The organism is Mycobacterium sp. SMC-14, assembly GCF_046250075.1.
Lineage (GTDB): Bacteria > Actinomycetota > Actinomycetes > Mycobacteriales > Mycobacteriaceae > Mycobacterium.
The window spans coordinates 227,730-284,865 of record NZ_CP176429.1 but is presented as its reverse complement, the minus strand read 5'-3'; the positions used below and the strand labels follow the sequence as shown (position 1 = coordinate 284,865).

50 protein-coding genes and 2 pseudogenes (2 of these 52 only partly in view) are annotated in these 57,136 nt (G+C 66.7%); 33 read left to right on the top strand and 19 right to left on the bottom strand.

Translation table 11 applies throughout. The features are described from left to right. On the top strand, positions 1-867 hold the 3' portion of the coding sequence (locus ACKY0W_RS01330; protein WP_409436068.1) for an FUSC family protein. It extends 114 nt beyond the left edge of the window; 867 of the gene's 981 nt are visible here — the last part of the coding sequence; the start codon falls outside the window, past its left edge; the stop codon is at positions 865-867. A 47-nt stretch (positions 868-914) separates the two neighbouring features. On the opposite strand, the gene ACKY0W_RS01325 is transcribed toward ACKY0W_RS01330, so the two are convergent. Beyond that, the gene (locus ACKY0W_RS01325) at positions 915-1,784 is read right to left on the bottom strand and encodes a helix-turn-helix transcriptional regulator (RefSeq protein WP_409436067.1); all 870 of its coding nucleotides are present in this window, start codon (positions 1,782-1,784) and stop codon (positions 915-917) included. A 136-nt stretch (positions 1,785-1,920) separates the two neighbouring features. On the opposite strand from ACKY0W_RS01325, the gene ACKY0W_RS01320 reads away from it, so the two are divergent. Next, positions 1,921-2,835 carry an alpha/beta hydrolase family protein gene (locus tag ACKY0W_RS01320; RefSeq protein ID WP_409436066.1) on the top strand — a complete coding sequence of 305 codons (915 nt, stop codon included), beginning with the start codon at positions 1,921-1,923 and terminating at the stop codon, positions 2,833-2,835. A 24-nt stretch (positions 2,836-2,859) separates the two neighbouring features. On the opposite strand, the gene ACKY0W_RS01315 is transcribed toward ACKY0W_RS01320, so the two are convergent. After that, the gene (locus ACKY0W_RS01315; protein WP_046285853.1) at positions 2,860-3,435 is read right to left on the bottom strand and encodes a VOC family protein; all 576 of its coding nucleotides are present in this window, start codon (positions 3,433-3,435) and stop codon (positions 2,860-2,862) included. A 91-nt stretch (positions 3,436-3,526) separates the two neighbouring features. Between ACKY0W_RS01315 and ACKY0W_RS01310 the strand changes: the two genes are divergently transcribed. The 4 genes and pseudogenes from ACKY0W_RS01310 (at position 3,527) to ACKY0W_RS01295 (ending at position 8,530) form a co-directional block, all read left to right on the top strand. Then, the gene (locus ACKY0W_RS01310) at positions 3,527-4,165 is read left to right on the top strand and encodes a TetR/AcrR family transcriptional regulator (protein WP_409436065.1); all 639 of its coding nucleotides are present in this window, start codon (positions 3,527-3,529) and stop codon (positions 4,163-4,165) included. A 2-nt stretch (positions 4,166-4,167) separates the two neighbouring features. After that, positions 4,168-5,115, top strand: a complete 948-nt coding sequence (locus ACKY0W_RS01305; protein ID WP_409436064.1) for a 2-hydroxyacid dehydrogenase — start codon at positions 4,168-4,170, stop codon at positions 5,113-5,115. 56 nt (positions 5,116-5,171) lie between these two features. After that, complete coding sequence (locus ACKY0W_RS01300) at positions 5,172-7,370, top strand: acyl-CoA dehydrogenase (protein WP_409436063.1); 2,199 nt, start codon at positions 5,172-5,174, stop codon at positions 7,368-7,370. 123 nt (positions 7,371-7,493) lie between these two features. Further along, positions 7,494-8,530, top strand: a pseudogene (locus tag ACKY0W_RS01295) (TQO small subunit DoxD). Between the two features lie 7 nt (positions 8,531-8,537). Here ACKY0W_RS01295 and fadD2 read toward each other — a convergent pair. Further along, positions 8,538-10,208, bottom strand: coding sequence for a long-chain-fatty-acid--CoA ligase FadD2 (fadD2, locus tag ACKY0W_RS01290; protein ID WP_409436062.1), 1,671 nt, complete (start codon positions 10,206-10,208; stop codon positions 8,538-8,540). Between the two features lie 67 nt (positions 10,209-10,275). Between fadD2 and ACKY0W_RS01285 the strand changes: the two genes are divergently transcribed. Then, positions 10,276-11,511 (top strand): DNA polymerase domain-containing protein, encoded by a 1,236-nt coding sequence (locus ACKY0W_RS01285; RefSeq protein WP_409436061.1) that lies wholly within the window; start codon positions 10,276-10,278, stop codon positions 11,509-11,511. 7 nt (positions 11,512-11,518) lie between these two features. On the opposite strand, the gene ACKY0W_RS01280 is transcribed toward ACKY0W_RS01285, so the two are convergent. The 7 genes from ACKY0W_RS01280 to ACKY0W_RS01250 form a co-directional block, all read right to left on the bottom strand. Beyond that, positions 11,519-12,652 carry a Rieske 2Fe-2S domain-containing protein gene (locus tag ACKY0W_RS01280; protein WP_409436060.1) on the bottom strand — a complete coding sequence of 378 codons (1,134 nt, stop codon included), beginning with the start codon at positions 12,650-12,652 and terminating at the stop codon, positions 11,519-11,521. Between the two features lie 5 nt (positions 12,653-12,657). Then, positions 12,658-14,319: an AMP-binding protein gene (locus tag ACKY0W_RS01275; RefSeq protein ID WP_409436059.1), complete on the bottom strand. Its 1,662-nt coding sequence runs from the start codon at positions 14,317-14,319 to the stop codon at positions 12,658-12,660. Further along, positions 14,309-14,875: a nuclear transport factor 2 family protein gene (locus ACKY0W_RS01270; protein WP_409436058.1), complete on the bottom strand. Its 567-nt coding sequence runs from the start codon at positions 14,873-14,875 to the stop codon at positions 14,309-14,311. Before ACKY0W_RS01270 ends, ACKY0W_RS01275 begins: the two co-directional genes overlap by 11 nt. 80 nt (positions 14,876-14,955) lie before the next feature. Next, complete coding sequence (locus tag ACKY0W_RS01265) at positions 14,956-16,041, bottom strand: PucR family transcriptional regulator (RefSeq protein ID WP_409436057.1); 1,086 nt, start codon at positions 16,039-16,041, stop codon at positions 14,956-14,958. Between the two features lie 40 nt (positions 16,042-16,081). Then, positions 16,082-16,843 (bottom strand): SDR family NAD(P)-dependent oxidoreductase, encoded by a 762-nt coding sequence (locus tag ACKY0W_RS01260; RefSeq protein WP_409436056.1) that lies wholly within the window; start codon positions 16,841-16,843, stop codon positions 16,082-16,084. Positions 16,844-16,871: 28 nt separating this feature from the next. Then, complete coding sequence (locus tag ACKY0W_RS01255) at positions 16,872-17,897, bottom strand: phosphotransferase family protein (RefSeq protein WP_409436055.1); 1,026 nt, start codon at positions 17,895-17,897, stop codon at positions 16,872-16,874. Further along, on the bottom strand, positions 17,894-19,105 hold the full coding sequence (locus ACKY0W_RS01250; RefSeq protein ID WP_409436054.1) for an acyl-CoA dehydrogenase family protein: 1,212 nt from the start codon (positions 19,103-19,105) through the stop codon (positions 17,894-17,896). Before ACKY0W_RS01250 ends, ACKY0W_RS01255 begins: the two co-directional genes overlap by 4 nt. Positions 19,106-19,260: 155 nt before the next feature. On the opposite strand from ACKY0W_RS01250, the gene ACKY0W_RS01245 reads away from it, so the two are divergent. From ACKY0W_RS01245 to ACKY0W_RS01190, 12 genes and pseudogenes are all read left to right on the top strand, one after another. Further along, positions 19,261-20,172 (top strand): TetR family transcriptional regulator, encoded by a 912-nt coding sequence (locus ACKY0W_RS01245; RefSeq protein WP_409436053.1) that lies wholly within the window; start codon positions 19,261-19,263, stop codon positions 20,170-20,172. Between the two features lie 3 nt (positions 20,173-20,175). Then, on the top strand, positions 20,176-23,775 hold the full coding sequence (locus ACKY0W_RS01240; protein ID WP_409436052.1) for a hydantoinase B/oxoprolinase family protein: 3,600 nt from the start codon (positions 20,176-20,178) through the stop codon (positions 23,773-23,775). A gap of 20 nt (positions 23,776-23,795) precedes the next feature. Further along, positions 23,796-24,743 carry an ABC transporter substrate-binding protein gene (locus ACKY0W_RS01235; RefSeq protein WP_409436051.1) on the top strand — a complete coding sequence of 316 codons (948 nt, stop codon included), beginning with the start codon at positions 23,796-23,798 and terminating at the stop codon, positions 24,741-24,743. A gap of 96 nt (positions 24,744-24,839) precedes the next feature. Further along, entirely contained in the window at positions 24,840-25,496 is a 657-nt protein-coding gene (locus tag ACKY0W_RS01230) for a 5-oxoprolinase subunit B family protein (protein WP_409436050.1), read from the top strand. A gap of 5 nt (positions 25,497-25,501) precedes the next feature. Then, positions 25,502-26,398 carry a 5-oxoprolinase/urea amidolyase family protein gene (locus ACKY0W_RS01225; protein ID WP_409437912.1) on the top strand — a complete coding sequence of 299 codons (897 nt, stop codon included), beginning with the start codon at positions 25,502-25,504 and terminating at the stop codon, positions 26,396-26,398. A gap of 8 nt (positions 26,399-26,406) precedes the next feature. After that, on the top strand, positions 26,407-26,952 hold the full coding sequence (locus ACKY0W_RS01220; RefSeq protein ID WP_409436049.1) for a GNAT family N-acetyltransferase: 546 nt from the start codon (positions 26,407-26,409) through the stop codon (positions 26,950-26,952). 443 nt (positions 26,953-27,395) lie between these two features. Further along, entirely contained in the window at positions 27,396-28,619 is a 1,224-nt protein-coding gene (locus ACKY0W_RS01215) for a sodium-dependent bicarbonate transport family permease (RefSeq protein ID WP_409436048.1), read from the top strand. Positions 28,620-28,845: 226 nt separating this feature from the next. Beyond that, positions 28,846-30,243, top strand: coding sequence for an MFS transporter (locus tag ACKY0W_RS01210; RefSeq protein ID WP_409436047.1), 1,398 nt, complete (start codon positions 28,846-28,848; stop codon positions 30,241-30,243). Between the two features lie 95 nt (positions 30,244-30,338). Next, positions 30,339-30,629: pseudogene (locus tag ACKY0W_RS01205) on the top strand (winged helix-turn-helix domain-containing protein); the annotation flags it as partial. Further along, entirely contained in the window at positions 30,626-31,318 is a 693-nt protein-coding gene (locus tag ACKY0W_RS01200) for a sirohydrochlorin chelatase (RefSeq protein WP_409436046.1), read from the top strand. The pseudogene ACKY0W_RS01205 and the gene ACKY0W_RS01200, both read left to right, overlap by 4 nt. Positions 31,319-31,543: 225 nt before the next feature. Then, on the top strand, positions 31,544-32,935 hold the full coding sequence (locus ACKY0W_RS01195; protein WP_409436045.1) for a nitrate/nitrite transporter: 1,392 nt from the start codon (positions 31,544-31,546) through the stop codon (positions 32,933-32,935). A 1-nt stretch (position 32,936) separates the two neighbouring features. After that, positions 32,937-34,070 carry a uroporphyrinogen-III synthase gene (locus ACKY0W_RS01190; RefSeq protein ID WP_409436044.1) on the top strand — a complete coding sequence of 378 codons (1,134 nt, stop codon included), beginning with the start codon at positions 32,937-32,939 and terminating at the stop codon, positions 34,068-34,070. On the opposite strand, the gene nirD is transcribed toward ACKY0W_RS01190, so the two are convergent. Together nirD and nirB are read right to left on the bottom strand one after the other, a co-directional pair. Then, positions 34,067-34,435 (bottom strand): nitrite reductase small subunit NirD, encoded by a 369-nt coding sequence (gene nirD, locus ACKY0W_RS01185; protein WP_406758975.1) that lies wholly within the window; start codon positions 34,433-34,435, stop codon positions 34,067-34,069. The two genes, ACKY0W_RS01190 and nirD, sit on opposite strands and share 4 nt — an antisense overlap. Further along, positions 34,432-36,999 (bottom strand): nitrite reductase large subunit NirB, encoded by a 2,568-nt coding sequence (gene nirB / locus ACKY0W_RS01180; RefSeq protein ID WP_409436043.1) that lies wholly within the window; start codon positions 36,997-36,999, stop codon positions 34,432-34,434. The genes nirD and nirB overlap by 4 nt, the downstream gene beginning before the upstream one ends. A 218-nt stretch (positions 37,000-37,217) precedes the next feature. Between nirB and ACKY0W_RS01175 the strand changes: the two genes are divergently transcribed. From ACKY0W_RS01175 to ACKY0W_RS01155, 5 genes are all read left to right on the top strand, one after another. Further along, complete coding sequence (locus tag ACKY0W_RS01175; protein WP_409436042.1) at positions 37,218-37,655, top strand: Hsp20/alpha crystallin family protein; 438 nt, start codon at positions 37,218-37,220, stop codon at positions 37,653-37,655. A 165-nt stretch (positions 37,656-37,820) separates the two neighbouring features. Next, positions 37,821-38,117: a hypothetical protein gene (locus ACKY0W_RS01170; protein ID WP_046286628.1), complete on the top strand. Its 297-nt coding sequence runs from the start codon at positions 37,821-37,823 to the stop codon at positions 38,115-38,117. A 70-nt stretch (positions 38,118-38,187) separates the two neighbouring features. Further along, positions 38,188-39,012 carry a hypothetical protein gene (locus tag ACKY0W_RS01165; protein WP_409436041.1) on the top strand — a complete coding sequence of 275 codons (825 nt, stop codon included), beginning with the start codon at positions 38,188-38,190 and terminating at the stop codon, positions 39,010-39,012. A 34-nt stretch (positions 39,013-39,046) separates the two neighbouring features. Further along, a complete protein-coding gene (locus ACKY0W_RS01160; RefSeq protein ID WP_409436040.1) occupies positions 39,047-40,966 on the top strand; it encodes a fumarate reductase/succinate dehydrogenase flavoprotein subunit in 1,920 nt (639 codons plus the stop codon). Continuing rightward, complete coding sequence (locus ACKY0W_RS01155; RefSeq protein ID WP_409436039.1) at positions 40,966-41,721, top strand: succinate dehydrogenase/fumarate reductase iron-sulfur subunit; 756 nt, start codon at positions 40,966-40,968, stop codon at positions 41,719-41,721. The genes ACKY0W_RS01160 and ACKY0W_RS01155 overlap by 1 nt, the downstream gene beginning before the upstream one ends. Before the next feature lie 2 nt (positions 41,722-41,723). Here ACKY0W_RS01155 and ACKY0W_RS01150 read toward each other — a convergent pair whose 3' ends face one another. From ACKY0W_RS01150 to ACKY0W_RS01140, 3 genes are all read right to left on the bottom strand, one after another. Next, the gene (locus ACKY0W_RS01150; RefSeq protein ID WP_409436038.1) at positions 41,724-42,593 is read right to left on the bottom strand and encodes an aldo/keto reductase; all 870 of its coding nucleotides are present in this window, start codon (positions 42,591-42,593) and stop codon (positions 41,724-41,726) included. A 240-nt stretch (positions 42,594-42,833) separates the two neighbouring features. After that, positions 42,834-43,703: an inositol monophosphatase family protein gene (locus tag ACKY0W_RS01145; RefSeq protein ID WP_409436037.1), complete on the bottom strand. Its 870-nt coding sequence runs from the start codon at positions 43,701-43,703 to the stop codon at positions 42,834-42,836. Positions 43,704-43,767: 64 nt separating this feature from the next. Next, complete coding sequence (locus tag ACKY0W_RS01140; RefSeq protein ID WP_409437911.1) at positions 43,768-44,244, bottom strand: flavin reductase family protein; 477 nt, start codon at positions 44,242-44,244, stop codon at positions 43,768-43,770. 279 nt (positions 44,245-44,523) lie between these two features. Here ACKY0W_RS01140 and ACKY0W_RS01135 point away from each other — a divergent pair, with 279 nt between their 5' ends. The 3 genes from ACKY0W_RS01135 to ACKY0W_RS01125 all read left to right on the top strand — a co-directional run bounded on the left by ACKY0W_RS01135 (position 44,524) and on the right by ACKY0W_RS01125 (position 48,217). After that, a complete protein-coding gene (locus tag ACKY0W_RS01135) occupies positions 44,524-46,359 on the top strand; it encodes an acyl-CoA dehydrogenase (RefSeq protein WP_409436036.1) in 1,836 nt (611 codons plus the stop codon). A gap of 148 nt (positions 46,360-46,507) precedes the next feature. Further along, positions 46,508-47,476, top strand: coding sequence for a GlxA family transcriptional regulator (locus ACKY0W_RS01130; protein WP_409436035.1), 969 nt, complete (start codon positions 46,508-46,510; stop codon positions 47,474-47,476). Between the two features lie 12 nt (positions 47,477-47,488). Next, entirely contained in the window at positions 47,489-48,217 is a 729-nt protein-coding gene (locus ACKY0W_RS01125; RefSeq protein ID WP_409436034.1) for a DJ-1/PfpI family protein, read from the top strand. 139 nt (positions 48,218-48,356) lie between these two features. Here the strand turns inward: ACKY0W_RS01125 and ACKY0W_RS01120 are convergent, their stop codons facing one another. Next, positions 48,357-49,703 carry an acetyl-CoA C-acetyltransferase gene (locus ACKY0W_RS01120; RefSeq protein WP_409436033.1) on the bottom strand — a complete coding sequence of 449 codons (1,347 nt, stop codon included), beginning with the start codon at positions 49,701-49,703 and terminating at the stop codon, positions 48,357-48,359. Between the two features lie 141 nt (positions 49,704-49,844). Here ACKY0W_RS01120 and ACKY0W_RS01115 point away from each other — a divergent pair, with 141 nt between their 5' ends. The 3 genes from ACKY0W_RS01115 to ACKY0W_RS01105 all read left to right on the top strand — a co-directional run bounded on the left by ACKY0W_RS01115 (position 49,845) and on the right by ACKY0W_RS01105 (position 52,519). Then, a complete protein-coding gene (locus tag ACKY0W_RS01115) occupies positions 49,845-51,209 on the top strand; it encodes a 3-oxoacyl-ACP reductase (protein WP_409436032.1) in 1,365 nt (454 codons plus the stop codon). A 5-nt stretch (positions 51,210-51,214) separates the two neighbouring features. Beyond that, positions 51,215-52,057 carry a MaoC/PaaZ C-terminal domain-containing protein gene (locus ACKY0W_RS01110; protein WP_409436031.1) on the top strand — a complete coding sequence of 281 codons (843 nt, stop codon included), beginning with the start codon at positions 51,215-51,217 and terminating at the stop codon, positions 52,055-52,057. Positions 52,058-52,207: 150 nt separating this feature from the next. Continuing rightward, positions 52,208-52,519, top strand: a complete 312-nt coding sequence (locus ACKY0W_RS01105) for a hypothetical protein (protein WP_409436030.1) — start codon at positions 52,208-52,210, stop codon at positions 52,517-52,519. Positions 52,520-52,527: 8 nt separating this feature from the next. Here ACKY0W_RS01105 and ACKY0W_RS01100 read toward each other — a convergent pair whose 3' ends face one another. Continuing rightward, the gene (locus ACKY0W_RS01100) at positions 52,528-53,130 is read right to left on the bottom strand and encodes a TetR/AcrR family transcriptional regulator (protein WP_409436029.1); all 603 of its coding nucleotides are present in this window, start codon (positions 53,128-53,130) and stop codon (positions 52,528-52,530) included. A 137-nt stretch (positions 53,131-53,267) separates the two neighbouring features. Between ACKY0W_RS01100 and ACKY0W_RS01095 the strand changes: the two genes are divergently transcribed. Beyond that, the gene (locus ACKY0W_RS01095) at positions 53,268-54,761 is read left to right on the top strand and encodes a PE-PPE domain-containing protein (RefSeq protein ID WP_409436028.1); all 1,494 of its coding nucleotides are present in this window, start codon (positions 53,268-53,270) and stop codon (positions 54,759-54,761) included. Positions 54,762-54,773: 12 nt separating this feature from the next. Here ACKY0W_RS01095 and ACKY0W_RS01090 read toward each other — a convergent pair whose 3' ends face one another. Continuing rightward, the gene (locus ACKY0W_RS01090) at positions 54,774-55,400 is read right to left on the bottom strand and encodes a TetR/AcrR family transcriptional regulator (protein ID WP_409436027.1); all 627 of its coding nucleotides are present in this window, start codon (positions 55,398-55,400) and stop codon (positions 54,774-54,776) included. 79 nt (positions 55,401-55,479) lie between these two features. Further along, positions 55,480-56,670 (bottom strand): glycoside hydrolase family 3 N-terminal domain-containing protein, encoded by a 1,191-nt coding sequence (locus ACKY0W_RS01085; RefSeq protein ID WP_409436026.1) that lies wholly within the window; start codon positions 56,668-56,670, stop codon positions 55,480-55,482. 188 nt (positions 56,671-56,858) lie between these two features. Between ACKY0W_RS01085 and ACKY0W_RS01080 the strand changes: the two genes are divergently transcribed. Both ACKY0W_RS01080 and ACKY0W_RS01075 read left to right on the top strand, forming a co-directional pair. Then, positions 56,859-57,032 (top strand): DUF2613 domain-containing protein, encoded by a 174-nt coding sequence (locus ACKY0W_RS01080; protein ID WP_013827163.1) that lies wholly within the window; start codon positions 56,859-56,861, stop codon positions 57,030-57,032. 49 nt (positions 57,033-57,081) lie between these two features. Further along, a protein-coding gene (locus ACKY0W_RS01075; protein WP_409436025.1) for an alpha-(1->3)-arabinofuranosyltransferase family protein crosses the window boundary here: on the top strand, positions 57,082-57,136 show its beginning. The gene runs 4,196 nt beyond the window's last position; only the first 55 of its 4,251 coding nucleotides appear in the window; the start codon lies at positions 57,082-57,084; its stop codon lies beyond the right edge, outside the window.

The following is a 57,136-nucleotide window of genomic DNA, read 5'->3' as shown; positions in this document are numbered from 1 at the left end:
TTCGCGCCGATCGCTGCCGCGGTGTGCATGTGGGCGACCAACGTGGTGCGCGCAGAGCTTGCGGCCGAGATGGTGGTGGGGGTGGGGCTGGGTATCGGATTAGGCAGCTTGGTGAACATGGTCCTGGGCACCGGGCCGATCGCGATGTCCGTGGTCGTCTTGGTCTCGCTGTCTGCGGCGTTGCTCATCGGCCGAGGTTTCCTGCAGCACCGTCCGATGTTCGTCAACCAGACGGTCATCTCAGCCATCCTGGTGTTGTCCCTGCCGCACAGCGGTATCGGAACGGAGAGGCTGTTCGACGCGCTGGTCGGCGGCGGGATCGCGGCAACCTTCAGCATCCTGGTTTTCCCCCGGAATCCGGTAGTTGTCCTGCGGGATGCCCGGATCGAAGTATTGACGGCGGTGCACGAGATCCTCACCCAGACACACAGCCACACCGGCGATTCCGATTGGATGCTGTCAGCCGCGGCCGAGCTGCACCACCGTCTGGCTCGCCTGACCGAAGCTCGCGGTACCGCCGAACAGTTGGCGCGGGTATGCCCGTTTCGCTGGTCGCTGCGCGACGCGACGCGAGCCGCCGATCGCCAGGCCGCACAACTGTCCCTGCTGGCCACTTCCGTGGTGCAACTGGCGCGCACCATCACCGGGACCGCCGAACCGCTCGTCGAACCGGTCCGGGAAGCCGTCGGCGAGCTCGCCGCGGCGGCCTCCGCCCTCGCCCGTGACGAGCCGGTTGCCGCAGCGGCGAACGCGACATCCGCCCGCAGTCACATGGTGGTGGCACAGTCCGGCAACGCCGCGTTGTCTGCCCCCATCGACAGCTGCATCGACGAGCTCGACCGGGTGATCAGCCTCGCGCCGCAGTGACGCCCTGGGGGCCAATACGTTTCAACACTCAACGCGATCCGCGTGGTCTATTCGACCACGATCCCCTGTTGTTCGGTGGCGACCCAGCTGGCCAATAGTTTCAGCGCCTGCTCGGCCGGCGATTGCGGTACGGCGGTGTAGCCGATCAGCGACAGTCCGGCGGCGCCGGGCAACTCGAAGGCGTTGTAGGTCAACGTCAATTCCCCGACCGCGGGGTGCCGGAATCGTTTGGCGCCGTGGTGGTGTGCCTTGACATTGTGGGCCGCCCAGCGGGTGCGGAACGGTTCGCTGCGAGTGGCCAGCTCCCCGATCAACGCGACTACCGCCGGCGAGTCCGGTGCGCGGGCGGCTTCGGCCCGCAACAGGGCCACCACGTCGTCGGCGGCGGCCGCCCAGTCCGGGAAGGTCGCGTCGGCCGACGGATCAAGAAAGACGGACCGAGCGAGGTTCGGCGTCGTCCCGGTACGACCGAACGCCGGGGCATACAGGGCGCGCCCGAGTACGTTGGCGGCGACCACGTCGAGATGCCCGTTGAGCACCACTGCCGGGGCGCCGACCATGCTGTCCAGCAGTTGCTGTACCCCGTCGGGCAAGACCACGCCGGCCCGGCGCGTCGTCCGCCGCCGCCCGGGCTTGACCGCTCCGGCCCGGGACAGGTCGAACAGGTGCGCCGTCTCCGCATCGGATAGCTGCAGGGCTCGGGCGACGGCGTCCAGGACCTCATCGGAGACTCCGGCCACGTGTCCCCGTTCGATCTGGGTGTAGTACTCGATGCTGACCCCGGCGAGCTGGGCCACCTCCTCGCGCCGCAACCCGGGGACCCGACGCCGTCGCCCGGGCGGCAACCCGACCTGTTCGGGGGTTATCCGTGCGCGCCGGGTCATCAGGAAGCCCTTGATGTCCTGGCCGATGTCCATACCGCAACGGTAGGCAATCGGCTCGGGTGTCAGGCAGGAACTGGCAGTACCCCTATAACCAGCACCTGTCGGGTCGGTGCGCAGGCTCGTAGCGTCGAGCTCAGTAATCGTTTTCCACGCGAGGAGGTCAGCGAAGATGCCCAGTCAAGATGAGGCCCAGGCGGCGTTCGACGGTTTTGTCGACATGTGGACGAGCGGTAGGACAGGCGGGCTGCGCGCACCCATCCTGCATCACCCGGGCGAGCTCGACCTGAAGTACGAGGACGTGTCATTCCCCTCGGCGGACGGTGTTCGCCTGGAAGGCTGGTTCATCCCCGCCGACTCGAACCGGTTGATCATCCACAACCACTTCCTGCCGGGAAACCGTTCTGGCTACCCGGGACACCTCCCGCAGTTCAGCGGCCTGGGCGGGTTAGAGGTGAATTTCTTGCCGGAGTACAAAGCGTTGCACGACGCCGGGTACAACATCTTGTGCTACGACATGAGCAACCACGGGATGAGCGGATCACGCGAGCGCGGTACCGGAATCGGCCTGGTGGAGTACCAGGACGTGATCGGTTCGGTGCGCTACGCCAAGTCCCGGCCGGACACCGCTTCGATGGAGACTTTCCTGCTCAGCGTCTGCCTGGGCGGTGACTCGACCTGCGTCGCGATGGCCAAGCATCCCGAGGAGTTCAGCCACATCAAGTCCCTGATCCTGCTCCAACCGGTGTCGGCTGACCCGATCGTCGAGAATTTCGTGCGGGACAGCGGCATTCCCGACGGCTATGCACGCTTCGACCAAGAGGTGTTCGCCCGTACCGGCTTCCATCTCGCCGAGCAGTCACCGATCGAATACGCCAAGTCGATCCAGATCCCCACCCTGGTCGCCCAGGTGCATCACGACACCATGACGCGCCCCGATGACGTGCAGGCGATCTACGACGCGATCCCCACGACGGAGAAGAAATTGCATTGGATCGAAGGCACCACCCGGCGCTTCGACGGCTACAACTACTTCGGCGAGCATCCCGAAGTTGCCATCGACTGGTTCGACAATCACGCCGGGTAGCGTGACCGCGCCCAAGTGTCGTGACTACGTGCTGGCCGGAACCCGTCGGTCGGCAGCGGTCTTGGGGGTGACGTGCTCCTCGTCGCCGGTGAATTCCTTCGTCCAGCAGGCGAATTCCAGCGTGATTCCGTCGGGGTCCTGGAAGTAGAACGAGCGGACATACACACCCGGGTGCAACGTCGGGCTCGCCTGCCACTCGGACTCGTCGTGGTTGAGGACCGGACCGACCCGGACACCCTTCTCTTTCAGCCGCTGACGGTAGGCGTCGAACTTGTCCGCCGGCACATGGAAGGCCAGGTGGTTGAGCGTGCTCACCGCACTGGTGATCTCGCCGATTCCGGGTATGGCGGCCGGCGAGGAGATCCCGGGAACCCGGTCCGGCGCGTCGCGGAACCAGAAGAAGGCCACACAGTCCCCGTTACCGGCATCGAAGAAGAAGTGCTGACCGATACCCGCGGGCAGGTCGAGCGACTTGATCAGGGGCATGCCCAAGGTGTTGCTGTAGAAGTCGACGGTGCGTTCCATGTCGGAGCACACCATCGCTACGTGGTTGATCCCGCTGATTTCGAATTCGGTGTTGACACCGTGCGGCTTGATCATGTGCGGACACTCCTCTGGTCAAGATCTGAAACTGAATCTAACATCAGATTCAGATTTGATCCAGCCCCGCCAAGACAGGGAGTGTGTTCCGGTGTCGACCAGCCCCGAGCAGTCCGGCCACCGCGACCCGTTGCCCACGCACCGGGGTCGACGCACCCAAGCCGCGATCGACTCGGCGGCGCGCGCGGTGATCGCCCGCAAGGGAGTTCTGGCTGCCACCATCGCCGACATCGCGGCCGAAGCCGGCCGATCGGCGGCGTCGTTCTACAACTACTACGACTCCAAAGAGGCGATGGTCGCCGAGTGGGCGCTGCGATTCCGCGACGAGGCCGGTCAGCGCGCATCCAGCACGGTGCGGCACGGGCTGACCAACCGCGAACGGATCGAGCAGGCCACCGCCGCGCATTGGCACACCTACCGCAACCGGCTGGCCGAGATGATCGGAGTCTCCCAGCTGGCGATGGTCAACGACGACTTCGCCCGGTACTGGGCGGAGATCTGCGCCGTTCCCGTCGGCCACATCACTGAAACGGTCAAGCGCGCCCAAGCCGAGGGCTACTGCACCGATGACGACCCGGAATTGCTCGCGGTGGCGATCGTGTCGATGCTCAACCAGTTCTGTTATGTCCAGCTCGCCACGCCCCGCGACGACGGCCCCGACGATGACGCGTGTATTCGCACGCTGGCCAACGTGTTCTATCGGGCGATCTACACCGAGGAGAATTCCTGAGCATGGCGTTGAGAGTCCTGGCGCACTTCATTCCTGGCCCGAAGGTCGAGGAATTCGTTGCACCCGAATCCGATTGGCTGGATATCCGGTGGTGCGCCGCCGACGACGACGTCACGTTCCGCCGTGAATTGGCCGACGCTGAGGTGCTCTGGCACGTGCTGCGGCCGCTCTCAGGCGATGACCTGCGGAGTGGGCCTGCACTGCGGCTGGTGCACAAGTTCGGTGTCGGCATCAACACCATCGACGTCGACGTCGCAACCCAGCGCGGCATCGCGGTGGCCAATATGCCCGGCGCCAATGCCGCGTCCGTCGCCGAGGGCACCGTGCTGCTGATGCTCGCCGTGTTGCGCCGACTGCTGCCGCTGGATCGCGCCACCCGGGAGCTCCGCGGGTGGCCGACCGATCCCGATCTGGGCGAGCACTGCCGCGATATCGGCGGCTGCACCGTCGGCCTGGTCGGCTTCGGCAGCATCGCCCAGCGGGTGGCCGGGATCGTGGCCGCCATGGGCGCGCAGGTGCTACACACCAGCACCCGCGACGACGGCACGCCCGGCTGGCGGCCCCTGCCAGAACTGCTGGCCGCCTCGGACATCGTCTCGCTGCACGTTCCATTGACCGAGGCCACCGAGGGTCTGATCGACCGGGCCGCCCTGGCGCGGATGAAACCTGGGGCGGTGCTGGTCAACACCGCGCGCGGTCCGATCGTCGACGAGACCGCTCTGGCCAACGCGCTGCGCGGTGGGCGGCTGGCCGGGGCCGGCCTCGACGTGTTCGCCGTCGAGCCGGTGACGGCGGACAACCCCCTGCTCGGCCTGGAGAACGTGGTGCTCACTCCACACGTCAGCTGGTACACCGCCGACACCATGCGGCGCTATCTGGCGGCCGCTGTCGACAACTGCCGCCGGTTGCGCGATGGGCAACCGCTGGCCCACGTCGTCAACCGACCGTAGTCAACCAACCGACTGGTTGTTAGATTCACTATACGTACACACCGAAAGGCGCATCAATGCCGATAGCGATCACTTCCGAACATCAGGACCTGGCCGATTCCGTGCGGTCGTTCGTGACCCGCGCAGTGCCGGCCGAGATGCTGCACGCCGCGATGGACACCCCGATCCAGAATCCGCCGCCGTATTGGCGTGCGGCCGCCGAGCAGGGCTTGGCGGGTGTACATCTGGCCGAGGATGCCGGCGGCCAGGGTTTCGGAATCCTGGAATTGGCGGTGGTGCTCGCCGAGTTCGGCTACGGCGCGGTGCCCGGGCCGTTCGTGCCGTCCACAATCGCCAGCGCCCTGATCGCCGCGAACAATCCGGCTGCCGCCGAGCTGAGCGGGCTGGCCGGCGGAGAGGTGATCGCCAGCTACACAATCAATCCGGGACTGACCGGCACCCCGCAGGGGTCGGGGCTGGTGATCGGTGGCGAGGCTCGCGCCGTGGCGGCCGCCGCGCAGGCGTCGTTGCTGGTGCTGCCCGTGGCCGTCGACGGCGCCGAGGTGTGGGTGGTGCTGCGCGCCGAGCAGCTCGAGATCGAGCCGGTGACAAGCGTGGACCCGCTGCGCCCCATCGCCCACGTGCGCGCCAACGGCGTCGAGGTCGACGACACCGCGATCCTGCGTGACCTCTCCTCGGCGCGGGCGCACGCACTGATCACGACGCTGCTGTCCGCGGAGGCGGTCGGTGTGGCCCGCTGGGCCACCGACACCGCGGCGGACTACGCCAAGATCCGCGAGCAGTTCGGCCGGCCGATCGGCCAGTTCCAGGCGATCAAACACAAGTGCGCGGAGATGATCGCCGACACCGAGCGGGCCACCGCCGCGGTGTGGGACGCCGCCCGGGCTATCGACGAGGCTGATGAAAACGGTTGGGACGCTGCCGGTTCTGCGGTGCAGTTCGCAACGGCAGTGGCGGCCACGCTGACGCCCAGCGCCGCGCAGCACTGCACCCAGGACTGCATCCAGGTGCACGGTGGAATCGGCTTCACCTGGGAGCACGACGCGGGTGTGTACTACCGGCGGGCACTGATTCTGGCTGCTTCCTTCGGGAGCCGCTCCGCATACCCGCAACAGGTGGTCGACACCGCCACCGCTGGTGGGATGCGCAAGATCGACATCGACCTGGACCCCGACACCGAGAAGCTACGGGCCGAGATCAGGTCCGAGGTCGCTGCACTCAAGGCCATGGCGCACGACGAGCGCACGGTCGCGATCGCCGAGGGCGGCTGGGTGTTGCCCTACCTGCCGAAGCCGTGGGGACGGGCCGCCGAGCCGATCGAGCAGGTCATCATCGAGCAGGAATTCTCCACCGGCCGGGTGCGTCGCCAGGCGATGGGTATCGCCGCGTGGCTGATCCCGTCGATCGTGGCGTTTGGCACCGACGAGCAGAAGCAGCGTTTCCTCCCCCCCACGTTCCGCGGCGAAATGATCTGGTGCCAACTGTTTTCCGAACCCGGCGCCGGTTCGGACCTGGCCAGCCTGACCACCAAGGCAACCAAGGTCGACGGCGGCTGGCGGATCAGCGGCCAGAAGATCTGGACGTCGGCCGCGCAGTTCTCCTCGTGGGGAGCCCTGCTGGCGAGGACTGACTCGAGCGCGCCGAAACATGACGGCATCACCTACTTCTTGTTGGACATGAAGGCCGAGGGGGTGACGGTCAGTCCGCTGCGCGAACTCACCGGCGGCGCGATGTTCAACACCGTGTTCATCGACGATGTGTTCATCCCGGACGAGCTGGTGCTCGGCGAGGTGAACCGGGGCTGGGAGGTCAGCCGCAACACGCTGACGGCCGAGCGGGTGTCGATCGGCGGCTCTGAGATGCCGTTCCTGGCCAGCCTGGACGGCTTCGTGGAGTTCATGCGGGACGGCCAGTTCGATGGAGGAGAACAGCGCCGTGGCGGCCAGCTGATCGCCGAAGGGCATGCAGCCAAGCTGCTCAACCTGCGCTCGACCCTGTTGACCCTGGCGGGCAAGGACCCGATGCCGGCGGCGGCGGTGTCCAAGCTGCTCTCGATGCGCACCGGGCAGGGCTATGCCGAGTTCGCGGTGGGCACCTTCGCCGGTGATGCCGCGATCGGCGACCGTGAGCAGCTTCCGGGCAAGTGGGCCGAGTACCTGCTGATGAGCCGCGCCACCACCATCTACGGCGGCACCTCGGAGGTCCAGCTCAACATCATCGCCGAGCGCCTGCTGGGCCTCCCCCGCGATCCCTAACGGGTCGCCGTAGGCGCCGAGTGCGAACAGCTTGACGGCGCAACCGGTTTCGGCTGACACTCCGACCGCGCTGCTAGCATGGCGGGCAAGATCGCCAGGAACGACTGCCTCAGGACTGCCTACGTGACCGCTGACGCTGTTGACGAAAAGAAGATCACCGAACGCCCTTTCGCTACCGCCGCACTTTTTGCACTGCCCGTCCGGCTCGTCATCGGATGGACATACTTCTCTGCCTTCTGGAGACGAGTCGGCCTCGACGACAAATTGAATCCGGACCTACCTGGCTACGTCGGCGAGAAGTTCAATCACTTTCTTCCGAACGCGCTGGGCATCGGCCCGATCATCGAACATCTCCTAACCCACCCCGGTCTGCTCACGGTGGCGATGACCGTGTTCACCATCGTGGAAGGCATCGTCGGGATCTGCGTGATCATCGGCTTGTGCACCAGGGTCATGAGCCTGGCCGTGCTGGGGTTGGCGTTCGGCATCTTGCTCAGCGCCGGTTGGCTGGGCACCACCTGCCTCGACGAGTGGCAGATCGGCATCTTGGGCGTGGCCAGCGGATTCATGCTGTTTCTGAGCGGTGGCGGACACTATTCGGTGGACCGCGTCCTGTCCGCGAAATATCCGCGGCTCACCCAGCGATGGCTCAGCTGGCTGACCTCCGGCGAGGTCACCATCAAGGCGCCAGCGGTCCTGACCGGCTCGCTGGTCATCCTGGCGTTGGCGTTGTTCACCAACCAGCATTTCCACGGCGGGGTCTATGGCCCGTTGCACAACAAATCAGTGGCGCCGAACGTCGAGATCGACAATGCCCATATCGCCGGCGACGGCCTGCAATTTCAGCTCTTCCGCACCGAAGGTGCGGATGTGTACGGCTCCTTCCTGATCGGTGTCAGCGTCATCGACGACACCACCGGCGATACCGTCGTACGACTGGACGGCGCGCAGCTCAGCCGGCTGCCCGAGGCGGCGATCGCCAACCCTACGTGGCCAAGGTCAAACCCGGCGCACACAGCCTGATCGTCCCGTTAGGCGCCAAGGCACAGCTGACCATCGACACCGGGTCCACCCGCTGGAACGCCGCGCATTCCTACACGCTGGTGCTCACCGACATCAGCGGCGCCACCTGGAAAGGGGCGATCGAAACCGTCTCCTGAGCGTGCCCTACAGGTCGCGGAGCTCGCGCTTGAGGATCTTGCCGGTGGGGTTACGCGGCAGTTCGTCGAGGAAGACCACCTCGCGTGGCACCTTGTAGCGGGCCAGGTGCTCCTTGACGTAGACCTTGATGGTGTCCTCGTCGACGGTGGAGCCTTCCTTCTTCACCACGAAGGCCCGCAGCCGTGCACCCCACTCCTTGTCGTCGACGCCCAAAGCGGTCGCCTCGATCACGTCGGGGTGCCCGCTGATCAGGTCCTCGACTTCGGCCGGGAAGACGTTCTCGCCGCCGGAGACGATCATCTCGTCGTCGCGTCCGCTGACATAGAGCAGCCCGCGCTCGTCGAAGTAGCCGACGTCGCCCGAGGACAGCAGCCCATCGATGATCTGCTTGCCGCCGCCACCGGTGTAGCCCTCGAACGGGAAGAAGTTGCCGACGAAGATCCGCCCGACCTGGCCCTGCGGCAGTTCGTTGCCGTTGTCGTCGAGGATGCGGACCTTGACGCCCTTGACCACCGGTCCCACCGTCGCGGCGTTGTGCTGCAGGTCGGCGGGGCCCGCGATGGTGGCGAACGCGACCTCGGTGGAGCCGTACATGTTGTAGATGACCGGCCCCAGGTCCTTCATGGCCCGCGCCGCCAATTCGGCGCCGAGCTGCGACCCCGAGACGAACACGATCCGCAAGTTCGACAGGTCCGGCTTGGGACTGGTCTTCTCCAGCTGGTCGAGGATCCGAGACAACATGACCGGGACGACGACCATGCCCGTCACCTTGTGCTTTTCCAGATCCTCCAGCACGGTGGCCGGCTTGAAGCGGCGCCGCAGCACCAGCGTCGAGCCGAAGAACATGGCCAGGGTGCCGTGCAGATAGCCCAGCGCGTGGAACATCGGCGACGGCAAGGACGTCACCTCACCGGCCCGGAACGGGACGTGCGACAGGATGCCGCCGATCGGTGCCAGCGTGGGCGGGGTGCTGCGGTTGGCGCCCTTGGGGGTACCGGTGGTCCCGGACGTCAGGATGATGATCGAGGCGTGCTTGGTGATCTTGGGCGCCGGCGCCTTGCTGCTGCGTGCAATCAGCTGCGCCAGTGTCTCGTCGGTGCTACCCGACGGTTCATCGGTGTCCGGGTTGACGCCCAGGGCCCGCAACTTGCCCAGCGTCGGTTCGGCCTGCGTCACGGCGGCGGTGTACTCGTCGTCGTAGATGATCAGCTTGGCGCCTTCGCGTTCGGAGACGTCTTTGATCTGCGGACCGGAGAATTCACTGTTCAGCAGGATCAGCCGGGCGCCGACCCGGGCGCAGCCGTAGTTGGCGATCAGGAACCAGCGGTGGTTACGGGCCAGGATCGCCACCCCGTCACCGCCACGCACCCCCATCGCGAGCAGGCCGTTGGCCACCGCGTTGACGGCGTCGTCCAGTTCCTTGAACGTGATGCTGCCGTCGTCGTCGATCACGGCGACGCCGTTCGGGTTACGACGGGCATTGAGCGCGGGAATCATCCCCAGCTCGCCCCAGCGCGCTCCGTCGGCGAGTGCACTGGCGATCACCCGCGGGGACTCCAGCTTCAACGCGCCGGACTGCAGGATCTTGCGCAGATAATGCAACTCGGCGCCACCGCGTTCGAGATAGCGACCGAGCTTGTTTGCAGCCTGGCTGGGCAGGTCAGTGAGCTTAGCCATGGGACAACCTTATGTGACGCAGATCGCCGTCGGGCGGCGGATTGCGGCCTCTCATTAACATGACGTCATGGCCGGCGGGATGTCGCTGGAGGTTGCGGGACACCGGGTGGCGGTCACCCACCCGGATAAGTTGGTGTTCCCCGGTGGACGAGGCTCCACTCCGCGCACCAAGATCGAGCTGATTCGCTACTACCTGTCGGTGGCCGACGGTGCGCTGCGCGGGGTGGCCGGGCGGCCGATGATCCTCAAACGCTTCGTCGACGGCATCGACGCCGAGGCCATCTTCCAGAAGCGGGCACCGGCCAACCGCCCCGATTGGGTTTCCGTCGCGGAGCTGCACTACGCGTCGGGCCGGTCGGCGCAGGAGGTCGTCGTCGATGACGCGGCCGGCCTGGCCTGGGTGATCAATCTGGGCTGTGTGGACCTCAATCCGCATCCGGTGCTCGCCGGCGACCTCGACCATCCCGACGAGCTGCGGGTCGACCTCGATCCGATGCCGGGAGTCGGCTGGTCGGAGATCGTCGAGGTGACGCTGCTGGCCCGTGCAGTACTGGCTGACCACGGGCTGACGGCGTGGCCGAAGACGTCCGGCTCACGGGGCATGCACATCTACGCACGGATCGCACCGCAATGGCAGTTCGGCCAGGTGCGGCTGGCGGCACAGGCGGTGGCCCGCGAGATCGAACGGCGCGCACCGCAGTTGGCCACCAGCCGGTGGTGGAAAGAGGAGCGGCACGGCGTCTTCGTGGATTTCAATCAGAACGCCAAGGACCGTACCGTCGCCTCGGCGTACTCGGTGCGGGCCACCGCTGACGCCCGGGTGTCGACGCCGCTGCATTGGGACGAGGTCGCCGACGTCGACCCTGCGTCGTTCACCGTGGATACCGTGCCGGACCGCTTCGCGCAGATCGGCGACCCGTGGGCGGGCATGACGGACACCGTCGGCTCGTTGGAGTCGCTGCTGGAGCTGGCCGAAGAGCAGGGCCCGGCGGAGAAGGCGCCGCGCGGTGCGCGCAAAAGCGTCGACGGCCGTCGTACGTCACCGCTGCCCTTGATCGAGATCGCCCGCACTAAGACTCGCGACGAGGCGATGGCCGCCCTGGACGTCTGGCGAGATCGGCACGCCGCAGCGGCGAAACAGCTGGCGCCCGAAGATGTTCTGCTCGACGGCATGCGGGGTCCGAGTTCGATCTGGTACCGGGTCCGGATCAACCTGCAGCACGTAGAAGAGGCGCAGCGCCCACCCCAGGAAGAGTTGATCGCCGACTACAGCCCTTGGGGCCACAAGGGCGCGAAAGGCTGATCCGCGGTCAGGGCACGGTGATACCGGCGGCCAAGTTCGCGGCGACTTCGGACTCCCAGTGGCCGAATGCATGGGCGGTGTCGACCTCGACCTCGAACCGGTCGGTCATGTCCGGGGTGACGGCCGCGGCGTCGACGTAGAACTGCTCGTACCACCGGCGCAGCTGGTAGACCGGGCCATCTTCTTCGGTGAGCAACGGGTTCTCGACGGGCGCCTTGTGCTTCCAGATCTCGACGTCCTCGAGGAATCCCGCTCCGAATGAGCGACTCATGGCCGCGGCGAGTTTGGTGGCCTTCTCCGCCGGCAGGTTCGGCATCTGCTGAACGGCGACACCCCACTGCAGCATGAAGGAGTCCTGCGTGACCGGGTAGTGGCAGTTGATCAGCGCGATCTCGGCCGTGAAATCCGGCGCGAGATCGTTGTGCAGCCAGTTGATCATGTAAGCCGGCCCGAAGTAGGTCGCCTCGGAGCGCAGGTAGGTGCCCTCCCACAGTTTGTCGGCGCCCGGAGAGTCCGGCCGGACCTTGCTCTCCATGTACTGGCTGGCGTGAGAACCTTCGATCACGTTCTTGAAGTAGGTCGGATATGAGTGGTGGATGTAGAAGAAGTGCGCCATGTCGACGACGTTGTCGATGATCTCTCGGCAGTTGGCGCCCTCGATCAAGACCGAATCCCATTGCCACGGCGACCACTTACCGGCGTCCATTCCCTCGATCTGAGGTGGGGTCAGTTCCGCGGGTGGTGTCGAGCCCTCCGGGTCGTGCCACATCAACAGTTGGCCGTTGACCTCGCAGGTCGGCCAGCGTCGGGTGCGCGCCGTCCGCGGCGCCCGTTTGGCGTAGGGCACCATGGCGCACCGGCCGGTCGAGCCCTGCCAACGCCAGTCGTGGAAGGGACACGCCACGGCGTCACCCTTGACCGTGCCCCGGGACAGGTCGCCGCCCATGTGCCGGCAATAAGCGTCCAGCACATGCACTTCGCCGTGGGAGTCGGCGAACACCACCAGCTTCATGCCAAAGGCGTTGATGCCGTGCGGCTTACCATCGCGGAAGGTCTCCGCCAGGCCCAGGCAGTGCCATCCCCGGGCATACCGATTCTTGGGGGTGCCGTGGTCCAGCGCCCGGATCGCGCAATCACTCATCGTCTCTACCCTTCGCCTCGCAGGTAGCTTTGCCGACCGTAGGACGTGAATTCGGCGTCCAACGAACGCTTGTCGTCGTCGGTCATGCGGGTGTACTCGGGGGTACCCCGCCCGACCCAGCGGTATACCGGTTCGTCGGTGTGCCAGCGCTGCGCCTGCAGTTCGCGTTTGAGCACCTTGTTCGAGCCGGTGACCGGCAGGCCGGCCGAGATCCGCAGGAACCGCGGGAAGCCCTTGCGGCCCAGGTCGGGTTGGGCGGCCAGATACCCGGCGAAGGCGGCCGCGTCGAAGCTGTCGGGATCGGCGACCTCGACGGCACCCATCACCTGGTCACCGGAGCGCGGGTCGGGCACCGCGTAGACGCCGGCGCTGATGATCAGCGGATGCCGGCGCAGTACCTGTTCGATGGTCAGCGCGGAGGTGTTCTCCCCGTCGACCCGGATCCAGTCGCCGCGGCGGCCGGCGAAGTACAGGAAGCCGGCCGCGTCGCGGTAGCCGAGGTCACCGGTCCAGTACCAGCCGTCGCGGATCTTTTCAGAGTCTGCGGTGTCGTTCTTGTAGTAGCCCTCGAAGTCGCGGGCCCCGGTCCTGTCGACGATCTCACCGACCGCTTCGTCGGCGTTGGAAACCCTGCCGTGCTCGTCGAGGACCGCGGTGGCGCACTCGGCACGGGTCTGCGGGTCGACGATGGCGATGCCCGCGTGTGCCGGACGGCCCAGCGCGCCGGGCGGTGCCGCCGGGTCGGGTATCGCGGCGTTGCCACCCTCACTGGAGCCGTACCCCTCGTGCAGCACCGCGCCGAACCGGCGGAGAAACTCGGCCTGATCCTGCGGCGACGCCTCGGTTCCGAAGCCGCGGACTAGGGCGTTATCGGCATCGTCGGGCTGTTCGGCGGTGGCCAGCAGGTAGCCCAGCGCCTTGCCCACGTAGGTGAAGTAGGTCGCGCCGAAGTAGCGCACGTCGGGCAGGAACTGCGAAGCCGAGAACTTGGGCGTCAGACAGATCGTGGCTCCGTTGGCCAGCGCGGGCGCCCACAGCGCCATGATCGCGTTGCCGTGAAACAGGGGCATGCAGCAGTAGTCGACGTCGGAGCGCACGTGGCCGAATTTGGCGGTGGCCATGTCGGCGATCCGGACCAGCCGGCCCTGACTGCATTTGACCGCCTTGGAGGCACCGGTGGTGCCGGAGGTGAACAGCAGCAGCAGTAGCGATCCCGGCCCCACGCCCGCGGCGGCGGCCGGCTCCACCCGATGTTCACCAACCAGGGCGGCGTAGCCGGGGTCGTCGATCACCAGGAAGCGTTCCGTCTCCAGGCCGTGGTTCAGGCCGCGTAGCCGGTCCATTCCGGCGGTGTCGGTGACGATCAGCTGACAATCCGCGTGGCGGATCTCCGCGGCCATGTCGGCATCGCCGCGGGTGGGATTGATGCCGACGATGACACCGCCCGCCAACGCGCCGGCACCGAGCCAGAACACGAAGTCTTCGACGTTGTCCAGCAGCACGCCGATGTGAAACGGCCCGTCCCGGCGCAACTCCGCCGCCAACGCGGCGCGCGCGGCGGACTCGCGCACCACCTCGTCCCAGGTCCAATCTCGGTGCCGGGTGCGCAACCCCAGATGCCGGTCGCCGAGGCGGTCGAGCAGCATCCCCGCGATATCAGTGGGCATTCGCCGCGGGTGCGTGAACGAGATCGATGTACTGCTGCGGGAGGTCTTCACGGGCCACCGGGGTCACGCTGCGCACGCCGGCGAAGTAGGAGTCCTCTCCGACGATCTTGCCGCTGGCATCGAGCGGCCACAGCAGGACCTGTCGGTACACCACCAAGTAGTCGGCGTCGGGATCTTCGACTTCCACCCCGAGAATGGCGGTCGCCAAGGCGCCCGGGTACAGCTGCTTCATGTCCCCTTCGGTGACCACGCAGTCGTCGTCGACCACCAGCCGGTCGATGGCGAACTCCAGCACGTTGGTACGGGTCGCCATGAAGTTCGTGTAGTAGGTGTGCACTCCCTCGGTGGTCTTGGGACCGACATCCTGACCGCCCATCCAGAAGTGGTAGTCCGGCTCGGCGCTCAGCGTCTCCATCACCTGGTCGAGGTCGGGCGAAGCCTCGCCCTTCATGTGCTCGATCACCACTTGGAGCGCGGCCCGGTGCCGCTCATTGGTGGTTTCGGCCAACCGCTTCTCCAAGGGGGCCCAGGTCCGGCTGGGGTCGATCACGGCCACGATTCTCGCTCCTTCTTTTCAGGTGGTGATCATCATCACTGCAATCGTCGATGCCGGTCATCCGCCATCCGTCTGCTGGTTTACGGATTCTGCCCGACGTTTGTCGGTTCGGTGACGGAAAGCTCAGCCGCCGACAGCGCAATCCGGCGCACGAAGAGCACCAGGGTGGCCGTGAAGCGATCGATCGGGTCGGCCAGATCCCAGCCCATCGCCGACTCGACGTGGGCAATGCGGGACGCCACCGTGCTGTGGTGCAGGTGCAACTGGGTGGCAGTGCGGCGCAGCGAACCGAGCACGCAGAACGCTTCGGTGGTATCGACGTCGTGAGCCCCGGCCGGCTTCGCCGCGATGGCGTTGATCCGCGCCACATCGTGGTGGCGCAGCACCCGCTCCAGCGGAAGGTCGGCGAGTAGCTCCAGGACACTCAGGCGTTCGTAGGCGACCGCCCGTCGCCCGTAGTGCGTGGACGAAGCGAATCGCAGCCCCCGCTGCGCCTGCTGCCACGATGTCGCCGCACCGAACACGGTGGACTTGGCTCCGATCCCGACCCACGGCCCCCGGCCCAGCTGTGCCGGAAATGGTGGCGGAAAGGCCGCGATGATCGCCGCATCGAGCCGGTCCGACAGGGTCCGGGCATCCTCGGAGCTATAACACAGCAGCGCCGTGTCGGCGCCGATCGTGACCGAGCGGACCGGTTGGTCGCCCAGTTCCCTCACAACGACGCGCAGCGCCTCGGCGGGCGATCCCGCCGAGACCGCCAGCACCCGGACCTCGCGGGACTCATCGAGACCCAACAGCCGGATCGCCCGGGCCCGCTCCGCCGGTAATTCGTTGTCGGACAACACCAGTTCCAGCAGCGCGGGGTCACCCAGCCGGACGGTTGCTCCCGCCCGCGACGCCGCCATGCGCAGCGCGTGACGCACCCGGTCCGCCAGCACCTCGTCGAGTGGATGCGCTGAGGTGCCGGCGCGCTCCAGTCGGATCTCGGGTTCGGTCTCCGATATCCATCGCACGGTCACCGGGCATTGCGCGACGGACTCGGCCGACCGGATCACTGTCTCGGTATCGGCGTTCGACTCGACGAGTGCGTCGAAATGCGCGACGACCCGCAGCACCGCATCGGCACCGGAATCCAGCTGGGACAGCCGGATCGGCTCGGGATCCATCAGCCGAGGCTATCGCGGATCCGCCACGGGATCGGCGGCTTCAGTTGATCGTGAAGCCGCCGTCGACCGCGATGGTCTGTCCGGTGACGTAGCCGCCGGCATCCGAGGCAAGCCACAGCACCGAGGCTGCGAGATCTTCCGGGTCGCCCATCCGGCCCAGCACGATTCGGTGGGCGACGCTGTCCAGGTAGCCCGGTCGGTACTGGTCGGTCATCTCCGAGGCGAAGAAGCCGGGAGCAATCGCGTTGACCCGGATACCTTTTCGGCTGCCCCATTGCTGCGCCAAGTCCCGCGTCAGACCGATCAGTCCGGCCTTGCTGGCGGCATACGCCGCCTGCGGCAACCCAGCCGTGGTCAGCCCCAGAACGCTGGAGATGTTGACGATCGACGAACCCGGCGCCATCACCCGTCCGCAGGCCTGCGCCGCCCAGTAGGCCCCGTTGAGGTTGACGTCGATGACCTCCCGGAACTGCTCGGGGGTTTCCCGGGTGGCCGGGTGCGCCGTTCCGATGCCGGCGTTGTTGATCAGCACATCGACGCGGCCGAATCGCTCAATGGCCGCCTCGACCATTCTGGTCGCTGCCTCCGGGTCGGCGATATCGGTCGCCACCGGCAGGGCTGCGCGCCCGGCAGCGGTGACGAGTTCGGCCGCCTCCGCGAGCTTCTCCACCCGCCGCGCTGCCAGCACCACGTCCGCGCCGGCCTCGGCGAAGGCCCGAGCGAAATACACCCCGAGACCCGAGGACGCCCCGGTCACCACGGCGACCTTGCCTTCCATCCGGAACTTGTCCAGTACGCTCACCCGACTCACCTTTCTCGACTTTTTACGGTTATTTCAACGCATTTCGCGCCGCAGTGATGAACTCCGGCGCAGCCTGTGCCGCTTCACCGGCATTCTGCACGTCTTTCGCGCCGTGCTGAGCTCGGTGGGTGATTCCTTCGGCGATCACCCCGATCTTGAAGTTCGCCAGCGCCAGGTAGAAGTTCCAACCGCTCAGGTCACGGCCGGACAGCCGTGCGTATTCCTCGGCGAGGGCGTCGGCCGATGGCAGGCGTGCACTGGTCCACGCGGCGGGGTGGCCGAACACCAGGTCGAATGCCGGTGACCGGTAGGCACACATCAGGGCGATGTCGGTGAGCGGATCTCCGAGGGTGGACAGCTCCCAGTCCACAACTGCCCGGATGACGTCCGCCCGCTCCGGATCGCAGATGGTGTTGTCGATGCGGAAGTCGCCATGCACCACCGAGGGTTGCGATGTCTGTGGGATGGCGCCGGCCAGTGCCGCGGCCAGCTTCGAGACATCATCGGACAGCGCCTCATCGTTGGCAGGCGATTTGACCAGCTCCCATTGGCGAGCCCACAGGCGCACCTGACGTTCCAGGAATCCGTCTGGCCTACCGAAGGATTCGAGCCCGACGGCACGGTAGTCGACCGCGTGCAGATCCACCAGAGCCTGCACCAGCGCCTTGGCGTTGGCCGCCAGTTCCGCGTCGGACAGGGTGTCCAGATCGTCCTTGTGCCGGTAGACCCGTCCGGTCACGAACTCCGTGACGGTCAACGGCGCGCCGCAGACCGCGCCGTCGGCGTCGAGTGCCACGGGTCGTGCGATCGGAACACCGGTGCCGTAGAGCTTGTCGGTGACCACGAATTCGCGGCCCACATCGTGGGCCGACGGGGTCAGGCCGCCGAGCGGAGGTCGGCGCACGACCCACGCCGACGATTCGTCGCTGACCTTGAAGGTGAGGTTGGAGCGGCCACCGGCGATCAGTTCGACGGTGAGCTCACCGCGAACCGGAACGTCGTTGGCGATGAGGTATTGCCGCAGGGCAACCGGATCCAGGGCTTCGACCGTCACTGTGCGGCGTCCTTGCGAGCGCGCCGTGCCGCCCCGACCCGCCGCTTGGCAATGGCCCAGCGGTGCACCTCGGAGGGGCCGTCGTAAACCCGGAACGGACGCACCTCGCGGGAAAGCCGCGCCGGCGGCAGGTCCTCGGTGACCCCGAGCGCGCCGCACATCTGGACGCTGCGGTCGACGATCCGGAAGATCGCCTCGGCGGCGAACGTCTTGGCGATCGACGTCGCGTCGCCGGCACCAGAGCCCTGATCGAGTTCCCAGCATGCGCGCACCAGCAGGGCTCGGGTAGCGGCGATGTCGATTTCGTTGTCGGCCACCATGTTCTGGATCATGCCCAGATCGCCGAGCGCCGATCCGAATGCCTGACGCTCCACGACGTGCGACAGCGCGGTGTCGTGACCACGGCGGGCGGCGCCGAGCCAGCGCATGACGTGGGTCATGCGCGCAGGCCCGAGGCGCACCTGGGCGTATTCGAAGCCGCGGTCCACCTCGCCGAGCACCGCTTCCTCGGGTACCCGAACGTCGTCGAAGAACACCTCACAGTGGCCGCCCACCATGGACCGGTCCAGGGTCGGGATGTGTCGGCCGACGGTCAGACCCGCGGTGTCGGCGGGGACCAGGAACATGGTGGCGCCGCCGCGCTGGCCGGGTTCCCCGGAGGTGCGGGCCATGACGATGAAGAATCCCGCGCCGTCGGCGCCGGTGATGTACCACTTGCGGCCGGTGATGTACCAATCTCCCGACCGGCGCTGCGCCTTGGTCGTCAGCGCGGCCGGGTCCGAACCCGCGCCCGGCCCCGGCTCGGTCATCGCGAACGCGGACCGCACGTCGCCGGCCGCCAGCGGCGCGAGGTAGCGCGCCTTCTGCTCGGGGCTGGCCACCTCTGCCAGCAGATGCACGTTGCCCTCATCGGGGGCGGCGATGTTCACCGCGGCCGGGCCGAACAGCGAATACCCGGCGGCCTCGAACACCGGCGCCCGGTCGGACATGTTCAAGCCCAGCCCGCCGTACTCGACGGGAGCGTGCGGCGCGAACACACCCGCTTCTCGAGCCGCCGCCTGCAGTTCCTGCACCGCGGCGTCCCCGCCCGCGGCCGCGATGTCCCCGCCGAAGCGGTCCTCCACCGGCAGGACCACGTCCTCGATGAACGCCCGCGTCTTTTCGACGAGTTCCGACACTTCCGGCGAGTAGCTCAACTCGATCGCCATGACACCCCATCACCACTCTCGCAATGACCGACCGTTCGCTCGGCCCGAACACTACGGACTGTGACACAGAAGAGTATTTCCCGTCAAAATCAACCGTAAGCCAGCGCCAACCCGTGCGGTATAGTTCAGGATTACTGAACAAACCGGAGGTGTTCGTGGGGGGATCGCCAGGATGCGGCACGGCGATCCGCGCCGCCCGTCGGGCCCGGGGTCTGACCGTGCGCGAGCTTGCCCACTGTCTGCGGGTCAGTCCCGCCACGATCAGCGCCATCGAGAACGGCAAGACCGGGATCTCGGTGTCGAGGCTTCAGGAGTGCGCCGGGGCACTGGGCGTCACACCGGCCCAGATCCTGGCGGGCACCGTCTCGGCGGCCGGGACGCACCTGGACCACGCGCGCGCCGACGCCGCCGATTCCGGGCAGCGCGACTGGCGAAGGTTTCCGCCGCTGGCCCTCGACGGCGTCTTGGCCGCGGCCATCGACGCGTTCGTCGAAACCGGCTACCACGGCAGTTCCATGCGGGATGTCTCCGCACGCGCGGGCATGAGTGTGCCCGGGATTTACCACCACTACCCCGACAAGCAGGCGCTGCTGGTCGCGATACTCGATCTGACCATGTCAGAACTGCACTGGCGGGTCACCTCGGCCCGCGCCGACGCCGCAACAGGGCTGCAGGAGGTGCGGCTGGTCGTCGAAGCGCTGGCCCTGTTCCACACCCACCGCCAGAAGCTGGCCTTCATCGGAGCCAGCGAGATGCGCAGCCTTACCGCGACGAATCGGCAGAGTATCGCCGACTCACGAAATCAACTGCAGCACACCTTGGACGCCGCCATCGACCGCGCAGCGCGGGAGCGCGATGTCGACATCGCCGATGTTCTCGACCGCCGGATCGCCGGCCGCGCCATCACGACCATGTGCACCTCGCTGCCGCAATGGTTCAACGCCGACGGTCCCGCCACCCCGGAGGAAACGGCTCGCACCTACGCCGATTTCGCGGTCTCGCTGCTCACCAAGCCGCGCGGCCTAGGACTGGCTTCCCCGCCGGCGTCCCCCGACGGCAGAATGTGACCCGTGTCGGCTACATGGCAGTTCTGGATCGACCGGGGCGGCACGTTCACCGACATCGTGGCGCGCCACCCCGACGGACGACTGCTCACGCACAAGCTCCTGTCGGAGAATCCGGAGCACTACCGCGACGCGGCGGTGGCCGGAATCCGTGCCCTGCTGCAGCTCGACGGCGAGGCGCCCATCCCGGCCGGGCTGATCGATGCGGTGCGGATGGGCACGACGGTGGCCACCAACGCCCTGCTGGAGCGCGCCGGTGAACGCACCCTGCTGGTCATCACGCGGGGTTTCGGCGATGCACTGCGCATCGCCTATCAGAACCGGCCGCGCATCTTCGACCGGCACATCGTGACGCCCGAGCAACTCTACGAACGCACCATCGAGGTCGATGAACGCGTCGCCGCCGACGGGACGGTGCTGCAGGCACCGAATCTGGACGACTTGGCCGCACAGCTGCGCACCGCCCGCGCCGAGGGTATCGGCGCGTGCGCGGTGGTATGCCTGCACAGTTACCGAAATCCGGTGCATGAAAGGGCAATCGGAGAGCTAGCCCGCGAGATCGGTTTCACCCAGATCTCGTTGTCGTGTGAGGTCAGCCCGCTGCCGAAACTGATCCCACGCGGCGATACCGCCGTCGTCGACGCCTATCTGTCACCGGTCTTGCGCCGCTATGTCGCACAGGTGGCCGACCAGCTCACCGACGTGCGACTGATGTTCATGCAGTCCAACGGGGGGCTGGCGGCGGCAGATCATTTCCGCGGCAAGGACGCGATTCTGTCCGGCCCAGCCGGCGGAATCGTCGGCATGGTTCGAATGTCGGCAATCGCCGGCTTCGACTCGGTGATCGGTTTCGACATGGGCGGAACCTCCACCGACGTCTCGCACTACACCGCCACCGGCGGATACGAGCGGGTGTTCACCACCGAGGTCGCCGGCGTGCGGCTGCGAGCACCGATGCTGCACATCCACACCGTCGCGGCCGGCGGCGGCTCGATCCTGCACTTCGACGGCAGCCGGTATCGGGTGGGCCCGGAGTCCGCGGGCGCCGACCCGGGCCCGGCCTGCTACCGGCGCGGGGGACCGTTGACCGTCACCGATGCCAACGTCATGCTCGGGCGCATCCAACCAGACCATTTCCCAGCAGTGTTCGGACCGGCCGGTGACGAACCGCTGGATGCTGCGACGGTCGGACAGTCCTTCGCCGCCCTGGCCGACGACATCCTCATCGCCACCGGCGATGACCGCACGGCCGAGCAGGTCGCCGAAGGGTTCCTGCGCATCGCCGTGGCGAACATGGCCAACGCGGTCAAGAAGATCTCGGTGGCCAAGGGCTACGACATCACCCGCTACGCCCTGACCACCTTCGGTGGCGCCGGCGGACAACACGCGTGCGCGGTCGCCGACGAGCTCGGCATCCGTACGGTGTTGGTACCGCCGATGGCGGGCGTGCTCTCCGCACTCGGGATCGGGTTGGCCGACACCACCGTGATCCGCGAGCGCGCCGTCGAGACCGAGCTGGATTCCACCGCCCTCACCGGGTTGCGAGAGGTCGCGGACGACCTGGAGCGGGCGGCTCGCGCCGAGCTCGCCGACCAGGACATTCCGCCCGACCGGACACGGGTGATCCACCGAGTTCAGCTGCGCTACCAGGGCACCGACACCTCGATCCCGGTCGAATTCGACGGCGTCGCCGCGATGACGGCGGCGTTCGAAGACATCCACCGCAGCATGTACTCGTTCCTGATGGATCGTCCGCTGATCGCCGAGGCGGTCTCGGTCGAGGCGACCGGCCTCACCGAGCAACCTGAGCTGTTGCAGCGAAGCGCTGCCGACGCATCTCGTCACGCCGGCGAAGTCGTGCGCCTCTACACCGGTGGCGCCTGGCGGGACGCGCCGCTGCACCGGCGGGACTCGATCACCGACGTGGTGATCGGGCCGGCCATCATCGCCGAGAACAACGCCACCACCGTCGTCGACGACGGCTGGCAGGCCCAGCTGACCGCCGACGGGCAACTGGTGCTCCAACGGCTGACCACCGCAGCACCGGCCGCGGCCGGGACCGCGGCGGATCCGGTGCTGCTGGAGATCTTCAACAACCTGTTCATGTCCATCGCCGAACAAATGGGCACCCGGCTGGAGGCCACCGCTCAGTCGGTGAACATCCGTGAGCGGCTGGACTTCTCCTGCGCATTGTTCGACGCCGAAGGCAATCTGGTGGCCAACGCGCCGCATATCCCGGTACACCTGGGATCGATGGGTGCGACCGTCAAGGAAGTGATCGCCCGCCGGGCTTCGACGATGCAGCCCGGCCAGGTCTATGCGGTCAACGACCCGTACCACGGCGGCACCCACCTGCCCGACGTCACCGTCGTCACTCCGGTGTACGCCGAAGCCGCAACCCCGGACGACCCCGTGTTGTTCTTCGTGGCCTCACGCGGTCACCACGCCGAAATCGGTGGGACCACGCCGGGTTCCATGCCCGCCGACAGCAAGTCCGTTGTCGAGGAGGGCGTGCTGTTCGACAACTGGCTGCTGGTCGACGGCGGCCAGTTCCGCGAAACAGCGACCCGGAACCATCTCACGGGGGCCCCATTCGCCTCCCGCAGCCCCGATACCAACCTCGCCGATCTGCGAGCGCAGGTCGCCGCGAATCAGAAGGGCATAGACGAGATCCGCTCCATGATCTCGCATTTCGGGCTGGATGTCGTACAGGCCTACATGCGCCACGTCCAGGACAACGCCGAGGAGGCGGTGCGTCGGGTCATCGATTCGCTCGATGACGGCGAGTACCGCTATGAGATGGACTCCGGCGCAACGATCGCGGTGCGCATTACCGTCGACCGCGCGGCGCGGGGTGCCACCATCGACTTCGACGGAACATCACCCCAGTTGGCCACAAACTTCAACGCGCCGTCCTCGGTGGCCACCGCCGCGGTGCTCTACGTGTTCCGCACTCTGGTAGCCGACGACATCCCGATCAATGATGGATGCCTGCGGCCGCTGCGGATCTCGATCCCGGACGGCACCCTTCTCTCGCCGGCCTACCCGGCCGCGGTGGTCGCCGGCAACGTCGAGACCTCCCAAGCCATCACCGGCGCACTACTGGCTGCGCTGCGGGTCCAGGCCGAAGGCTCCGGAACCATGAACAACGTCACGTTCGGCAACGCCGGCCACCAGTACTACGAGACGCTGGGCTGCGGATCGGGCGCGGGCAAGGGCTTCGATGGGGCCTCGGTGGTGCAGACCCACATGACCAACTCGCGGCTCACCGACCCCGAAATTCTGGAGATGCGCTTCCCGGTGTTGTTGCGCGAGTTCGCGATCCGGCAGGGCAGCGGCGGGTCCGGACGCTGGCACGGGGGTGATGGCGGCGTGCGCAAGATCGAGTTCTGCGAGCCGATGACCGTCAGCGTGCTGACGGGACATCGGCGGGTCGCGCCCTACGGCATGGCCGGCGGTCGGACCGGCGAGCTGGGACGCAACCGGGTGGAACGCACGAATGGCTCGGTGACCGAGTTGGCCGGCTGCGATTCCACCGACGTCGGCCCCGGCGATGTGCTGGTGATCGAGACTCCGGGCGGCGGCGGGTATGGCGAGCCCCGCTGATCGCGGGTTAATCTCACCCGATGCGGGACCAGTGGAGCCGGCGCGGTTTCTTCGGCCTCTGCGGCGCGGCCGGTGCCGCCGCGTTGCTGGCGTCCTGCTCGTCGGATGAGCATGGCGATGACGGCGCACCAGGACCGATCACCATTGCCCACATCTTCGGTGAGACGACCGTCCCGGAGCCACCCACCCGAGTGGTCTGCGCCGGCTACACCGGGCAGGACGACCTGCTGGCGCTCGGCGTCGTTCCGATCGCGGTGACCAACTGGTTCGGTGACCAGCCTTTTGCGGTGTGGCCGTGGGCGCAGCGGCAGCTCGGGGACGCCAAGCCGGTGGTGCTGAACTTGGACAACGGGATTGCGGTCGCGCAGATCGCCGACCTCAAACCGGATCTGATCATCGCGACGAACGCCGGCGTGGACGCCGATACCTATCAGGAGCTGTCGGCCATCGCGCCGACCGTGCCCCAGTCGGGTCGCGACGCCTTCTTCGAGCCCTGGAAGGTTCAGGCCGCCGCCATCGGCAAGGCGGTGCATCGCAGTCAGCAGATGCAGTCGCTGGTCGACGGGGTCGACGCCGCGTTCACCGACGTCGCCGGCGCGCGCCCGGGCTTCAGAGGCAAGAAGGTACTGCTGCTGGCCGGTCGACTGGACCAGGGCAACGTCAGCGCCGCCACCGGGTGGCGAACTGCGTTTCTCACCCAGATGGGATTGACCGTCGCCGATGGACCCTCGGTGATCGAGCACGACCGGATCGCATCCGCACTCGGCGGCGCGGACGTGCTGATCTGGACCACCGAGAGCGACGACGAGCGCGCGGCGCTGCTGGCCGATCCCGGTATCGCCGGGTTCGAGTCGCGCAGCATTTTCACGACCAAAGACCAGGCCGGCGCTATCGCCTTCGCCTCCCCGCTGAGCTACCCGCTGGTGGCCGGGCAGCTACCGGCGCTGATCGCCAAGATCACCGGCTAGGGCCGACTCTGCGCGTTCGGTAAGACCCCTCTGGCATACCCCGCAGAATTGTGTTCTACGTCACTATTTGCCGCCATTCGGGGCTACGGTCGTGGCATGAGCGTGGCATTGGATTTCACGGATTTCACCAAGACCGACATGGTCCTCGACTATGGCGACAGCGCCTTGCTGCTGCAGTTCGACTCAACGACCGATGTGCTGGCATGGACCGCGGCGCTGCATTCCGCCGCGCTGCCCGGCGTGGTCGACATCGTCCCGGCGTCGCACACGGTGTTGGTGCAAGTGGCCGCACCCAGATACCTGGCAGGTGTCCGGCGCCGCCTGACAACCCTGGACGTCGACCCCGACGCGGTCCGAACTCGCGCCTCAGGCGGCCCCGCGGACGTGGTGGTCGACGTCATCTACGACGGGCCGGACCTGACCGAGGTGGCCGACCACACCGGCCTGAGCGTTGCCCAGGTGATCAACGCCCATACCGCCACGCCCTGGTTGGTGGGCTTCGGCGGATCCACACCGGGTTTCACCTACCTGCTGGGCGGCGACCCCAGGCTGCAGGTGCCCCGCCGCGCCGAGCTCCGTCCGGTTCCAGCCGGTTCGGTGGCGCTGGCCGGCCAGTTCAGCGGCATCTATCCGCGTCAGTGGCCCGGCGGCTGGCAGGTGATCGGCCACACCGACGCCGTGTTGTGGGATCTGAATCGTCCTGCCCCGGCACTGTTGACACCGGGCCTGTCGGTGCAATTCCGGGCCGCGTGACCGCCATGACAACCACCCTGGAAATTCTGCACACCGGCCCGCTGGCCCTGGTCGAGGATCTGGGCCGGGCCGGGTTAGGGCATCTCGGCGTCAGCCGTTCCGGCGCCGCCGACCGTCGCTCACACAGATTGGCCAACCGACTGTTGGCCAATCCCGACGATCGCGCCACCATCGAGGTGGCATTCGGCGGATTGTCCGTGCGCGTCCACGGCGGCGACGTCGACATCGCGGTCACCGGCGCCGACACCGACCCGAATGTCAACGGAGTCAGCTTCGGCACCAACAGCATTCAACATGTCCGCGACGGCCAGGTGGTCTCCCTGGGCACAGCACGGTCGGGGCTGCGCAGCTACCTGGCGGTGCGAGGCGGAATCGACGTCACCCCGGTACTGGGTTCCCGCAGTTACGACGTGATGGGTGAGATCGGCCCGGCCCCGTTGCGTGACGGCGATGTGCTGCCGATCGGCGAACGGACCGGCGCCTACCCCGAGATCGACCAGGCACCGGTGGCGACCATCCCCGACGATGTGGTCGAGTTACGGGTGACGCCCGGGCCGCGCGACGACTGGTTCGTCGACCCCGACATCATGGTGCGCACCAACTGGCTGGTGAGCAACCGCAGCGACCGGGTCGGCATGCGATTGGTGGGGATGCCGTTGGAATACCGTTGGCCAGAAAGGCAATTGCCCGCCGAGGGTGCCGACCGGGGCGCCATCCAGATCCTGCCGAACGGCTTTCCGATAATCCTGGGCCCCGACCATCCGGTGACCGGGGCCTACCCGGTGGTCGGGGTAGTGGTCGATGAGGACATCGACACCTTGGCCCAAGTCCGGCCCGGACAGACGGTGCGGATGCACTGGTCGCGGCCCCGCCAGCATCCCGCCTCGCGCTCGGCCTGGTAGGCCCTCGGGTGCCCGGCCAGGTGCATACCGCCCGCCTGATCCACACCAGCGATCTGGACGAGGAGACCCGCCGCGGCGCCCATCGGCTGGTCACCGAGGCCTCCGGGGGCACACTCTCCGACGCCGACTGGCAGCACGCGCTCGGCGGCATGCACGCATTGATCTGGCACCACGGCGTCCTGATCGCTCACGGCTGCGTGATCCGGCGCCAGCTGCTCTATCGCGGCAGATCGCTGCGGTGCGGCTATATAGAAGCCGTCACCGTCCAGGCCGACCACCGGGAGCGGGGCCTGGGCACCGCGGTACTCCAGGCGTGCGAGCAGGTGATCCGCGGCGCCTTCGAACTCGGCGCGCTCAGTTCGCCCAGCATCAGCCGCCGGCTGTACACCGCCCGGGGATGGTTGCTGTGGCGCGGACCCACTGCCGTCCTGGCCCCCACCGGGCCGGTGCGTACTCCCGAGGCGGACGGCACCGTGTTTGTCATGCCGGTGGACACCGATCTGGACACCTCCGCCGAGTTGACCTGCGACTGGCGCGACGGCCACGTGTGGTAGCCGCACGGTTAACAGACCGTAGACATTCGGTGTATGCGCGGTGACCAGGCGGGACTCCAGTGAGGTGGCTCACAATCCCTGCGGTGTTCATAAGAATCAGCCGTGCGATTCAAGCGTCGCCAGGATTGATTGTTAACTTAATATTGCGTCAGCCTCACAGGCGAACCGGCGCGGCGACCCCGGCAATACGGCCGTTCGCCGCCGCCAGGGAAGCTTTTAGGGCTTTGACCTGGACATACCCGCCGCGCCGGTCACGCCGGCTTCCCGCACCCGGCACGGCGACACCTTGAACGCAAGGCCGGATTCTGCGGCTCCCTGCCACTCTGCTGCCAATAGTCGCAGGGGGCTGACTTCAGGGCGACGCCCAACAAAAGTGGCCTTATGGTGTGACCGTCACGGCTTGCCCCGGCCCTGCACGTCCCCCTCTCGAAAGACGCAACCTCATGCTGTACGAGTTCTGGCACAACTTCACCCACAACTTGTTCAAGCCACTCTTGCTTTTCTTCTACATGGGGTTCCTCATCCCCCTGCTGAAGATCCAGTTCGAGTTCCCCTACGTGCTGTATCAGGGCTTGACGTTGTATTTGCTGCTCGCCATCGGGTGGCGTGGCGGCGAAGAGCTCGCAACCGTCGACTCGTCGAACATCGGCGGCGTGCTGGGCTTCGTCGTGCTCGGCTTCGCCACCAACTTGATCATCGGATTCGTCGCTTACTGGCTGCTCACCCGAATGACCAAGATGAGACGTATCGACCGTGCCACCGTCGCCGGGTATTACGGGTCGGACTCCGCCGGCACTTTCGCCACCTGCCTTGGCGTGCTCGCCACGCTGGATATCGCGTTCGACGCCTACATGCCGGTGATGCTTGCTGTCATGGAGATCCCCGGCTGCATCGTGGCCCTAGTCTTGGTGTCACGGTTGCGTGCACGCGGAATGGACGCCCGCGGCAACATGGCCGACGAGCCCGGCTACAACAAGAAGGCCAGCCGGCAACTCGTCGCCGCCACCGCCCAGGCGAACGGATCACGCACCACGACGCGGCACGACCAGGGCATCCAAGACGAGATCGACCTCGCGCTGCAAAGGCAGGAGCACGCCGCGTCGAGTGGGGCGACGGCGACTACGACCTCAGCACAGCCCAGCGGAGCCCTGATGCGGGAGGTGCTGCTCAACCCGGGCCTGTACCTGCTGTTCGGTGGGATTCTCATCGGCTTCGTCGGCCGCCTGCAGGGCGCCTCGGTCATCGAGGACGGTGACCACGTCTTCGTCACCGCGTTCCAGGGGATGTTGTGCCTCTTCCTGCTCGAAATGGGAATGACTGCCTCACGCAAGCTCAAGGACCTGCGCTCGGCGGGACGCGGTCTGATCGCCTTTGGGTTGTTGGCCCCCAACCTCTTTGCGACAGCCGGAATTTTCATCATCCACACCTATTCGCAGATCACCGGCATCCATTTTGAAGCCGGCAGCTACGTGCTGTTCGCGGTGCTGTGCGGCGCGGCTTCCTATATCGCCGTTCCGGCGGTGCAGCGCATGGCGATCCCCGAGGCCAGTCCGACGGTTCCACTGGCCGCATCGCTGGGCCTGACGTTCTCCTACAACGTGACCATCGGGATTCCGCTGTATCTCCAGATCGCGAAGGCTGTCAATACCTGGCTTCCAGTCAGCTGACAGAAGGTTCCAACCGAACGCAACGCTTCTCCACTCTGTCGGCCAACCAGGCGAAATATCCTGCGCGCGCGGCCATTACGTGACGTGGGCCACTGAGAGGCCGTGTGCCCACCGCATTTTCAGGTTCTGTTCTGCCACTTGCCAGATCGGGTCGGTAGGTTCGCACACCGACCATCGTGATGCGAGATTGTCCGCGTGGCGATGGCCCAGAGCCTGAGGAGATCGCATGACGAACGGCCACATCAGCAATTTCGATCCCGAGGACTGCGCCGCCTGGGAGACCGGCAACGCCGCCATCGCACGACGCAACCTGATCTGGTCCACCGCCAGTACCCACGTCGCGTTCTCCATCTGGTCGCTGTGGTCGGTGGTGGTGCTGTTCATGCCCGAGTCGGTCTACGGCATCAAGCCCGGCGACAAGCTGCTGCTGGCCGCGGTTGCCACTCTGGTCGGTGGATGCGTCCGCGTGCCCTACGTTCGGGCCACCGCGAAGTTCGGCGGCCGGGACTGGGCGGTGGCGTCCTCGCTGATCCTGCTGGTGCCGACCGTCGGGACGCTGCTGTTGCTCGTCAACCCCGGCCAACCGCTGTGGATGTACCTGGTGTGCGCCGCACTGACCGGCCTGGGCGGCGGCAACTACGCCGCGTCGCTGGCCAACGTCGACGCCTTCTACCCCCAACGGCTCAAAGGTGTCGCCCTCGGACTGTGCGGCGGCATCGGCAACCTCGGGGTGGCAGCCATCCAACTGGTCGGCCTATTGGTACTGGCTACCGTCGGCAACACCAAGCCCGAATTGGTCTGCTCGGTGTATCTGGTGCTGCTTGCCGTGGTCGGAACCTGCGCAGCCCTGTGGATGGACAACCTCGACCACGGCATGGAAGAGGTGGGCAGCATCCGGTCGATCCTGTCGGTCCCGGACAGCTGGATCGTCTCGGCGCTGTACTGCGCAGCGTTCGGCTCGTTCATCGGCTTCGCATTCGCATTCGCCCAGGTGCTGCACGTCACTTTCGAGAAGGCCGGCCACAGTCCCGCCGAGGCGGCGCTCTACGCTGCGAGAATCGCGTTCCTAGGCCCGCTGTTGGGTGCCTTGGCCCGCATTTACGGCGGCCGGGTTGCCGACCGCCGTGGCGGCGGCCGCGTCACCTTGGTGGTGTTCCTCGGCATGATCGTGGCGTCAGCCGTTCTGCTTGTGACCAGCACGATCGACGACCACAACAGCCGCGCAACCACATCGACGATCGTGATCTACATCGCCGCATTCATGGTGCTGTTCATCCTCGCCGGGATGGGTAACGGATCGGTGTTGAAGATGATCCCGTCGATCTTCGAGGCGCGCAGTCGCTCACTGGACGCGGACGAAGCCGAGCGCCGGCATTGGGCACGTTCGCATTCCGGCGCCTTGATCGGGTTCGCCACCGCGGTCGGCGCGCTCGGCGGGGTCGCCATCAACTTGATCCTGCGTCAGGCCTACGCGAGCTCGGGAACGGAGACACCGGCGTTCTGGGTCTTTCTGGCGTCGTACTGCGCCGTTGCAGCACTGACCTGGGTGATGTACGTTCGGCGTCCCCCGCGGGTGCGGGGCGCCCGAAGCTCCCGGGTTCCGGCCGAGAAGATCTCGGCGTGACCCGGAACACGAATCGGGCAACGGATCCGAAATCGGTCGGTAACACAGATGAAATCGGCTGGGGCTAAATCTTATACATGAGTACCGCCGTTTACGCCGCCGGTCACCGCATCGAGATCGAGGAAAGCCGGGTTCTCGTGGACGGGATGGTCAAACCGGTCTCTCCAGCCGGTCTGGCCGCCCTGCGCGTCCTGGCGCTTCGTCCGGGCAACGTGGTTGCCCGGGACACGTTGCTGCGCGCCCTCCCGGGGCGCGGCAACAGCACGCATGCCGTCGAGTCGGCCGTGCTCCGGCTGCGAACAGCGCTGGGCGACAGCCAGATCGTCGCCACGGTGGTCAAGCGCGGATACCGACTGGCGGTCGACAGCGAGCAGGGGGCAGCATGACTCCCATCCTGGTGGCGCATGGCACCCGTCAGCCCGAGGGGATCGTCATGATCGGCGAACTCGCCGAACAGGTCAGCACCTTGTTGGGGCAACCGGTGCGCGTGGCCTTCGTCGACGTGCTGGGACCCAACCCGTCGGAGATCCTTGCCGCTGAGGCCGAGAGCGGTCGCCCGGCGATCCTGGTACCCGCCTTTCTGGCCCGGGGTTACCACGTCCGCGTCGACGTACCCACCCAGGTCGCGGCCAGCGGTCACCCCGATGTCACGATCACTCCGGCGCTGGGTCCCGACGATCGCGTCGCCGCGGTGGTCGCCGCTCGGCTGACCGAATCAGGCTGGCACGCTGGAGACTCGGTGGTTCTCGCCGCGGCCGGCTCATCAGACCCGCTCGCGCACAACGACTTGAAGCACGCAGCAGAGATGCTTTCCGGGCTGCTCGGTTCGCCGGTCACGGTGGCGTTCGCCGCTACCGGCGGTCCCAGCGTCGGTGAGGCCGTCGCCGACCTGCGCAGCCAAGGCGCTTCGCGCGTGGTGATCGCATCGTACTTGTTGGCCGACGGCCTTTTCCAGCGCCGCCTGCGCGACGCCGGTGCGGATCTGGTGACCGAGCCGCTGGGTACGCATCCCGGTATCGCCCGGGTCGTCGCCGACCGGTTCATCACCGCCCAGACGCGGATTCCAGTGCGTTAGACCGCTTTCAGCAACGGTCCTCGTCCGCGCGGAGTTCGCGCTGAACCAGGCTTCCTGAATTCCTTTCTGGCCCCGCCATGTTGATAGGCGCGCCCCGTGCATTCCGCCGCGTTCGGAGGACCGACTCCGGCCCCTCACACGCGGCCGGTAGCACCGTGAGGAGAAGTTCACGGGCGAGTCATCTCGTGCAGCATTGCGGTAACGAAAGATTTCTACCGTGACCACATGGCTCGTTCACACCTGATAACCCAGTGGGATCCCGAAGACACCGTGGCCTGGACGGCCGGCAACGACAAGATCGCGCGGCGCAACCTGATCTGGTCGACTATTGCCGAGCACGCCGGCTTCTCCATCTGGTCGATCTGGTCGGTGATGGTGTTGTTCATGCCCGAGTCGGTGTACGGCTTCACCGCGGGTGACAAATTCCTGCTGGCAGCCACGGCTACGCTCGCCGGCGGCGTGCTGCGCATACCGTACTCGCTGGCCACCGCGGCATTCGGCGGCCGTAACTGGACGATCTTCTCCGCGCTGGTGCTGCTGATCCCGACCGTCGGGATGATGGGCCTGCTGGCCCATCCGGGCCTGCCGCTGTGGCCCTACCTGGTGTGTGCGGCGCTAACGGGTCTGGGCGGCGGCAACTTTGCCGCCTCGATGACCAATGTGAACGCGTTCTATCCACACCGACTCAAGGGTTGGGCGCTGGCGGTCAATGCCGGTGGCGGCAACCTGGGGGTTCCGCTGATCCAGCTGGTCGGGCTGGGAGTGCTAGCCACCGTGGGTAATCGTCAGCCGTATTGGGTGTGTGCGATCTACCTGGTCGTCCTCGCGGTTGCGGCGATCGGTGCCGCGCTGTTCATGGACAATCTCGACGGCCAACGGGCCGACCTGACCGCAATGCGCTCGATCCTTCCCGAGCTGGACACCTGGATCGTCGCACTGCTCTACATCGGGACGTTCGGCTCCTTCATCGGATTCTCTTTCGCGTTCGGCCAGGTGCTGCAGATCAGCTTCGTGGGCGGCGGCCAGAGCCCGGCGCAGGCCTCCTTGCATGCTGCTCAGATCGCCTTTTTGGGACCGCTTTTGGGGTCGATCTCGCGGATCTTCGGAGGTCGACTGGCCGATCGGCTCGGCGGCAGCCGAGTCACACTGGCTGCCTTCGGCGGCTTGTTCGCAGCCTCCGGGTTGCTCGTGAGTGTGAGCACCCTGGACAGCCATCGCAGCGGTCCCACGTCCGGCGCCGTGATGGTGGGCTATGTCATCGGCTTCGTCGCGCTGTTCATCGTGTCCGGAATCGGCAATGGCTCGGTGTACAAGATGATTCCGTCGGTCTTCGAGGCCCGCAGCCACCGAATGGGCATGCACGAGAGCGACCGTCGGCATTGGGCGCGAGCCATGTCGGGAGCGCTGATCGGATTCGCCGGCGCAATCGGCGCATTGGGCGGCGTCGGGATCAATCTGGCTCTGCGCCAGTCGTATATCTCCAGTGGCTCGGCTACGACGGCATTTTGGATCTTCCTGGTCGGTTATGTCGGGGCCGCGGCGCTGACCTGGCTGAGGTACGTACGTCGGCCGTTCTTCGCCACTCAACCGGCTCGGGCCGCGCTGGCGCCGGCGTAAGGTGTCCACGTCGCTGAGCGGCTACCGGGTCGCGGTGACGTCAGCGCGGCGCGCTGACGAGCTCTGCACCATGCTGCGGCGCCACGGCGCCTCGGTCTGCGCCGCCCCGGCCATCACCATGATCGACCTGACCGACGACGTTGTATTGCGCGGGCGCACCGAATCATTGATCGAGGAACCGCCCGACGTCTTGATTGTGACGACCGCCATGGGCTTCCGCGGCTGGATCGCCGCCGCCGAAGGATGGGGCATCGCCGATCAGCTGATCACCGCCCTGACCGCCGCCCGCATCGTGGCCCGTGGGCCGAAGGCCGTCGGCGCCTTGCGCACCGTGGGTTTGCCCGAGGAGTGGTCGCCCGAATCTGAGTCGTCAGCCGCGGTGGTCGATTATCTGAAATCCACTGTTGCCGGCGCCCGCATGGCAGTGCAGCTGCACGGCACCACCGGCGACTGGGATCCCGCCCCCGAGCTGCTCGACCAATTCCGCAAGGCGGGCGCCGAGGTACTACCCATCCCGGTCTACCGATGGCGGCCGGCCCATCCCGGCGGAGAGTTCGATCAACTCACCTCGCAGATCGCCCAACGCCAGTTCGACGCGGTCAGCTTCACCTCGGCAGCCGCCGTGATGGCGACACTGACCCGGGCCGCCGATCTCGGCATCTCCGACGCTCTGCTTGGCGCGCTGCGGTCCGATGTGCACGCGATGTGCGTAGGACCGTTGACCGCGCGGCCCCTGGCGCTCCTGGAGGTTCCGACCTCTTCGCCGCGACGAATGCGACTGGGCGCGTTGGCACGCCATATCGTCGACGAGCTGCCTCGGCTGCGCACCCACACGGTTCACGCCGCCGGCCATCGCATCGAAGTCCGCGGCAATTGCGTGATAGTGGACGGGGTGCCCAAGCCGATGTCGCCCGCGAGCATGGCTACGTTACGAGCGCTGGCGCACCGGCCCGGCAGAGTCGTCTCACGACAGACCCTGCTCGAGGCACTGCCCGGCAACGGTGCCAGCACTCATGCGGTGGAGACCGCCGTACTGAGGCTGCGGACAACTTTGGGCGACAAGAATATTGTCGCCACCGTCGTCAAGCGGGGGTATCGCCTGGCCGTGGACCAAGTGGACCAGGAGGCGGGCTAAGCGACCGCTCTCTCCGGGACGGTCTGGCCGATCTGCACATAGCCCTCGGCGGTGGTCCGAGTCGGGTAGACCCGCACCGAGACGCTCGGGTCGTCCAGGCAGCTGCCGTCGTCGAGCGCGAAGGCCTGCTTCTTCAGCGGCGAGATGACCGACAGCCGGCCGCCGCGGTCACCGACGATCCCGCGGGACAGCACCGCAGCCCGGAAGAACGGGTCGATGTTGCACACCGCGCGAACCGAACCGTCGTCAAGCCGGAACAGCGCCGCCTGCTTACCGTCGGCGAGCAGGACACCGACGCCGAGTCCGGGGATCAGACTGTCGTAGCGGCAGGCGGTGATCCAAGTGTCAATGTTGTTGGTGCTCATGATTCCTCCTCAGATGAGCGCACTACCGGGACGGGTAACGGGATCTTGCGGCCGTCGCGCACGGTGAAGGCGACGGTCGGGTCTTCGGCGTCGGGGGCGTTGACGAACGACACGAAGCGCGACAGCTTCTCCGGGTCGTCGAGCACGCCCTTCCACTCGTCGGTGTAGTTGTCGACGTGGCGGGCCATCTCTGCCTCGAATTCCTCCGCCAGCCCCAGGGAGTCGTCGCAGACGACCTCGCGGACATGGTCGAGACCGCCTTCCATCGACTCGATCCATGGCGCGGTGCGCTGCAGGCGGTCGGCGGTGCGGATGTAGAACATCAGGAACCGGTCGACGTAGCGGAAGACGGTCTCGGTGTCGAGATCACTGGCGAGCAACTGGGCGTGCTTGGGCGACATACCACCGTTGCCGCCGACGTAGAGGTTCCAGCCGATCTCGGTGGCGATCACACCGACGTCTTTGCCGCGCGCCTCGGCGCACTCGCGGGCACAGCCCGACACACCCATCTTGATCTTGTGCGGCGCGCGCAGCCCGCGGTAGCGCAGTTCCAAGTCGATGGCCATCTTCACCGAGTCCTGCTGCCCGTAGCGGCACCAGTCGCTGCCCACGCAACTCTTCACGGTCCGCAGCGATTTGCCGTATGCCTGACCGGATTCCATGCCGGCGTCGACCAACTTGCGCCAGATGGCGGGCAGCTGATCCACCCGGGCACCGAACATGTCGATGCGCTGTCCGCCGGTGATCTTGGTGTAGAGGCCGAATTCCTGGGCGATCTGGCCGATCAGGATCAGGTGCTCGGGCTTGATCTCACCGCCGGGAACCCGCGGGACCACCGAGTAGCTGCCGTTGCGCTGAATGTTGGCCAGGAAGTGGTCGTTGGTGTCCTGAAGAGCGGCCTGCTCGCCGGAGAGGATGTGGTCGGATCCGGTGGAGGCCAGGATGGAGGCGACGGTGGGCTTGCAGATGTCGCAGCCGTAGCCGGTGCCGAACCGTTCCAGTAGTTCAGAGAAGGTGCGGATTCCGGTGACCTGGACTATCTCGAAGAGCTCCGCGCGCGACTGGGCGAAGTGTTCGCACAGCGCCTTGGACTGCTCGACGCCCTCGGCGACCAGCAGCTCCTTGAGTAGCGGAATGCAGGAGCCGCAAGAGGTTCCCGCCTTGGTGCAGGTCTTCAGGCTCTGTACGTCGTGGCAGCCGTCGGCGATCGCGTCGCAGAGCTGACTCTTGGTGACGTTGTTGCAGGAGCAGATCTGCGCCGCCCCGGGCAGGGCGCTGATCCCCAGCGAGATCTTGCCCTCACCGGAGCCGGCCGGGGCGATCAGGTCCAGCGGATCACCGGGCAACTCCGCACCGACCATCGGGCGCAGTACGCCGTAGGAGGAGGCGTCGCCGACCAGGATCCCGCCAAGCAGGGTCTTGGCGTTGTCGGAGAGCACCAACTTGGCGTAGGTCCGCTTCACCGGGTCGTTGACCACGACCGACAGCGAGTTCTCGGTCGCTCCCATCGCGTCGCCGAAGCTGGCCACGTCGACGCCGAGCAGCTTGAGCTTGGTCGACATGTCGGCCTCACCGAATTCGGCAACACCCTCGAGCAGTCGATCGGCGACTACCTCGGCGCTGGTATATCCGGGTCCGACCAATCCATAGCAGACACCTTCGATGGCAGCCACCTCGCCGATCGCGTACACATCGGAATCGCTGGTCCGACAGGACAGATCGGTCAACACGCCGCCACGCTCGGCGATCGCCAGGCCGGCCTCACGAGCCAGTTCATCGCGCGGACGCACCCCGGCAGCGAAGATCACCAGTCCGGCCTCGATCGCGTCGCCGTTGGAGAGCTGCACCCGCAGGGTGGGCGAGCCGTATTGGTGGGTCAGCTGCTCGATGGACTCTGTACCCACGCCGACGTGCACCGCGATACCCAATTCCGAGATCATCCGGCTCAGCAGCACACCGCCGGCGTCGTCGAGTTGCTGCGGCATCAGTCGCGGCGCCATCTCGACGATGTGCGGTTCGATCCCCGAGGCGCGCAGCGCGTTCGCGGCTTCCAACCCCAGCAACCCGCCCCCGATCACCACTCCGGCGCGGGTGTTCCCGGCTTCCAACATGCACTCGATGTCGGCCCGGATTCCATCCAGATCGTCCAGGGTTCGGTAGACGTGGCACCCGGGCAGATCGTGGCCCGGGACCGGGGGGACGAACGCGCGCGACCCGGTCGCCAGCACCAGGGAGTCGTAGCCGTACCGCTGTCCATCGGCCGCGAGCACCGACTTGTCGGCCAGGTCGAGTTTCTCGACCCGGGTGCTCAGCATCAGGCGCACCTGCTCGTCGTCGGCGTAGTCGTTGCCCGGCAGCGCCAGCCGGGATCGATCCCACCCGTCGGTGTAGGACGTCAGCCCGACCCGGTCGTACGCGGGGTCGGCCTCCTCTGCGAGCACCGTGACCCGCCAGTTTCCGCCGTCGGCCCGGCTACGCAGCGCCTCCACGAAGCGGTGCCCCACCATGCCGTGTCCGACCACGACAAGGTCTTTGACGGCGCGCGGGGTCTCGATCGTGGTCATGGAAAAGAGGTTAGGAAGCCGATATTGCCGGAATATCGCCATACGTTACAAGCGTGTGACGGTGTGCTCACGCGGCTGTGAGGCCGCTCACGAGAAGCCGATCTGACGTGGTCGTTCACCCTCGGCGAACACGGAACTTTAGCGGGATCGACTCAAGTTCTATCCGGTGACGGACCGGCACCCGACCGGCACGCAGCGATCACCGCAAGGAGACACCCATGAGCACCCTGACACTGTGGCAGCGCAAGCCCCCCTTCGACACCGACCGTTGGGTCCGCGACTTTTTCAGCCCGGCCACGGCCACCGACTGGCGCAAGCCCACGCCGGACGGGTTCAGCCCGGCCGCTGAGATCACCAAGGACGGCGACGACGCCGTGGTCCGCCTGGAACTGCCTGGCATCGATGTCGACAAGGACGTGACGGTCGAACTCGACAAAGGCCGCCTGGTGGTGCGCGGCGAACGGCGCGACGAGCACACCGACACCGATCGCACGCTGCGCGAGGTGCGCTACGGCGCGTTCCGCCGCTCGTTCGCGGTTCCGGCGCACGTAACCGGCGACGCCGTGACCGCGTCGTATGACGCCGGCGTGCTGACGGTCCGGGTAGCCGGCGTGTACGCGGGTACCTCGCCGCAGACCATCGCCATCACCAGGTAGGCCGACGAGGCACCGCCAGACCCGAAAACCCCTGCACACGCCCGTGTGTGGGGGTTTTCGGCGTTCAACACATCGCGTGCACAACGTGATCTGTCTCACGTTCCGTTCCTTGTGTGACTAGCATCGGGTGAACGTACTGTGATCCGTACCACCCGAGGAGGTCTGGTGTCGAGCACTACCGAACTCGCCGAACTGCACACCCTGATTGGTGACCTGCGGCGTTGCGTGCTGGGGCTGAAGACCCGGTTCGGAGACATTCCCGGAATGCGCCGCATCGAACTGGACGCCGAACGCATCCTCACCGATGTTCAACTCCTCGAATCCGATGCCGGAGAGATGGACTTGGAGCGCTGGGCGGCCGAGAGGTCGCACGAGAAGATCACCATTCCCGACACGGAATACGACAGTGAATTCTGGCGTGACGTCGACGACGAAGGCGTCGGCGGCCAAGGCAGGTACTGACCCACACCGGGTGCTGCTTGCGGCCAAGGGGCGCCCTCCGACGAACTGAGCCGAAGGGAACCCCAACAGAATGAGCGCACCCGCCGTGAACCGTCCCGGCGTCTTCTCGGCGACTCGCGCGCGGATCGCGAATCGCACCCTGCGTACCGACCGCTGGTGGCTCTCTCCGCTGCGGGTGAATCTCGGACTGGACGCGTTCATCATCTACGCGACCATCCGGTCGTTCTGGGGCAGCGCCTACTGGGTTGACAAGTACCACTACCTGACGCCGTTCTACTCGCCGTGCATCAGCGCGTCGTGTGTTCCCGGCTCGAGCCACCTGGGCGTCTGGTTACCGGAGTTCCCCTGGTGGATTCCCCTGGGGGCGTTGGTATTGCCTTTCCTGCTCTGTTTCCGGCTCACCTGCTACTACTACCGCAAGGCCTACTACCGCGCCTTCTGGCAGTCGCCGACGGCGTGCGCGGTACCCGAACCCCGAGCTCACTACACCGGCGAGACCCGCTTCCCGCTGATCCTGCAGAACAGCCACCGCTACTTCTTCTACGCCGCGTTCGCGCTGGCCGCGCTCAATACCTACGACGCGTTCGCCGCGCTGCACTCCGACGACGGGCCCGGTGGATTCGGGCTCGGAGTGGGCAACATCGTGTTGTTCACGAACGTGGCGATGCTCTGGGCATACACCGGCGGCTGCCATTCCTGCCGACACGTATTCGGCGGCCGCCTCAACCACTTCTCCAAACACCCAGTCCGCTACTGGTTCTGGACGAAGATCAGCTGGTTCAACGGCCGCCACCAGCAGTTCGCCTGGATCACCCTGGGCACGCTGGCCTTTACCGACCTCTACGTCGCCCTGGTGTCCAGCGGCGTCATCACCGATTTCCGGTTCGTCGGCTAAGTGCCGCGATCACACGAAGGGTAAGCGAGAATTCATGGTTGAAGTGCAGCGGCACTCCTACGACGTGGTCGTGATCGGTGCCGGCGGCGCTGGCCTGCGCGCGGTGATCGAAGCCCGTGAACAGGGCCTGAGCGTTGCGGTGGTGTGCAAGTCGCTGTTCGGCAAGGCGCACACCGTGATGGCCGAGGGCGGTTGCGCGGCGTCGATGGGCAACGTCAACTCCAAGGACAACTGGCAGGTGCACTTCCGCGACACCATGCGCGGCGGGAAGTTCCTCAATAACTGGCGGATGGCCGAACTACACGCCCGTGAGGCACCGGAGCGGGTCTGGGAGCTGGAGACCTACGGTGCACTGTTCGACCGCACCCCCGACGGAAAGATCAACCAGCGCAACTTCGGTGGGCATACCTACCCGCGGCTGGCCCACGTCGGAGACCGCACCGGCCTCGAGCTGATCCGCACCATGCAGCAGAAAGTGGTTTCGCTGCAACAGGACGACTTCGCCCAGTTCGGCGACTACGAGGCCCGGATCAAGATCTTCCACGAGTGCACGATCACCGAACTGCTCAAAGACGAATCCACCGGCGCCATTTCGGGTGCATTCGGCTACTGGCGTGAAGGCGGCAACTTCGTACTGTTCGAAGCGCCGGCGATAGTGCTGGCCACCGGCGGCATCGGTAAGTCGTTCAAGGTGACCTCGAACTCGTGGGAGTACACCGGCGACGGACATGCACTGGCGCTGCGAGCAGGCGCGACGCTGATCAACATGGAGTTCGTCCAGTTCCACCCGACCGGGATGGTGTGGCCGCCCAGCGTGAAGGGAATTCTGGTCACCGAGGGCGTGCGCGGCGACGGCGGAGTGCTCAAGAACTCCGACGGAACGCGCTTCATGTTCGACTACATCCCGCCGGTGTTCAAAGGCCAGTACGCCGAGACCGAGCAAGAGGCCGATCAGTGGCTCAAGGACAACGACTCGGCCCGCCGCACCCCCGACCTGCTGCCCCGTGACGAGGTGGCCCGCGCCATCAACTCCGAGGTCAAGGCCGGACGCGGGTCGCCGCACGGCGGGGTGTTCCTCGACATCGCCTCCCGGCTCACGCCGGAGGAGATCAAGCGCCGGCTGCCCTCGATGTACCACCAGTTCATGCAGCTCGCTGAGGTCGACATCACCAAGGACGCAATGGAAGTCGGCCCCACCTGCCACTACGTGATGGGTGGCATCGAAGTCGACCCCGACACCGGCGCCGCGGTAGTGCCCGGGCTGTTCGCCGCCGGTGAGTGCTCCGGCGGGATGCACGGCTCCAACCGGCTCGGCGGCAACTCCTTGTCGGACCTGTTGGTGTTCGGCCGCCGCGCCGGTTTAGGTGCCGCGCAATATGTCCAGGGCTTGGCCACTCGGCCGGCGGTGACACCTGCGGCGCTGGAGGCCGCCGCGGCGCTGGCACTGGCGCCGTTCAACGGTCCAGCCGGCGGCGGAGCGCCGGAGAACCCGTACACCCTGCACTCCGAGCTGCAACAGTCGATGAACGATCTGGTCGGCATCATCCGCAATGCCGGCGAGCTGGAGCAGGCCCTGGTCCGCCTCGAGGAGTTCAAGGCCCGGTTCGCGGCCGTCACCGTCGAGGGCGGACGGCACTACAACCCGGGATGGCACCTGGCCGTCGACTTGCGCAACATGCTGCTGGTCAGCGAATGCGTGGCCAAAGCCGCGCTGCAGCGCACCGAGAGTCGCGGTGGGCACACCCGCGACGATCACCCCGGGATGGACTCCAACTGGCGCAAGACGCTGCTGGTCTGCCGCGTCGCCGACCACAGCGCGGTTCCCGACATCACGATCACCCCGGAGCCTCAGACCGGGATGCGCGAGGACTTGCTGGAGCTGTTCGAGATCTCCGAACTGGAGAAGTACTACACCGACCAAGAGCTGGCGCAACATCCGGGACGGAGAGCGTAATGACACACAACGCCCACCTGCGAGTCTGGCGCGGTGACGTCGACGGCGGTGGACTACAGGACTTCGAGGTCGAGGTCAACGAGGGCGAGGTGGTGCTCGACGTCATCCACCGCCTGCAGGCGACCCAGACCCCGGACCTGGCGGTGCGCTGGAACTGCAAGGCCGGCAAGTGCGGATCGTGTTCGGCGGAGATCAACGGATTCCCGCGGCTGATGTGCATGACGCGGATGTCGACGTTCGACCCGGATGAGACCATCACGGTGACACCGGTGCGGACCTTCCCGGTGGTGCGCGACCTGGTCACCGACGTCTCGTTCAATTACGAGAAGGCCCGCGAGATGCCGGCATTCAAGCCCCCGGCGGATCTCAAACCCGGCGAATACCGAATGCAGCAAGTTGATGTGGAGCGCTCGCAGGAGTTCCGCAAATGCATCGAATGCTTTCTGTGCCAAAACGTCTGCCACGTCATCCGGGACCATGAGGAGAACAAGCCACAATTCTCCGGGCCGCGGATGTTCATCCGGCTCGCGGAGTTGGACATGCACCCGCTGGACGCCGCCGACCGGCGTGACTTCGCCCAGGACGACGCCGGTCTGGGGCTGTGCAACATCACCAAGTGCTGCACCGAAGTCTGCCCGGAGCACATCACGATCACCGACAACGCCATCATCCCCATGAAGGAACGAGTGGCCGGGAACCGCTACGACCCCGTCGTCTGGCTCGGGCGAAAGATCTTCCGCCGCAAGGCCGACTGAGACTAGGTTCCCAGAAACGTCATCGGGTCGTGTAACACCCGGGTGCCGTCGTGCAGGCCGTCCAGGGTGGCCATGTCGGACTCCGACAGCTCGAACGCGAACACGTCCAGATTCGCCGCAACCCGCTCTGGATTCCCAGACCGTGAGATCACCGCGTTGCCGCTCTGTAGATTCCACCGGATCAGGATCTGTGCCGGTGTTCGCCCGTGGGTGGTGGCCAACGCCGTGACCGCGGGGTCATCGAGCAGCCGACCCACCCCCAGCGGGCTGTAAGACTGGGTGACGATGTCGCGGTTTGCGTTGGCGTCGCGCAGTTTTGCTTGGCTGAGCCTCGGATGCAGTTCGATCTGGTTGATCGCCGGGGTCACGCCGGTCTCGTCGATCACCTCGGTCAGGTGTTCCTCGGTGAAGTTGCATACCCCGACCGACTGCACCAGGCCTGCGTCGCGCGCCTCGATCACCGCTTCGAAGCTCTCCACGTATTTGCCCAGCTGCGGGGCCGGCCAGTGGATGAGATACATGTCGATGTAGTCCAGACCAAGCTGCTCCAGGCTGCGTTGGCAGGCCTGCTTGGCAGCGGAGTACCCCTGATTGGACGTACCCAACTTGGTGCTGACGAACAACTCGGAACGCGGAACGCCTGACGCCTCGATCGCCCGTCCCACAACGGCTTCGTTGCCGTAGGACGCGGCGGTGTCGATGAGCCGGCAGCCGCTTTCCAGGGCCGCCAGCACCGATGCCTGCGTCTGCTCGTCGGACAATTTGGCGACCCCCAGCCCCAGCACGGGCATGGCCACCTCGTCATTGAGGGACACTTGGGGAATCGACTTCGAAGTATCCGCAAGGGATTCCAACTCGAAAGAAACCGTCATCTCTTCGACCTACGCATTCCGTTACGTTGCTATCACCAGTTACGTGCCGATCAGCCGGGAAACCCGCTGCTACTAGCCAGTTTTTACCAATCCGGCTATTGCCGCGTCGATGCGGCCACCGAAGCCTCAGCGCTTCCGCATGTCCCGTTCTACCGACACGGCCGAACGGCGGTCAACAAGTGATAGGCAATAAACCGGCCCCGAAGTGAACCCGCTCACAATGTTTCTCGCACGATCGGGCTATTGGGCAATAGCAGCCCAGCCACCTTCACGCTGCAGCATTGCGATCAAGGCGTCGGCAATGCCCGGCGCGGCGGCGACGCACACGTCACCGCTGTCGATTTCCGGGCCGGGCAGCACCACCCGGGCACCGGCCTCGACCGCGATCAGCGCTCCGGCGGCGTAGTCCCACGGCTTGATCCCGTGCTCGTAGTACGCGTCCAGCCTCCCGGCAGCCACCATGCACAGGTCGAGCGCGGCCGATCCGATCCGACGTACATCGCGTACCGCCGGCAACAGCCGGGCAAGCAACTGCGCCTGGGCGGCCCTGCGCCGGGGCGAATACCCGAAGCCGGTGCCCAGCAGCGCCAGCGACAGCTCGCTGACATCGGTGCAGCGCAGCCCAGCGGTGACCTGGCCATCGGTGACCCGTGCACCCAATCCGGCACCGGCAGAATAGATCCGGCCCCCAACCACGTCGGCGACCGCGCCGGCCACCGACACCCCGCCGATCTGCGCTGCCACCGACACCGCGTAAGCCGGGACGCCGTACATGAAGTTGACGGTGCCGTCTATCGGGTCGACCACCCAGGTGACGACACCCGGTTCACGGCCGGAGCCGCTGCCGGAACCTCCGCCTTCCTCACCCAGCACCGCATCACCGGGCCGCAGCCGGGCCAGTCGATCCCGGATGAAGTTCTCGGTCTCGGTGTCCACCACGGTCACCGGATCGGTCGGGCTGCTTTTCGTCTGAACCAGGGCGGAGGATGTCTCGATCCCCTCCGCGCCGAACACCTCGGCGCGTCGGCGCCGGACGAAGGCGGCGGCTTCGGCCACCAGCGTCTCGGCGGTGGTCCTCAACTGCACGGGGTCGCTACGCAGGGGCGCCATCTGCCCATAGCAACACATCCGCGGTGGCTATCGCACCCCCGGCAGGCCCGCAGCGGCTCGGGTATCAGCCGCCGAGACGCCGAAAACCGCTGCGGTGGAACACGATCGGAGCAATCTCTGGATCGACGGTCAATTCACAGACCCGCAGCACCACGATGGTGTGGTCCCCGGCAGGAACCAGCTGTTCGATCGAGCTGCCCAGCCACACCCCGGTTCCCTTGATGAACACCGCGCCGTCGTTGGTCACCGTCTCCAGCCCGGCGAACCGGTCACCGGTCTTGGCGGCCAGGGTGCGCGCCGCCACGTCGTGCGCCTCACCGAGCACGCTGATGCCCAACCGGGGCGAGTCCTTGAGCTTCGGCCAGGTCGACGAGGTGTTCTGCACACAGAACGACACCAACGGAGGTTCCAGCGAAACCGGCACAAACGTGCTCGCCGCCAAGCCGACCCGCACGCCGTCGATCTCGGCGGCCACCGCCACCACACCGGACGGGAAATGCCCGAAGGCTTCCCGTAGCGACGACGGGGTCAGTGGGGTCAGGTTGCTCGCGGAACTCACGTGGGGATTCACCGGGGACCCATTCGCCTCGTCTGATCTGGTCGCCCAGAACCCTACTCGCCGCCCCGTGGCCTCGGCAGATCGGCCAGCTGACGGCCACTTTCCCGGATAGGGACCAACCGGTTGGTTACCCGATTAAAGGACGTAGCTCACATCAGCTTGCACTATGGCTACTGGCGAGTATATTTCAGGTTACGTTACTGGTGGGTAACTTAAGCCTGAGTACCCAACCATCAGGTGGCATTCCATGAGGAGGAAGTAGTGAGCCACTACAAGAGCAATGTCCGTGACCAGGTGTTCAACCTGTTCGAGGTGCTGGGCTTGGACCAGGTCTTCGGCGAAGGCGACTACGCCGACCTGGACATCGACACCGCTCAAGAGATGCTCGGCGAGATGGTCCGCCTGGCCGAGGGCCCGATCGCCGAGTCCTTCGTCGACGGCGACCGCAACCCGCCGGTGTTCGACCCGGCCACCCACTCGGTGACACTGCCCGAGTCCTTCAAGAAGTCGGTGCGCGCCCACCTGGAAGGCGGCTGGGACCGGGTCGGGGTCATCGAGGAGCTCGGCGGCATCCCGATGCCCAAGGTCCTGATGTGGGCCCTGCAGGAGCACATCCTGGGCGCCAACCCGGCGGTGTGGATGTACGGCGGCGGCGCCGGCTTCGCCAACATCTTCTACAACATCGCCACCGAAGAGCAGAAGAAGTGGGCCATCCTGGCCGCCGAGCGCGGCTGGGGTTCGACCATGGTGCTGACCGAGCCGGACGCCGGCTCGGACGTGGGCGCCGGCCGCACCAAGGCCGTCCAGCAGGAGGACGGCTCGTGGCACATCGACGGTGTCAAGCGGTTCATCACCTCGGCTGACTCCGACGACCTGTTCGAGAACATCTTCCACCTGGTGCTGGCCCGCCCGGAGGGCGCCAAGCCCGGCACCAAGGGTCTGTCGCTGTTCTTCGTGCCGAAGTTCCTCTTCGACTTCGAAACCGGTGAGCTCGGCGAGCGCAACGGTGCCTTCGTGACCAACGTCGAGCACAAGATGGGCCTGAAGGTCTCGGCCACCTGTGAGCTGACCTTCGGTCAGCACGGTGTACCGGCCAAGGGCTGGCTGGTCGGCGAGGTGCACAACGGCATCGCGCAGATGTTCGACGTCATCGAGCAGGCCCGGATGATGGTGGGCACCAAGGCCATCGCCACGCTGTCCACCGGTTACCTCAACGCGCTCGAGTACGCCAAGGAGCGGGTGCAGGGCGCTGACCTGACCCAGATGACCGACAAGGCCGCACCGCGGGTGACCATCACCCACCACCCGGACGTCCGCCGGTCGCTGATGACCCAGAAGGCCTACGCCGAGGGTCTGCGCGCGCTGTACATGTTCACCGCCACTTTCCAGGACGAAGCGGTCGCCAAGGCACTGCACGGCGTCGACGCCGATCTGGCGGTCAAGATCAACGACCTGATGCTGCCGATCGTCAAGGGCGTCGGCTCCGAGCAGGCCTACGCCAAGCTCACCGAGAGCCTGCAGACCCTGGGTGGCTCGGGCTTCCTGCAGGACTACCCGATCGAGCAGTACATCCGTGACGCCAAGATCGACTCGCTCTACGAGGGCACCACGGCAATTCAGGCGCAGGACTTCTTCTTCCGCAAGATCATCCGCGACAAGGGCGCCGCGCTGGGCCACGTCGCGGGCGAGATCGAGGCGTTCATCAAGAACGAGACCGGCAACGGGCGGCTCAAGGCCGAGCGGGAGCTGCTGGCCACCGCGCTGGCCGATGTGCAGGGCATGGCGGCCACGCTGACCGGCTACCTGATGGCCGCGCAGGAGGACATCTCCAGCATCTACAAGGTCGGCTTGGGTTCGGTGCGCTTCCTGATGAGCGTCGGCGACCTGATGATCGGCTGGCTGCTGGCCCGCCAGGCCGCGGTGGCGGTGGCGAAGCTCGACGCCGGTGCCGAGGGTGCCGACCGGTCCTTCTACGAGGGCAAGATCGCGGTGGCATCGTTCTTCACCAAGAACTTCCTGCCGTTGCTGACCAGCACTCGCTCGGTGATCGAGGCCATCGACAACGAGATCATGGAACTCGACGAAGCAGCGTTCTAAGCGCTGAGCACAGACCGCGCAGGCCCCCGGGGAGACCCCTTGGGGGCCTGCTGCATTGTCGGGGCTTGGTCCGGACGACGCGGGCTTGTCCTGATTGGTGGGATATATGTCGTAGACGCCACGGGACCGGACAGTCGACACTGATGGCATGACTCGGAAGGTCGTCATTCTCGGCTATCCCGGCATCCAGGCACTGGATGTCTTCGGGCCGGCGGAGGTGTTCGCCACCGCGACGCTCGTTCTGCTTGGTCAGGGCCGCGAGGACGCCGGCTACCAGGTCACGGTGGCGAGCGTCGACGGCGCATCGATCGCCACCAGCAGCGGGCTGGCGCTCACGCCCAGTCCCCTGCCCGCGCCGAGCGAACCCGTCGACACCCTGGTGCTGCCCGGTGGCGTCGGCGTCCACGCGGCGCAGGCCGACCCCGAAACCGTCGAATGGGTTCGCCGCACCTCGGCCCACACCCGACGGGTGGTCAGCGTGTGCACCGGCGCGTTTCTGGCCGCACAGGCGGGCCTGCTCGACGGGTGCCGGGCCACCACGCATTGGGCATTTGCCGACGCGCTGGCCCGCGAGTTCCCGAGCGTCACCGTCGACCCGGAGCCCATCTTCGTGCGCAGTTCGGCGGCGCTGTGGACCGCCGCCGGAGTCACCGCCGGTATCGACCTGGCCCTGGCGTTGGTGGAAGAAGACTATGGAACCGAGGTAGCGCAGACCGCGGCCCGCTGGCTGGTGCTGTATCTGCGGCGCCCCGGCGGCCAGTCCCAATTCGCGGTCCCCGCTTGGCTGCCACGATCCAGGCGCGCGCCCATCCGTGATGTGCAGGAGCTGATCGAATCCGAACCCGGTGGCCCACATCGGATTACCGAGCTGGCGTCCCGAGCCTCGATGAGTCCCCGGCACTTCACCCGGGTCTTCACCGACGAGGTGGGCATGGCACCGGGCGCCTACGTGGAGCGCGTGCGCACCGAGGCCGCACGCCGCCAACTCGAGGAGACCGACGACACCGTCGTCGCGATCGCCGGGCGCTGCGGATTCGGCACCGCGGAAACCCTGCGGCGCACCTTCATCCGCCGGCTCGGCATCTCACCCGATCACTACCGCAAGACCTTCGCCTGAAAGGAAATATCGATGCAGATCGCAGTCGTGCTCTACCCCGGTTTCACCTCGCTGGACTTCATCGGCCCCTACGAGGTGTTGCGCTGGCTTCCGGATGCCCAGGTGCGCTTCGTGTGGCACGAGCCGGGGCCGATCACCGCCGACTCCGGTGTACTGGTGGTCGGCGCAACCCACTCGTTCGACGAGACGCCCTCCCCCGACGTGATTCTGATCCCCGGCGGGATGACGACCATGGAGCACGCCCGCGACGAGAAGCTGCTGGACTGGGTCCGTGCCGCCCACCAGACCGCGACGTGGACGACATCGGTGTGCTCGGGCTCGGTCATTCTGGGCGCCGCCGGGCTGCTCACCGGCAAGCGCGCCACCTCGCACTGGATGGCGCTGCCCGCGCTGAAGACGTTCGGCGCCACCGCCGTCGGCGACGAGCGCATCGTGCACGAGGGGGACATCGTCACCGGTGCGGGGGTGTCAGCCGGTATCGACCTGGGCTTGTGGCTGGCCGGCCAGATCGGCGGCGAGGGCCGCGCCAAGGCGATCCAGTTGTCGGTGGAGTACGACCCGCAGCCGCCATTCGACTCCGGCCACACCTCGAAGGCATCGGTGCAGACCAAGGCGGCGGCCACCGCGCTGATGGCCAGGGAGCTGGCGAAGCCGGCCCAGCTGAAGGCCAGCGCGCTGCTGCTGTGGGATCAGGCGATCGGCGCGGTTCGCAACCGGCGGACCCAAACGGTCCGCCGCTGAATCCCCTCAGTTCAGCGGCGGACCGGGCAGGTTGCTTCGCGGTGCCACCGGGGGCGAGCGGCCACGCGAAGCGAACCGTTGTCTCGACTACCCGGCGACGGCGGCCGTCAAACGTCGACTCCTAGGCCGCTGCCCTCGGCTACCCCTCGAGGATGGCGGCCACGCCCTGGCCTCCAGCGGCGCAGATCGAGATCAGCGCGCGCACCGGCTTGTTCTTTGCAGCACCCTTTTTGGCCGCTTTGGCCTCGGCGATCTGCTTGGCCGCCTGCGCCACGATCCGGCCGCCGGTGGCCGCGAACGGGTGCCCCGAAGCCAGCGAAGAGCCGTTGACGTTGAGCTTGGACCGGTCGATGGCACCCAACGCGGAGTCCAGCCCCAGTCGCTCCTTGCAGTACTCCTCGGACTCCCACGCCGCCAGATGGCACAGGACCGTCGAGGCGAACGCCTCGTGGATCTCGTAGAAGTCGAAGTCCTGCAGGGTCAGCCCGTTGCGGGCCAGCAGCCGCGGCACCGCGTAGGTCGGGGCCATCAGCAGCCCGTCGGCGCCGTTGACGTAGTCCACCGCGGCCGTCTCGGCGTCGACGAAGTACGCCAGCGGGGTCAGCTTGTGCGCCGCGGCCCACTCCTCGCTGGCCAGCAGCGCCACCGACGCGCCATCGGTCAGCGGGGTGGAGTTGCCCGCGGTCATGGTGGCGTCACCGGCCTTCGCGCCGAACACCGGCTTGAGCGTGGCCAGCTTCTCCGGGCTGGACTGCGGCCGCAGATTGTCGTCGCGGTAGAGCCCCTGAAACGGCGTGACAAGGTCGTCGAAGAAGCCGCGGTCGTAAGCGGCGGCCATGTTGCGGTGGCTGGCTGCGGCCAGTTCGTCCTGATCGACCCGCTTGATCCCCATCTGCTTGGTGGTGATGGCCTGGTGCTCGCCCATCGACAGGCCGGTGCGGGTCTCTTTGTTGGCCGGGATTTCCACCCCCAGTGCGGCGGGCAGCTTGCCGGCCAGCTTGAGGCGCTGCAGGTTCGACTTCGACCGGCGCAACGCGAGCAGGGTGCGGCGCAGTTCGTTGCCGACTGCCAGGGGCGCATCCGAGGTGGTGTCCACCCCGCCGGCGGCAGCCACCTCGTAGCGGCCGGCGGCGATCCCGTCGGCAGCGCAGATCGCCGCCTGCAACCCGGTGCCGCAGGCCTGCTGCAGGTCGAATGCCTGCGTGTAGGGCGACAGCGCCGATCCCAGCACCGATTCGCGGATCAGGTTGAAGTCGCGGCTGTGCTTGAGCACCGCCCCACCGATCACCGCGTCCAGCTTCTCGCCGGCCAGGCCGAATCGGTCGACGAGGCCGCCCAGGGCCGCGGTGAACATGTCCTGGTTGGACGCATTCGCGTAGGCGCCGTCGGAGCGCGCGAACGGAATGCGGTTGCCCCCGAGGACGGCGACACGGCGTCGTGTGCCGGCGGTTGCCTCGGCCGGTTTAGTAGCAGATGTAGATGCCACGATCTCTCGTCTCTGATGGTGGGTCCCCCCGCATTGCCGGGGACGGTCGGGCTGATACTACCCAGTATTCTTACTCTGGAGTAAGTTCGTTGTCGACACCGTAGCCCGCACCAGGCACGTCCCCACATGGAAGGCAGCTCAGTGGCTCCCAAGCTCTCCTCGGACCTGTTGTCCCAGCTCCTCAACTCCGCACCCGGATCGTTCCTGTCCAAGCAGCTGGGCGTTCCGCAGGCCGAGACCCTGCGCCGCTACCGGGTCGGCGAGCCGGCGCTGGCCGGACCCCTGCTGATCGGCGGGTCGGGCCGGATGGCCGAGCCGCTGCGGGCCGCACTCGCCGACGACTACGAGCTGGTCGGCGACAACCTGGGCGGCCGTTGGGCCGACTCGTTCGGCGGACTGGTCTTCGACGCCACCGGCATCACCTCGCCCGCCGGGCTGACCGAGCTGCATGAGTTCTTCACCCCGCTGCTGCGCAACGTGGGCCGCTGTGGCCGCCTGGTGGTCGTCGGTACCACCCCCTCCGCGACTGGCAGCGCCGACGAGCAGATCGCCCAACGCGCCCTGGAGGGCTTCACCCGCTCCCTAGGCAAGGAGCTGCAGCGCGGCGCCACCGTGCAGCTGGTGTACCTGTCGCCGGACGCCAAGCCCGGGGCCACCGGCCTGGAATCGACGTTGCGATTCATCCTCTCGGCCCGCTCGGCCTACGTCGACGGCCAGGTGTTCTACGTGGGCGCCGACGACGCGACCGCGCCCGCCGACTGGGACCGTCCGCTGGAGGGCAAGGTCGCGATCATCACCGGTGCGGCGCGCGGCATCGGCGCCACCATCGCCGAGGTGTTCGCCCGCGACGGTGCCAAGGTGGTGGCGATCGACGTGCCGCAAGCCGCCGAGGCACTGGAGAAGACGGCCTCCCGCGTGGGCGGGACCGCGCTGGCACTGGACGTCACTGCCGACGACGCGGTGGACCAGATCGCAGCGCACCTGGCTGAGCACCATGGGGGCAAGGCCGATGTGCTGGTCAACAACGCCGGCATCACCCGCGACAAGTTGCTGGCCAACATGGACGACGCTCGATGGAACGCGGTTCTGGCGGTCAACCTGCTTGCGCCGCAGCGTCTTACCGAAGGGCTGGTCGCCAATGGCAGCATCGGCGAGGGCGGCCGGGTGATCGGCCTGTCGTCGATGGCCGGCATCGCGGGCAACCGCGGCCAGACCAACTACGCGGCCACCAAGGCCGGCATGATCGGCCTGACCGAAGCACTGGCTCCGACGCTCGCCAAGAAGGGCATCACGATCAATGCCGTCGCCCCCGGATTCATCGAAACCGAGATGACGGCGGCGATCCCGCTTGCCACCCGCGAGGTCGGCCGTCGGCTCAACTCGCTGTTCCAGGGTGGTCAGCCCGTCGATGTCGCCGAGTTGATCGGCTACTTCGCCAGCCCGGCGTCGAATGCGGTGACCGGCAACACCATTCGGGTCTGCGGCCAAGCCATGTTGGGGGCGTGAGACCCATGTCCCAACCCAGTGGCATGAGGAACATGGTGCGCGCGGTCGCCGGGGCGCTGCCCTTCGTTCCGCGCACACAATCCCTGCCGAACCGGACGCTGCGGGTCGACGAGCTGACCATCGACCCCGGCCACGTCGCGGCATACGCCGCCGTCACCGGGCTGCGTTTCGCCGACCAGGTCCCGCTGACCTATCCCTTCGCGCTGACGTTCCCGACGGTGATGGAGCTGGCGACCGGGTTCGACTTCCCGTTCGCCGCTATGGGCTCGGTGCACACCGAGAACCGAATCGTCCGCCACCGGCCGATCGCCGTCACCGACACCGTCGGAGTGACGGTGCGGGCCGAGAACCTGCGGGAGCACCGCAAGGGCCTGCTGGTCGACATCGTCACCGACATCAACGTGGGCAATGACCCTGCCTGGCATCAGGTGACGACCTTCCTTCATCAGCAGCGCACCAGCCTGTCCGACGAGCCGAAGCCGCCGCCGGCCAAGCAACCCAAACTGGGCCCGCCCAGTGCCGTGCTGCGGGTCACCCCGGGACGGATTCGGCGCTACGCGTCGGCCGGCGGCGATCACAACCCGATCCACACCAGCTCGATCGGCGCCAAGCTGTTCGGCTTCCCTACCGCGATAGCGCACGGGATGTTCTCCGCGGCAACGGTGCTGGCCAACGTCGAAGGCACGCTTCCGGACGCAGTGGACTACACGGTGCGGTTCGGCAAGCCGATGTTGCTGCCGGCCAGCCCCGGCCTCTATATCGACAAGGTCGAGGGCGGCTGGGACCTGGCACTGCGCAACGTTGCCAAGGGCTACCCCTATCTGACCGGGTCGGTACGGGCGCTGTAAGCGATTCGCCGGGCGCACACCCGGCAATTCCCGGCCTCCCCAACTAGTTGACAAAGCAACTATCAGCGCTATCCCGGACGTTAGTTGCTAAGTCAACTAGCTGGGGAGGCTGTTGGAGATGATGGACTTCGCGCTGCTGCCGCGCCGGTAATGGCGGCCGGCGGCGGGGCGCCGTCGGCCGAACCCGGAGCCGGATCCCTGGTCGGACAGGCCGCCGCGGGGGGCGTGGCCGGCGCCGCCGGGGCCGGTCGCGTCCCCCGCTCAGCGAAGGTCCCGGCCACCGCCGTCACCACCGACCGCGAGGCGCCCGAACCGCTCCGGCAGGACCTGGGCGCGGCCGCCGAAAGACCGGAATCGGTGCAGCACTGGCACACCGACAAGGCGCACCTGGAAAATCTGTTGGATGTGCTGTCGACACCACCGGGCGTCCACGCCGTGCATCTGTCCGACGGCGACGTCTGATCGGGCAGTCAGTCAGCAACCGGAAGGCCGGCCGCCCTCAACAGGTTGGCCTTGCTGGCCTCCCAGCGAGTACTGACCACCTCGATACCCCAGACCGGGATCGACATCACCAGGCCGCGGACCACCACCATCACCGTGTCCATATAGGCCGGCGCGGAGAAGCCCGGGGCAGCACCGGGTAACGCTTCGGCGGACGCCACCGCCAGGCCATAGATGTGCTGCTCCAACGACTTCACCGTCTCGGCGACCTGTGAATCCGTCCAACACGCAGCCCACAGGTGAGCCACCGAAAGTGCGTGCGGGGTAGTGAATTCGCGCCAGATCAGGTCGAGGTAGCCCTCCAGGTCAAGAGTGGCGGCCGCGGCCGTCTCCTGGAAGTGGATGCGGGCCTGATTCGCCAACTCGAAGGCGAGCTGGGCGACCGCCGCTGTGACCAGGTCATCGCGGGTCGGGAAGTGATACATCACCGTGCTTTGCGAGACGTTCGCGGCGCCGGCGACCCGGCGCGTGGTCACCGCGACAACCCCTTCGGTCCGCAGCAGTTCGACCGCAGCGCCCACCAGTGCCTGACGCGTCGCGGCGCGCTGCTCGGCCCGCGTACCAATTTTCATTGGGATTCCCCTATTGCGTTGACATCTCTGTCACAGCTAATCTGACTGATCAGATGAACGGTCAATTAGGGCTCGGTCGTCATTTCCGCTGTTCAGGCCTGAAGACCTTGCCATGAGGCAATTGTAAGGACACTCCGATGACCTTCGCGTTTCGTCTCGACAACACCAGCCGGCCGTTCCACGCGCTCGCCGTACCGCTGGCCATCACCTCCGCCGTCTCCCTGGGTGCGATCCCCGCCCTGAACCCCGCAGTAACAGCCGGGGCGAAAGCGGTTGCGGCCCAAGTAAAATTGTTGGACACCGAGGCGTGGATCATGGGCGGCAGCGGCCTGCCGATCCCGCCCCAGAGCTACATGGACGCGCTCTTTGCCCGCTACATCGACCCCACCACACCGTTCTTCGACGGCCAGCCCCGCTATCCGGTGGATGCGGTGAACGGCCTGGTCACACCGGAAGGCCTCTACCCCAACAGCGGTGTCAAGAGCCTGGAACTGGATCCGTCGCTCGCCCAGGGCGTCACCATCCTGCACGACACGATCAACAAGCAGATCGCGGAGGGGAACAAGCTCGTCATACTGGGCTACTCGCAGAGCAGCACCATTTCCACCGTCGTGATGCGCGATCTGTTGGCGCTGCCCGCCGACCAACAGCCGACCGCCGACCAGCTGTCCTTCGTGCTGCTCGGCGCCCCCAACAATCCCAACGGCGGCTTGTTCGAACGTTTCAATGTCTTAGACGACGGCAGCTACCCGACCATCCCGAGCCTGGGCATCACGTTCAACGGCGCAATCCCGGAGGACGCCCCGTGGGCTACCAGCGTCTACACCCTGGAATACGACGGCTACGCCGACTTCCCGAAATACCCGATCAATTTCCTCGCCGACCTCAACGCTGTCCTGGGCATCATCTACGAGCACACGATCTACCCAAACCTGACCGCCGAGCAGCTGGGGACGGCCATCGAATTGCCGATGAGCGAGGGCTACGACGGAAACACCCAGTACTTCATGATTCCCAGCGAGATATTGCCGCTGTTGATGCCCCTGCAGTCGATCCCGGTCCTCGGCATGCCGCTCTACGACCTATTGGAACCGGCTATGCGCGTCCTGGTGAACCTTGGCTACGGCAGCATCACCGATGGCTGGTCCTCCGGCCCGGCCGATGTCGCCTCCACGTTCGAGTTGTTCCCGACAGACCTCAACTGGGGTGAGGTTCTGACGGCTCTAGCCAACGGGGCGCAGGAGGGCTGGACCAACTTCGTCGACGATCTGTCGAATCTGTCCTTCCCCAGTGCAGCCGATTTCCTGGGCGACTCGGCGGGCGACCTCACGTCGTTCGCGCTGCCCAGCCTGACCGAAATCGTCAACACGTTCAGCAGTATCGCGTCGACGGCGTACGCCGCGCTGCTTCCGACCGCCGACATCCTCAACGCGCTACTCACCACCGCACCGGCGTACGCGTTCGATGTGTTCGCCCAGGAACTCGCCGAAGGAGACATCCTTAACGCTGTCGGTCTGCCGATCGCCGGCATCATCGGGTTGGGCACGCTGGGCGCCGGTTTCGAATTCCTCGCACTCAACGGCGCGATCCGGGACATCACCGCCGACCTCCAGAGCCTCTTCACGGCCTGAGGCCGCGCCGGGCTACCCGGCCGCGACGGTGTCGGCGCCGTCGCGGCCGCCGGGCGCTTCTTTGAGGCCGCGCCAGAACAGGTCGATCATCAGCTCGCCGGCTTCGTCGACGCCGGTGTCACCGGTGCTGACCCGGCTGGCGATCGCCTCGCCGGCGCCCACCAGCGCGACCGCCATCAAGTCGAAGTCGACGCCCGGTTCGGGCTTACGCGTGCCGGCCCGCAGCAGTCGGCCGACCAGCTCGATGATTCGCTCGCGGCCTTCACGCACGGTGTGGGCGAACGCCTGCGAACTGGTGGCCTGGGTGTACATCACGATCCACGACGCCCGGTTGGCGTCGATATAGCGCAAAAATGCCCGAATGGTATTGCGCAGCATGTCTTTCGGGGGCTGCTGAAAGTCGATCTCGGTGCGCACCGACTCGACGAAGCGGCGCAGTTCGCGGTCCAGGCATGCCCCGAACAACTCTTCCTTGGAGCCGTAATACAGATAGAGCATCGGCTTGGAGATCTGCGCGGCCGCGGCGATCGAATCCATCGACGTCTCGTGGTAGCCGTTGATCGAGAACATCTGCACCGCGGCGTCGAGCATCTGCTGTTCGCGCACGGCCCGCGGTAACCGTTTGCTACCAGCTGCCATCGCCTCGAGGTCCTTCCGCGCTCCCCCTCGGCACGATCTTACCGAAGAGTAACTTGTGTGCTTGCCCGCGCCGCCGGAATTAACCGTGGCAGTGCGTACCGGGTTTCTTGACCGCAGCCACCCGAGCCAGCGAGGCCTCGACGGCCTCCTGCTTCAGCTCACCGGCCGACACCGCCTGCTCCAGCCTGTCCAGCACCGCCGGCACCTCGTCGGTGGTGACCCACAGTGCGATGTCGACTCCTGCCTGCAGGCTGCGCAGCACCGCTTCGGCGACCCCGTAGTGCTCGGTGATGGCCGCCATCGACGACAGGTCGTCGCTGAACACCGGACCGTCGAACGCCGGGCCGTGATAGTCGGTGCCGGTGCGCAGCAGCTTGACCGCGGCCGGGCTCAGGCTGGCGGGATCCTCGGTCAGTCCGGGTACCTCCAGGTGGCCCATCATCACTGCCACCGGTGCCTGGGTGACCAGCGTGCGGTAGGGCACCAGGTCGTTGTCCTGCAGCTGTGCCAGGGGCGGCGTGACGACCGCGCCGGCGGTGTGGGAGTCACCGGAACCGTGGCCGTGGCCGGGGAAGTGCTTGAGCACCGGCAGCAGCCCGGCGTCCCGCAGACCCTGCGCGTACGCGCCGGCGTACTCGGTGACCTTGGCGGGGTCCGAGCCGAACGAACGGTCACCGATCACGGTGTCGTCGTCGGTGTCGGAATCCACCACGTCGACGACGGGCGCGAAGTCGACGGTGATGCCCAGCTCAGCCATCTTGCGGCCCCGTTCGGCGGCCAGCTCACGTACCTGCGCGGCGCTGCTGGTCTGCGCCAGCTCCTTCGCCGACGGCGACTTCCCGATCAGCGACGACAGCCGAGACACCCGGCCGCCCTCCTCGTCCACGCTGACCGCCAGCGGCAGTGGACCGGTGGGCGCCTGGCTTTCCTTGATCTCCTTGAGAGAACCGTCGGTGAGCATGGACAGCTCGGTCCAGCTGCCGATGAAGATGCCGCCGACGTGGTGGTCGGTGACCACTGCGCGGGCGTCGGCCGCATCACGGACCCCCACCATCACCAGCTGTGCCAGCTTGTCGCGGACCGACAGGGCCGACACCTGCTCACACACCGGATCCACCGGCGGCGCAGCCGTCGCGGTGTCCGACGGCGTCGACGAGGACGCCTCAGACGAGGGCGCCTCGTCACGGTGCGAGCACGAGGTCACGAGGGCTGGCAGCAGCGCGGCGGCGAGTAGCAGACCGGGCAGTTGTCGAGTCAGTGATCCAGGCATCGCACCATGCTGTCACGGCCGGAACCGTCGGGCTCATGCGGCGGTCCCAGCCTCGCCTCTCCTACGTCGAGCCTCACTGAACCGCCGGGTACACAAGGCCCACATGCTACGTTGGCGGTCAGGGGCCAGCGGGGGCTGATATTGACGGCCCCTGATCTACGTCACGAGAGTGCAGAAGGAGCCTGACCATGCCTCGGTTCGTGGTGCCGGCCGCTATAAGCATCGTCGTGGGGGTGTTGCTGGGTGCGGCGGCCGTCTTCGGGGTCACGCTGATGGTGCAACAAGACACCAAGCCGCAGATCGCCGGAGGCGACCCGCAGTCCTCGGTGCTGAACAGGGTGGAATACGGCAACCGCGGCTGACCTGCGGACGCCGGCAGCGCCCGAGCGTCCGCCGGAAAGGCCGCAGGCTGTGACACCGTTGTCCCGGCGCTGGTTGTGGCTGGTCGGCGCCGTCGCTCTGACTT

What these genes read in the sequence shown, in the direction of transcription:
- ACKY0W_RS01325 (WP_409436067.1), bottom strand. Translation starts at nt 1,784, where the DNA reads ATGGACATCGGCCAGGACATCAAGGGCTTCCTGATGACCCGGCGCGCA.
- ACKY0W_RS01320 (WP_409436066.1), top strand. Translation starts at nt 1,921, where the DNA reads ATGCCCAGTCAAGATGAGGCCCAGGCGGCGTTCGACGGTTTTGTCGAC.
- ACKY0W_RS01315 (WP_046285853.1), bottom strand. Translation starts at nt 3,435, where the DNA reads ATGATCAAGCCGCACGGTGTCAACACCGAATTCGAAATCAGCGGGATC.
- ACKY0W_RS01305 (WP_409436064.1), top strand. Translation starts at nt 4,168, where the DNA reads ATGGCGTTGAGAGTCCTGGCGCACTTCATTCCTGGCCCGAAGGTCGAG.
- ACKY0W_RS01300 (WP_409436063.1), top strand. Translation starts at nt 5,172, where the DNA reads ATGCCGATAGCGATCACTTCCGAACATCAGGACCTGGCCGATTCCGTG.
- fadD2 (WP_409436062.1), bottom strand. Translation starts at nt 10,208, where the DNA reads ATGGCTAAGCTCACTGACCTGCCCAGCCAGGCTGCAAACAAGCTCGGT.
- ACKY0W_RS01285 (WP_409436061.1), top strand. Translation starts at nt 10,276, where the DNA reads ATGGCCGGCGGGATGTCGCTGGAGGTTGCGGGACACCGGGTGGCGGTC.
- ACKY0W_RS01280 (WP_409436060.1), bottom strand. Translation starts at nt 12,652, where the DNA reads ATGAGTGATTGCGCGATCCGGGCGCTGGACCACGGCACCCCCAAGAAT.
- ACKY0W_RS01275 (WP_409436059.1), bottom strand. Translation starts at nt 14,319, where the DNA reads ATGCCCACTGATATCGCGGGGATGCTGCTCGACCGCCTCGGCGACCGG.
- ACKY0W_RS01265 (WP_409436057.1), bottom strand. Translation starts at nt 16,041, where the DNA reads ATGGATCCCGAGCCGATCCGGCTGTCCCAGCTGGATTCCGGTGCCGAT.
- ACKY0W_RS01250 (WP_409436054.1), bottom strand. Translation starts at nt 19,105, where the DNA reads ATGGCGATCGAGTTGAGCTACTCGCCGGAAGTGTCGGAACTCGTCGAA.
- ACKY0W_RS01235 (WP_409436051.1), top strand. Translation starts at nt 23,796, where the DNA reads ATGCGGGACCAGTGGAGCCGGCGCGGTTTCTTCGGCCTCTGCGGCGCG.
- ACKY0W_RS01230 (WP_409436050.1), top strand. Translation starts at nt 24,840, where the DNA reads ATGAGCGTGGCATTGGATTTCACGGATTTCACCAAGACCGACATGGTC.
- ACKY0W_RS01225 (WP_409437912.1), top strand. Translation starts at nt 25,502, where the DNA reads ATGACAACCACCCTGGAAATTCTGCACACCGGCCCGCTGGCCCTGGTC.
- ACKY0W_RS01215 (WP_409436048.1), top strand. Translation starts at nt 27,396, where the DNA reads ATGCTGTACGAGTTCTGGCACAACTTCACCCACAACTTGTTCAAGCCA.
- ACKY0W_RS01210 (WP_409436047.1), top strand. Translation starts at nt 28,846, where the DNA reads ATGACGAACGGCCACATCAGCAATTTCGATCCCGAGGACTGCGCCGCC.
- ACKY0W_RS01200 (WP_409436046.1), top strand. Translation starts at nt 30,626, where the DNA reads ATGACTCCCATCCTGGTGGCGCATGGCACCCGTCAGCCCGAGGGGATC.
- ACKY0W_RS01195 (WP_409436045.1), top strand. Translation starts at nt 31,544, where the DNA reads ATGGCTCGTTCACACCTGATAACCCAGTGGGATCCCGAAGACACCGTG.
- nirD (WP_406758975.1), bottom strand. Translation starts at nt 34,435, where the DNA reads ATGAGCACCAACAACATTGACACTTGGATCACCGCCTGCCGCTACGAC.
- nirB (WP_409436043.1), bottom strand. Translation starts at nt 36,999, where the DNA reads ATGACCACGATCGAGACCCCGCGCGCCGTCAAAGACCTTGTCGTGGTC.
- ACKY0W_RS01175 (WP_409436042.1), top strand. Translation starts at nt 37,218, where the DNA reads ATGAGCACCCTGACACTGTGGCAGCGCAAGCCCCCCTTCGACACCGAC.
- ACKY0W_RS01165 (WP_409436041.1), top strand. Translation starts at nt 38,188, where the DNA reads ATGAGCGCACCCGCCGTGAACCGTCCCGGCGTCTTCTCGGCGACTCGC.
- ACKY0W_RS01160 (WP_409436040.1), top strand. Translation starts at nt 39,047, where the DNA reads ATGGTTGAAGTGCAGCGGCACTCCTACGACGTGGTCGTGATCGGTGCC.
- ACKY0W_RS01155 (WP_409436039.1), top strand. Translation starts at nt 40,966, where the DNA reads ATGACACACAACGCCCACCTGCGAGTCTGGCGCGGTGACGTCGACGGC.
- ACKY0W_RS01150 (WP_409436038.1), bottom strand. Translation starts at nt 42,593, where the DNA reads ATGACGGTTTCTTTCGAGTTGGAATCCCTTGCGGATACTTCGAAGTCG.
- ACKY0W_RS01145 (WP_409436037.1), bottom strand. Translation starts at nt 43,703, where the DNA reads ATGGCGCCCCTGCGTAGCGACCCCGTGCAGTTGAGGACCACCGCCGAG.
- ACKY0W_RS01130 (WP_409436035.1), top strand. Translation starts at nt 46,508, where the DNA reads ATGACTCGGAAGGTCGTCATTCTCGGCTATCCCGGCATCCAGGCACTG.
- ACKY0W_RS01125 (WP_409436034.1), top strand. Translation starts at nt 47,489, where the DNA reads ATGCAGATCGCAGTCGTGCTCTACCCCGGTTTCACCTCGCTGGACTTC.
- ACKY0W_RS01110 (WP_409436031.1), top strand. Translation starts at nt 51,215, where the DNA reads ATGTCCCAACCCAGTGGCATGAGGAACATGGTGCGCGCGGTCGCCGGG.
- ACKY0W_RS01105 (WP_409436030.1), top strand. Translation starts at nt 52,208, where the DNA reads ATGGCGGCCGGCGGCGGGGCGCCGTCGGCCGAACCCGGAGCCGGATCC.
- ACKY0W_RS01100 (WP_409436029.1), bottom strand. Translation starts at nt 53,130, where the DNA reads ATGAAAATTGGTACGCGGGCCGAGCAGCGCGCCGCGACGCGTCAGGCA.
- ACKY0W_RS01095 (WP_409436028.1), top strand. Translation starts at nt 53,268, where the DNA reads ATGACCTTCGCGTTTCGTCTCGACAACACCAGCCGGCCGTTCCACGCG.
- ACKY0W_RS01090 (WP_409436027.1), bottom strand. Translation starts at nt 55,400, where the DNA reads ATGGCAGCTGGTAGCAAACGGTTACCGCGGGCCGTGCGCGAACAGCAG.
- ACKY0W_RS01085 (WP_409436026.1), bottom strand. Translation starts at nt 56,670, where the DNA reads ATGCCTGGATCACTGACTCGACAACTGCCCGGTCTGCTACTCGCCGCC.
- ACKY0W_RS01080 (WP_013827163.1), top strand. Translation starts at nt 56,859, where the DNA reads ATGCCTCGGTTCGTGGTGCCGGCCGCTATAAGCATCGTCGTGGGGGTG.